The sequence below is a fragment of the Citrobacter sp. RHBSTW-00029 genome, from assembly GCF_014104295.1.
In the GTDB taxonomy this organism is placed as follows: Bacteria; Pseudomonadota; Gammaproteobacteria; order Enterobacterales; family Enterobacteriaceae; genus Citrobacter; species Citrobacter youngae.
This window is the reverse complement of the sequence record NZ_JABXRT010000001.1, coordinates 2,694,473-2,752,143: the sequence shown is the minus strand read 5'-3', so window position 1 is coordinate 2,752,143 and position 57,671 is coordinate 2,694,473. Positions and strand designations below refer to the sequence as shown.

51 protein-coding genes, 5 tRNA genes and 1 other RNA gene (1 of these 57 cut by a window edge) are annotated in these 57,671 nt (G+C 50.8%); 36 read left to right on the top strand and 21 right to left on the bottom strand.

The features are described 5' to 3' along the window. Window positions 1-16 precede the first annotated feature (16 nt). From sucC to HV041_RS13570, 3 genes are all read left to right on the top strand, one after another. On the top strand, window positions 17-1,183 hold the full coding sequence (gene sucC / locus HV041_RS13580) for an ADP-forming succinate--CoA ligase subunit beta (protein WP_003022927.1): 1,167 nt from the start codon (window positions 17-19) through the stop codon (window positions 1,181-1,183). After that, window positions 1,183-2,052: a succinate--CoA ligase subunit alpha gene (gene sucD / locus HV041_RS13575; protein ID WP_121584372.1), complete on the top strand. Its 870-nt coding sequence runs from the start codon at window positions 1,183-1,185 to the stop codon at window positions 2,050-2,052. The genes sucC and sucD overlap by 1 nt, the downstream gene beginning before the upstream one ends. A 226-nt stretch (window positions 2,053-2,278) precedes the next feature. Next, on the top strand, window positions 2,279-3,172 hold the full coding sequence (locus tag HV041_RS13570; RefSeq protein ID WP_121584373.1) for a PocR ligand-binding domain-containing protein: 894 nt from the start codon (window positions 2,279-2,281) through the stop codon (window positions 3,170-3,172). Here the strand turns inward: HV041_RS13570 and cobA are convergent. Further along, window positions 3,151-3,939: a uroporphyrinogen-III C-methyltransferase gene (gene cobA / locus HV041_RS13565; protein ID WP_048212251.1), complete on the bottom strand. Its 789-nt coding sequence runs from the start codon at window positions 3,937-3,939 to the stop codon at window positions 3,151-3,153. The genes HV041_RS13570 and cobA overlap by 22 nt on opposite strands. 404 nt (window positions 3,940-4,343) lie before the next feature. Between cobA and HV041_RS13560 the strand changes: the two genes are divergently transcribed. Then, window positions 4,344-5,246 carry a LysR family transcriptional regulator gene (locus HV041_RS13560; protein ID WP_048212250.1) on the top strand — a complete coding sequence of 301 codons (903 nt, stop codon included), beginning with the start codon at window positions 4,344-4,346 and terminating at the stop codon, window positions 5,244-5,246. Between the two features lie 119 nt (window positions 5,247-5,365). Here HV041_RS13560 and cobO read toward each other — a convergent pair whose 3' ends face one another. The 10 genes from cobO to glmS form a co-directional block, all read right to left on the bottom strand. Then, window positions 5,366-5,968 (bottom strand): cob(I)yrinic acid a,c-diamide adenosyltransferase, encoded by a 603-nt coding sequence (gene cobO, locus HV041_RS13555; RefSeq protein ID WP_048212249.1) that lies wholly within the window; start codon window positions 5,966-5,968, stop codon window positions 5,366-5,368. A gap of 9 nt (window positions 5,969-5,977) precedes the next feature. Next, window positions 5,978-7,630: a class I fumarate hydratase gene (locus HV041_RS13550; protein ID WP_048212248.1), complete on the bottom strand. Its 1,653-nt coding sequence runs from the start codon at window positions 7,628-7,630 to the stop codon at window positions 5,978-5,980. A 60-nt stretch (window positions 7,631-7,690) separates the two neighbouring features. Further along, entirely contained in the window at window positions 7,691-8,692 is a 1,002-nt protein-coding gene (gene glsA, locus HV041_RS13545; protein WP_048212247.1) for a glutaminase A, read from the bottom strand. A 124-nt stretch (window positions 8,693-8,816) separates the two neighbouring features. Further along, window positions 8,817-10,121 carry a dicarboxylate/amino acid:cation symporter gene (locus HV041_RS13540; protein WP_048212246.1) on the bottom strand — a complete coding sequence of 435 codons (1,305 nt, stop codon included), beginning with the start codon at window positions 10,119-10,121 and terminating at the stop codon, window positions 8,817-8,819. Window positions 10,122-10,289: 168 nt separating this feature from the next. Beyond that, window positions 10,290-10,607: a DUF4387 domain-containing protein gene (locus HV041_RS13535; protein WP_048212245.1), complete on the bottom strand. Its 318-nt coding sequence runs from the start codon at window positions 10,605-10,607 to the stop codon at window positions 10,290-10,292. Beyond that, the gene (locus tag HV041_RS13530; RefSeq protein WP_003022951.1) at window positions 10,604-11,974 is read right to left on the bottom strand and encodes an acyclic terpene utilization AtuA family protein; all 1,371 of its coding nucleotides are present in this window, start codon (window positions 11,972-11,974) and stop codon (window positions 10,604-10,606) included. The genes HV041_RS13535 and HV041_RS13530 overlap by 4 nt, the downstream gene beginning before the upstream one ends. A 3-nt stretch (window positions 11,975-11,977) precedes the next feature. Next, entirely contained in the window at window positions 11,978-13,219 is a 1,242-nt protein-coding gene (locus HV041_RS13525) for a methylaspartate ammonia-lyase (RefSeq protein WP_005122534.1), read from the bottom strand. After that, window positions 13,219-14,664 (bottom strand): methylaspartate mutase subunit E, encoded by a 1,446-nt coding sequence (locus HV041_RS13520; protein WP_048212243.1) that lies wholly within the window; start codon window positions 14,662-14,664, stop codon window positions 13,219-13,221. The genes HV041_RS13525 and HV041_RS13520 overlap by 1 nt, the downstream gene beginning before the upstream one ends. A gap of 12 nt (window positions 14,665-14,676) precedes the next feature. Then, window positions 14,677-16,071 (bottom strand): methylaspartate mutase accessory protein GlmL, encoded by a 1,395-nt coding sequence (glmL, locus tag HV041_RS13515; RefSeq protein ID WP_061067545.1) that lies wholly within the window; start codon window positions 16,069-16,071, stop codon window positions 14,677-14,679. Beyond that, window positions 16,071-16,520, bottom strand: coding sequence for a methylaspartate mutase subunit S (gene glmS, locus HV041_RS13510; RefSeq protein WP_003022963.1), 450 nt, complete (start codon window positions 16,518-16,520; stop codon window positions 16,071-16,073). Before glmS ends, glmL begins: the two co-directional genes overlap by 1 nt. A 1,219-nt stretch (window positions 16,521-17,739) precedes the next feature. Between glmS and cydA the strand changes: the two genes are divergently transcribed. The 19 genes from cydA (at window position 17,740) to pnuC (ending at window position 29,780) form a co-directional block, all read left to right on the top strand. Further along, window positions 17,740-19,308, top strand: a complete 1,569-nt coding sequence (gene cydA, locus HV041_RS13505) for a cytochrome ubiquinol oxidase subunit I (RefSeq protein ID WP_121584374.1) — start codon at window positions 17,740-17,742, stop codon at window positions 19,306-19,308. Between the two features lie 15 nt (window positions 19,309-19,323). Then, complete coding sequence (gene cydB / locus HV041_RS13500) at window positions 19,324-20,463, top strand: cytochrome d ubiquinol oxidase subunit II (RefSeq protein WP_005125441.1); 1,140 nt, start codon at window positions 19,324-19,326, stop codon at window positions 20,461-20,463. Window positions 20,464-20,477: 14 nt separating this feature from the next. Further along, window positions 20,478-20,591 carry a cytochrome bd-I oxidase subunit CydX gene (gene cydX / locus HV041_RS13495; RefSeq protein WP_003022970.1) on the top strand — a complete coding sequence of 38 codons (114 nt, stop codon included), beginning with the start codon at window positions 20,478-20,480 and terminating at the stop codon, window positions 20,589-20,591. A gap of 2 nt (window positions 20,592-20,593) precedes the next feature. After that, window positions 20,594-20,884 (top strand): cyd operon protein YbgE, encoded by a 291-nt coding sequence (gene ybgE / locus HV041_RS13490; protein WP_161958617.1) that lies wholly within the window; start codon window positions 20,594-20,596, stop codon window positions 20,882-20,884. A gap of 273 nt (window positions 20,885-21,157) precedes the next feature. Further along, window positions 21,158-21,562, top strand: a complete 405-nt coding sequence (ybgC, locus tag HV041_RS13485) for a tol-pal system-associated acyl-CoA thioesterase (protein ID WP_005125439.1) — start codon at window positions 21,158-21,160, stop codon at window positions 21,560-21,562. Beyond that, window positions 21,559-22,251: a Tol-Pal system protein TolQ gene (gene tolQ, locus HV041_RS13480; protein WP_003022976.1), complete on the top strand. Its 693-nt coding sequence runs from the start codon at window positions 21,559-21,561 to the stop codon at window positions 22,249-22,251. Before ybgC ends, tolQ begins: the two co-directional genes overlap by 4 nt. A 3-nt stretch (window positions 22,252-22,254) precedes the next feature. After that, entirely contained in the window at window positions 22,255-22,683 is a 429-nt protein-coding gene (tolR, locus tag HV041_RS13475) for a colicin uptake protein TolR (RefSeq protein ID WP_005125437.1), read from the top strand. A gap of 64 nt (window positions 22,684-22,747) precedes the next feature. Further along, on the top strand, window positions 22,748-24,004 hold the full coding sequence (gene tolA, locus HV041_RS13470) for a cell envelope integrity protein TolA (RefSeq protein WP_003022980.1): 1,257 nt from the start codon (window positions 22,748-22,750) through the stop codon (window positions 24,002-24,004). Between the two features lie 128 nt (window positions 24,005-24,132). Next, window positions 24,133-25,425 (top strand): Tol-Pal system beta propeller repeat protein TolB, encoded by a 1,293-nt coding sequence (gene tolB / locus HV041_RS13465; protein WP_038638949.1) that lies wholly within the window; start codon window positions 24,133-24,135, stop codon window positions 25,423-25,425. Between the two features lie 34 nt (window positions 25,426-25,459). Then, complete coding sequence (pal, locus tag HV041_RS13460; RefSeq protein WP_003022983.1) at window positions 25,460-25,978, top strand: peptidoglycan-associated lipoprotein Pal; 519 nt, start codon at window positions 25,460-25,462, stop codon at window positions 25,976-25,978. Window positions 25,979-25,987: 9 nt separating this feature from the next. Next, window positions 25,988-26,776, top strand: a complete 789-nt coding sequence (gene cpoB / locus HV041_RS13455; RefSeq protein ID WP_048212240.1) for a cell division protein CpoB — start codon at window positions 25,988-25,990, stop codon at window positions 26,774-26,776. A gap of 164 nt (window positions 26,777-26,940) precedes the next feature. Beyond that, window positions 26,941-27,016, top strand: a tRNA-Lys gene (locus HV041_RS13450). A 137-nt stretch (window positions 27,017-27,153) separates the two neighbouring features. Next, window positions 27,154-27,229 (top strand) — tRNA-Val (locus HV041_RS13445). A gap of 3 nt (window positions 27,230-27,232) precedes the next feature. Continuing rightward, window positions 27,233-27,308: transfer RNA gene (locus HV041_RS13440), tRNA-Lys, on the top strand. A gap of 46 nt (window positions 27,309-27,354) precedes the next feature. Beyond that, window positions 27,355-27,430 (top strand) — tRNA-Lys (locus HV041_RS13435). Between the two features lie 47 nt (window positions 27,431-27,477). Further along, window positions 27,478-27,553, top strand: a tRNA-Lys gene (locus HV041_RS13430). A gap of 22 nt (window positions 27,554-27,575) precedes the next feature. Beyond that, window positions 27,576-27,708: non-coding RNA, RtT sRNA (locus tag HV041_RS13425), on the top strand. Window positions 27,709-27,989: 281 nt separating this feature from the next. Next, window positions 27,990-29,033 (top strand): quinolinate synthase NadA, encoded by a 1,044-nt coding sequence (nadA, locus tag HV041_RS13420; protein WP_121584375.1) that lies wholly within the window; start codon window positions 27,990-27,992, stop codon window positions 29,031-29,033. Between the two features lie 27 nt (window positions 29,034-29,060). Next, window positions 29,061-29,780: a nicotinamide riboside transporter PnuC gene (gene pnuC / locus HV041_RS13415; protein ID WP_061067547.1), complete on the top strand. Its 720-nt coding sequence runs from the start codon at window positions 29,061-29,063 to the stop codon at window positions 29,778-29,780. Here the strand turns inward: pnuC and zitB are convergent. After that, entirely contained in the window at window positions 29,777-30,718 is a 942-nt protein-coding gene (zitB, locus tag HV041_RS13410; protein ID WP_086523626.1) for a CDF family zinc transporter ZitB, read from the bottom strand. The two genes, pnuC and zitB, sit on opposite strands and share 4 nt — an antisense overlap. A gap of 375 nt (window positions 30,719-31,093) precedes the next feature. Here zitB and aroG point away from each other — a divergent pair, with 375 nt between their 5' ends. Further along, the gene (gene aroG, locus HV041_RS13405) at window positions 31,094-32,146 is read left to right on the top strand and encodes a 3-deoxy-7-phosphoheptulonate synthase AroG (protein WP_003831449.1); all 1,053 of its coding nucleotides are present in this window, start codon (window positions 31,094-31,096) and stop codon (window positions 32,144-32,146) included. Window positions 32,147-32,341: 195 nt separating this feature from the next. Continuing rightward, on the top strand, window positions 32,342-34,771 hold the full coding sequence (locus HV041_RS13400; RefSeq protein ID WP_121584376.1) for an autotransporter outer membrane beta-barrel domain-containing protein: 2,430 nt from the start codon (window positions 32,342-32,344) through the stop codon (window positions 34,769-34,771). A 57-nt stretch (window positions 34,772-34,828) separates the two neighbouring features. On the opposite strand, the gene gpmA is transcribed toward HV041_RS13400, so the two are convergent. From gpmA to modE, 7 genes are all read right to left on the bottom strand, one after another. After that, the gene (gene gpmA / locus HV041_RS13395; protein WP_003022999.1) at window positions 34,829-35,581 is read right to left on the bottom strand and encodes a 2,3-diphosphoglycerate-dependent phosphoglycerate mutase; all 753 of its coding nucleotides are present in this window, start codon (window positions 35,579-35,581) and stop codon (window positions 34,829-34,831) included. Between the two features lie 220 nt (window positions 35,582-35,801). Continuing rightward, entirely contained in the window at window positions 35,802-36,842 is a 1,041-nt protein-coding gene (galM, locus tag HV041_RS13390) for a galactose-1-epimerase (RefSeq protein WP_048212233.1), read from the bottom strand. Beyond that, complete coding sequence (galK, locus tag HV041_RS13385; RefSeq protein WP_121584378.1) at window positions 36,836-37,984, bottom strand: galactokinase; 1,149 nt, start codon at window positions 37,982-37,984, stop codon at window positions 36,836-36,838. Before galK ends, galM begins: the two co-directional genes overlap by 7 nt. Before the next feature lie 3 nt (window positions 37,985-37,987). Then, window positions 37,988-39,034 (bottom strand): galactose-1-phosphate uridylyltransferase, encoded by a 1,047-nt coding sequence (gene galT / locus HV041_RS13380; RefSeq protein WP_048212231.1) that lies wholly within the window; start codon window positions 39,032-39,034, stop codon window positions 37,988-37,990. A gap of 9 nt (window positions 39,035-39,043) precedes the next feature. Continuing rightward, a complete protein-coding gene (gene galE, locus HV041_RS13375) occupies window positions 39,044-40,060 on the bottom strand; it encodes a UDP-glucose 4-epimerase GalE (RefSeq protein ID WP_040232497.1) in 1,017 nt (338 codons plus the stop codon). A 218-nt stretch (window positions 40,061-40,278) separates the two neighbouring features. Next, window positions 40,279-41,751 carry a molybdate ABC transporter ATP-binding protein ModF gene (gene modF / locus HV041_RS13370; protein ID WP_182294231.1) on the bottom strand — a complete coding sequence of 491 codons (1,473 nt, stop codon included), beginning with the start codon at window positions 41,749-41,751 and terminating at the stop codon, window positions 40,279-40,281. Window positions 41,752-41,817: 66 nt separating this feature from the next. Next, window positions 41,818-42,606, bottom strand: a complete 789-nt coding sequence (gene modE / locus HV041_RS13365) for a molybdenum-dependent transcriptional regulator (protein WP_061067553.1) — start codon at window positions 42,604-42,606, stop codon at window positions 41,818-41,820. Window positions 42,607-42,736: 130 nt separating this feature from the next. On the opposite strand from modE, the gene HV041_RS13360 reads away from it, so the two are divergent. From HV041_RS13360 to modC, 4 genes are all read left to right on the top strand, one after another. Next, window positions 42,737-42,886 carry an AcrZ family multidrug efflux pump-associated protein gene (locus tag HV041_RS13360; RefSeq protein ID WP_003023026.1) on the top strand — a complete coding sequence of 50 codons (150 nt, stop codon included), beginning with the start codon at window positions 42,737-42,739 and terminating at the stop codon, window positions 42,884-42,886. A 189-nt stretch (window positions 42,887-43,075) separates the two neighbouring features. After that, a complete protein-coding gene (gene modA / locus HV041_RS13355) occupies window positions 43,076-43,849 on the top strand; it encodes a molybdate ABC transporter substrate-binding protein (RefSeq protein ID WP_048212228.1) in 774 nt (257 codons plus the stop codon). Further along, window positions 43,849-44,538: a molybdate ABC transporter permease subunit gene (modB, locus tag HV041_RS13350; protein WP_005125418.1), complete on the top strand. Its 690-nt coding sequence runs from the start codon at window positions 43,849-43,851 to the stop codon at window positions 44,536-44,538. The genes modA and modB overlap by 1 nt, the downstream gene beginning before the upstream one ends. Window positions 44,539-44,540: 2 nt before the next feature. Next, window positions 44,541-45,599: a molybdenum ABC transporter ATP-binding protein ModC gene (modC, locus tag HV041_RS13345; RefSeq protein ID WP_040232493.1), complete on the top strand. Its 1,059-nt coding sequence runs from the start codon at window positions 44,541-44,543 to the stop codon at window positions 45,597-45,599. Here modC and HV041_RS13340 read toward each other — a convergent pair whose 3' ends face one another. Then, on the bottom strand, window positions 45,600-46,418 hold the full coding sequence (locus tag HV041_RS13340) for a pyridoxal phosphatase (protein ID WP_121584380.1): 819 nt from the start codon (window positions 46,416-46,418) through the stop codon (window positions 45,600-45,602). 164 nt (window positions 46,419-46,582) lie between these two features. Between HV041_RS13340 and pgl the strand changes: the two genes are divergently transcribed. The 3 genes from pgl (at window position 46,583) to HV041_RS13325 (ending at window position 52,841) form a co-directional block, all read left to right on the top strand. Beyond that, complete coding sequence (pgl, locus tag HV041_RS13335) at window positions 46,583-47,578, top strand: 6-phosphogluconolactonase (RefSeq protein ID WP_115643689.1); 996 nt, start codon at window positions 46,583-46,585, stop codon at window positions 47,576-47,578. A gap of 1,337 nt (window positions 47,579-48,915) precedes the next feature. Further along, complete coding sequence (locus HV041_RS13330; RefSeq protein WP_226814101.1) at window positions 48,916-50,721, top strand: hypothetical protein; 1,806 nt, start codon at window positions 48,916-48,918, stop codon at window positions 50,719-50,721. 35 nt (window positions 50,722-50,756) lie between these two features. Beyond that, window positions 50,757-52,841: a hypothetical protein gene (locus HV041_RS13325; protein WP_153070200.1), complete on the top strand. Its 2,085-nt coding sequence runs from the start codon at window positions 50,757-50,759 to the stop codon at window positions 52,839-52,841. Window positions 52,842-52,888: 47 nt separating this feature from the next. Here the strand turns inward: HV041_RS13325 and HV041_RS13320 are convergent, their stop codons facing one another. Next, the gene (locus HV041_RS13320) at window positions 52,889-54,172 is read right to left on the bottom strand and encodes a putative acyl-CoA thioester hydrolase (RefSeq protein ID WP_116361035.1); all 1,284 of its coding nucleotides are present in this window, start codon (window positions 54,170-54,172) and stop codon (window positions 52,889-52,891) included. A 224-nt stretch (window positions 54,173-54,396) separates the two neighbouring features. Between HV041_RS13320 and hutI the strand changes: the two genes are divergently transcribed. The 4 genes from hutI to hutU all read left to right on the top strand — a co-directional run. After that, entirely contained in the window at window positions 54,397-55,620 is a 1,224-nt protein-coding gene (gene hutI, locus HV041_RS13315) for an imidazolonepropionase (RefSeq protein WP_182294230.1), read from the top strand. Further along, window positions 55,617-56,558, top strand: a complete 942-nt coding sequence (gene hutG / locus HV041_RS13310; protein ID WP_121584383.1) for a formimidoylglutamase — start codon at window positions 55,617-55,619, stop codon at window positions 56,556-56,558. Before hutI ends, hutG begins: the two co-directional genes overlap by 4 nt. An 87-nt stretch (window positions 56,559-56,645) precedes the next feature. Further along, window positions 56,646-57,365 carry a histidine utilization repressor gene (locus HV041_RS13305; RefSeq protein WP_003023059.1) on the top strand — a complete coding sequence of 240 codons (720 nt, stop codon included), beginning with the start codon at window positions 56,646-56,648 and terminating at the stop codon, window positions 57,363-57,365. Between the two features lie 136 nt (window positions 57,366-57,501). After that, on the top strand, window positions 57,502-57,671 hold the 5' end (the start) of the coding sequence (gene hutU, locus HV041_RS13300) for a urocanate hydratase (RefSeq protein ID WP_032942756.1). 1,516 nt of this gene lie beyond the right edge of the window; the window shows 170 of its 1,686 coding nt (coding positions 1-170); its start codon is at window positions 57,502-57,504; its stop codon lies beyond the right edge, outside the window.

Here is a 57,671-nt window from a genome sequence, read left to right as displayed (position 1 = left end):
AGGATGGACAGAACACATGAACTTACATGAATATCAGGCAAAACAACTTTTTGCCCGCTATGGCTTACCGGCACCGGTGGGTTATGCCTGTACTACTCCGCGTGAAGCAGAAGAAGCCGCTTCAAAAATCGGCGCTGGCCCGTGGGTAGTGAAATGTCAGGTTCACGCTGGTGGCCGCGGTAAAGCGGGCGGTGTGAAGGTTGTGAACAGCAAAGAAGACATTCGCGCTTTTGCTGAACACTGGCTGGGTAAACGTCTGGTTACTTACCAGACAGACGCCCATGGTCAACCGGTAAATCAGATTCTGGTTGAAGCAGCGACCGACATCGGTAAAGAACTTTACCTCGGCGCAGTGGTTGACCGTAGCTCCCGTCGCGTGGTCTTCATGGCCTCTACCGAAGGCGGCGTGGAAATCGAAAAAGTAGCGGAAGAGACCCCGCATCTGATCCACAAAGTGGCACTCGATCCGCTGGCAGGCCCAATGCCTTACCAGGGACGTGAGCTGGCGTTCAAACTGGGTCTGGAAGGTAAACAGGTTCAGCAGTTCACCAAGATCTTCATGGGTCTGGCGACTATCTTCCTGGAGCGCGACCTGGCGCTGATCGAAATCAACCCGCTGGTTGTCACCAAACAGGGTGACCTGATCTGCCTCGACGGCAAACTGGGCGCTGACGGCAACGCGCTGTTCCGCCAGGCTGACCTGCGCGAAATGCGCGACCAGTCTCAGGAAGATCCGCGTGAAGCGCAGGCTGCGCAGTGGGAACTGAACTACGTAGCGCTCGACGGCAACATCGGTTGTATGGTTAACGGTGCGGGCCTGGCAATGGGTACCATGGACATTGTTAAGCTGCACGGTGGCGAACCGGCTAACTTCCTTGACGTGGGCGGCGGTGCGACCAAAGAGCGTGTAACCGAAGCGTTCAAAATTATCCTCTCTGATGACAATGTTAAAGCAGTACTGGTTAACATCTTCGGCGGTATCGTACGTTGCGACCTGATCGCTGACGGTATCATCGGCGCGGTAGCAGAAGTAGGTGTAAACGTTCCGGTCGTGGTGCGTCTGGAAGGTAACAACGCTGAACTCGGCGCGAAAAAACTGGCTGATAGCGGCCTGAATATTATTGCAGCGAAAAGTCTGACGGATGCAGCTCAGCAGGTTGTTGCCGCAGTGGAGGGGAAATAATGTCAGTTTTAATTAATAAAGATACCAAGGTTATCTGCCAGGGCTTCACCGGTAGCCAGGGGACATTCCACTCCGAACAAGCGATTGCTTACGGTACGCAGATGGTTGGCGGCGTAACGCCAGGTAAAGGCGGCACCACGCACCTGGGCCTGCCGGTGTTCAACACCGTGCGTGAAGCTGTAGAAGCGACGGGCGCAACCGCCACCGTTATCTACGTTCCGGCACCGTTCTGCAAAGATTCCATTCTGGAAGCAATCGATGCTGGTATCAAACTGATTATCACCATCACCGAAGGTATCCCAACGCTGGATATGCTGACCGTGAAAGTGAAGCTGGATGAAGCTGGCGTGCGCATGATCGGCCCGAACTGCCCAGGCGTTATCACCCCGGGCGAATGTAAAATCGGCATCATGCCGGGCCACATTCACAAGCCGGGCAAAGTGGGCATCGTTTCCCGTTCCGGTACCCTGACCTATGAAGCAGTTAAGCAGACTACCGACTACGGTTTCGGCCAGTCTACCTGTGTAGGCATCGGCGGCGACCCGATCCCGGGCTCTAACTTCATCGACATCCTGAAGCTGTTCCAGGAAGATCCGCAGACTGAAGCGATCGTCATGATCGGTGAGATCGGCGGTAGCGCGGAAGAAGAAGCGGCTGCGTACATTAAAGATCACGTGACCAAGCCGGTGGTTGGCTACATCGCGGGCGTCACCGCGCCGAAAGGTAAGCGTATGGGTCACGCTGGTGCCATCATCGCCGGCGGTAAAGGTACAGCGGATGAGAAATTCGCGGCTCTTGAAGCTGCAGGCGTGAGAACCGTTCGCAGCCTGGCCGATATCGGCGAAGCACTGAAAACCGTTATTAAGTAAGCCATAAAAATACAGCCCTGACTTTCTGCATGGTCAAGGGCTGGTCTAATTTCGACATGGTTGGCCATCTGATGATGGCCTTTTTTATTTTCTGTCATCCCGCATCATGCAATTTGATCACAATCATCTTCACAAATGAGATTATTTTTTGCGGCGAGCATCATTCTTTCTTTTGCCTGGATTTTGCATATTACCGCCTTTAGTCATATTAAGGTTGGAGGATGGCGTGTCGCTGAAAATTCAGGATGATTACTTACCATGTTTTTTCTCTATAGCAGAAGTCTTCTCCAATGCGACGGGGTTAGCAACGGTAGTCGTTGATGTTACAGGCAGAGCTCTCTCTGATTGCCATAATTTTAATTTATTCTGTAAGCTGATGAGAGCGAATAAACGCTACAGTGTTGGTTGCCAAACGTGCGATAAACAGTGTGTTTTTGAGGCACTGAAACAGTGTAAGCCCAGAATATTCAACTGCCACGCAGGGCTAAGTCTGTTCTCCATACCATTAATTTATGAGGGGAATCTGCATGGTTTTATTATCTGTGGTCAGGTTCGGGCTAAGTACCAGGAATATAAAACCATCATTGTTGAAGATGAATCACGATGGATGTGTGATCCTCAAATAAAAGCCGAGTGGGATCAGCTTGTTGCGGTTGATAATAATACGTTGGTGGCATCGGCTAATTTATTGCATTTTATTATTAACAATTTTGAGGTGCAAAAAAAACAATCTGAAGTGGTATTCGATAAACCGGCAAGTAACGTCCGGCACTATTTAACGGAGCTTTCTCGTCATGAGAAAAAACTACTGGCGGCACTGCGTTATATTGATGATAACCTGTATAGTGACTTATCTCTGGAGTCTGTGGCGGCACATGTCTGTTTAAGTGCAAATTATTTCAGCCGATTTTTTAAGAAGCGCCAGGGCGTTAACTTTAAAACATGGGTGAGTCAGAAAAAAATGCAAAAGGCGGGGGAGTTATTACACGATCCGGTTCATTCAATAGACAGTATCGCCCGGAAACTTCAGTACGCACAAACCAGCTATTTTTGTCGCGTTTTCCGGGCGGCGCATCAAACATCACCCCAGTCTTTTCGTCACGCCAGACTCTCGCAGTAAAGATGTTCAGGGAGGTCGATAGCGGCAGGAATAAAAGACAGACGATCGCTCAGCGTGACGACATCGCCAATGACGATCAGTGCAGGCGGCGTAATGTTGGCTTCCTGCGCATTGCTCAGTAACGAGCCGAGGGTACAGGTCAGCCGGCGCTGATTCTCCCGGGTCGCGGACATGATGATGGCCGCGGGCGTCTCCGCCGGTTTCCCACCCATCAACAGTTCTTCACAAATAAACGCCAGATTCGCAATACCCATAACGATAACCAATGTACCGTTAAGTTTCGCCAGTTGACGCCAGTCCTGCTGCTGGTTGCCTTCGCGTGTATGACCGGTCACCACGTGAAAACCAGAGGCGTAATCGCGATGTGTTACCGGGATCCCGGCACAGGTTAATCCCCCAATGGTTGAACTGATACCGGGGACGACTTCAAAAGGGATCCCCGGCTCAATAAGCCCTTCAACTTCTTCGGCCCCACGACCAAATACGTAGGGATCGCCACCTTTTAAGCGCACGATATTGTGATGCGTCTGGGCATACTGAACGAGAAGCGCGTTGATTTCATCCTGTGGCACACAATGAAATCCCGGATTCTTACCGACATTGATAAGCTCACAGTCAGCGGATGCCCATTCCAGAATCTTAGGATTGACCAACCTGTCGTAAATAATGACATCTGCTTGTTTAATGCACATCACTGCTTTGAGGGTGAGTAATGAAATATCACCGGGACCTGCGCCAACGAGCCAGACCTTTCCGAAAGTTTTCACATTGTGTCCTTTATCACGTCTAACAAAAAAAGGCAGAACCACTCCGGAGAATGATTAAAAGCAGTCGTTTGCCTGTAAGTTATAACGCTGAATTTTCCTAAATTATCACAAGGATAATATTGATTAATCTCGCAAAGTTTTTTCCACAATAAACAAGATGACTTGAAAAATTATTAAGAACTTATTGGCGCTATGTGTCTGAATTTAACCTTAATTAAATTGTGTTTATTGTTGTGCTTGAGTATTATTGGTTAATATTTATCCGCCATCAGTATGAACAAATCATGGATTGGATCAATGACATCAATGCCTGAAATAAAATATAACACTCGATGTTTATTCGGGTGATATGAATTATTTTTTATAAATTAAACTATTTTTGTACGCTGCATATGGAAGAGGTTATGAGAGGAAAAATACCCAAAACGGAGTTGCTGGTAACTTTTGAAGTGGTTGCGCGTCACGAAAGTTATACCCGGGCAGCTGAAGAGCTGGCTTTAACACAAAGTGCTGTTTTCCGCCAGGTGAATGCGCTAGAGGATTTTCTTAATACAGCGCTATTTAATCATGCCAAAAAGCGCATTTTTTTAAATGCGGCAGGCAAACACTATTTAACTATTGTTAAAGAAACACTGAACAAGCTTGAACGAGATACGACGACGATCATGACATGGCAGCCGACCGTACAAGTGATCGAACTGGCGGTTAACCCGACGTTCAGTACGCACTGGCTGATCCCAAACCTGCGTGAGTTCAATAAACTCAATCCTGATATTATCGTTAATATTCATTCTCTGGCGAATATTGGTGATTTTCTTAACCGGGAATATGACGCAGCGATCATGCGGGAAGATTTTTACTCGCCGTGGTCGGGGGTCGAGTACCTGTTCGAAGAGGAAATTCTGCCAGTGTGCAGCCGTTGCTTGCTTGCTGAACCGGACCGGAAGCTGTCCGTCGATGAACTGCTGAACGAATACCCGCTGTTGCATCAAAGTACCCGCATCAAAGGCTGGCAGGAATGGTTTGCGCTGTCCGATGTCAGCAGTCCGCTGGTGAATAAAGGTCCGCGATTTGATCTGTTGTCGATGCTGATTGCGGCGGTACGTTCCAATCTTGGCGTCGCATTGCTCCCCCGTTTTGCCATTCAGCACGATCTGGATAGTGGGGATATGGTGATTCCTTGCGATGTTCCAATGCGTACCGGGAATCGATTTATCATGACGTGGCGGGAGGAAAAATCAGAGTCCCTTCATTTGGAGATCTTCCGCAACTGGTTGCTAAATAAATCCGTGATGTCGGCTGCCTGATGGCGGCTTGCGCCTTATCAGGCCTACAGGTTTCGGTGTTCACCATAGGCCCGATAAGCGTATCGGTTTTGGGTAAATCGCCGGATGCGGCGTAAACGCCTTACCCGGCAAAAGAGCGATTACCAGTCGATCCCTGGCTGTGCCTGAATGCCGCTATCAAAAGCGTGTTTAACCGGGCGAAGCTCGCTGACCGTATCGGCAAGTTCAAGTAACAGCGCATGGCAACCGCGCCCGGTGACGATCACGCTCTGGTCGGCAGGGCGATTTTCGATGGCGCTGATTACCTCCTGCGTATCCAGATAGTGATAAGCCAACATATAGGTGAGTTCGTCCAGTACGACCAGATCGTAATGCGCATCAGCCAGCATGCGCTTACTTTCCTGCCACACAGCGGTGGCCGCCTCGATATCGGCTTCCCGGTTCTGGGTTTCCCAGGTAAAACCGGTACCCATAATATGAAACTCCACGCCGAGAGGGTGCAGTGTGTTGTACTCGCCATTATCCCACTGGCCTTTAATAAACTGCGCGACGCCAACGGTTTTTCCGTGACCAACCGCGCGTGTCGCCGTGCCGAAGGCTGCGGTAGATTTTCCTTTACCATTGCCGGTGAAGACAATCAGAATCCCTTTCTTCTCCGTTGCCGCCGCCACGCGGGTATCAACCTGCGCTTTCAGCTTCTGCTGACGCTGGCGATGTCGGTCATTGTTGGCTCGCGCTTCCATGATAGCTCCTTAATGTCCTGCCGGGCAGGTTGCGCAGCGATGCTGCTGCTCAAACTGACTGAAGAAGTTATTGCCTTTGTCATCTACTAATACGAACGCAGGCATATTTTTAACTTCCATCATCCACACCGCTTCCATGCCCAGTTCGGGATACTCAAGGCACTGCAGGCTCTTCACATACTGCTGGGCCAGCAGAGCCGCTGCGCCGCCAATGCTGCCGAGGCTAAATCCACCGTGTTTGTGACAGGCATCAGTGACCTGCTGACTGCGGTTACCCTTGGTGAGCATAATGAGACTTCCGCCTTGTGCCTGGAAAGCATCGACATACCCATCCATGCGTCCGCCGGTTGTCGGCCCCATGGAACCGCAGGCCTGGTTTTCGGGGGTTTTGGCGGGGCCGGCGTAATAAACGATATGTTTTTTCATGTATTCCGGCATCGGTTCGCCGTTATCCAGGCGCGCTTTGATGTTTGCGTGGGCGATATCTCGGGCAACAACAATTGGGCCGCTTAACGACAAACGAGTCCCGATGGGCAGGGCGGAAAGGTCATGCAGGATTTCGCGTAACGGACGGTTCAGATCCAGTTGAACTGTCTGGGCGCCATTTTCCACCCGCTGTGAATCAGGGATAAATTTGCCCGGGTTATGCTCGAGTTTCTCCAGCCAGATACCGTGTTTGTTAATTTTGGCCTTAATGTTGCGGTCGGCAGAACAGGAGAGGGCCATGGCGATAGGGCAGGAGCCGCCGTGGCGCGGTAAGCGAATTACGCGAATATCGTGGGCAAAGTATTTGCCGCCAAACTGCGCGCCGATGCCAAACTCGCGGCTGGCATTGAGCAGTTCGGCTTCCAGTGCTGTATCGCGGAACGCCTGACCCAGCTCGTTCCCGCTGGTGGGCAGGTTATCGTAATATTTGGTTGATGCCAGTTTGGCTGTCTTCAGCGCCTGATCGGCGGACAAGCCCCCAACCACGAAAGCGATGTGGTACGGCGGGCAAGCGGCGGTACCCAGCGATTTCATTTTTTCGATCAGGAAGGCTGTGAGCTTTTCCGGCTGCAGAATGGATTTGGTTTCCTGGAATAGCGCCGCCTTATTGGCAGAACCACCGCCTTTGTTGACGAACAGGAATTTATACTCATTACCCGGCGTGGCGCTGATGTCGATTTGCGCTGGCAGGTTAGTCTGGGTATTGACCTCGGTATACATGTCCAGCGGGGCATTTTGCGAGTAACGCAGATTGTTTTCGGTGAAGGTGGTATATACGCCTTTGCTCAAGGCTTCGGCGTCATCGCCGCCTGTCCAGACATGTTGTCCTTTGCAGGCCACAATGGTTGCCGTCCCGGTGTCCTGACAGTTAGGCAGGACGCCTTTGGCCGAAACCTCAGCGTTGCGCAGCAGTTGTAATGCGACGTACTTATCGTTACCGCTGGCCTGCGGGTCGTGCAAAATGCTGGCTATCTGTTTCAAATGTCCGGCGCGCAGAAAAAATGAAGCCTCATAAAATGCCTGCTGTGCTAATAAGGTTAACGCTTCAGGCGCTACCTTAATCACTTCCTCTCCGTCTAACTCCGTTACCGTTACGTGCTGGTTACTCAGTAATTCATACTCGGTATTATCTTTACTCTGAACAAAGAGTTCCTGCCAGACAAATGGTTTAGACATGTTTACTTCTCACCTCTTCGTATTGTTTGCCGGATAAGCAATGTGCCATCCGGCGTAAAGTTATTTGGCTAAAAAGACGTTGGCTTTTGTCGCTTCGGCGACATATTCGATAGTTTTCTGGGCACGAACGCTGTTTCCGGCTTCATCAAGCGGCGGAGAATAGACCGCAATCGCATATTCGCCTGGGACGACGGCAACCATGCCGCCGCCGACGCCGCTTTTCGCCGGAATGCCAACGGTGTACAGCCATTTACCGCTGCCGTCGTACAGTCCGGCAATCGCCATTTCCGCCAGCACCTGCGGAACATATTTTTCATTCAGCAACTGCTTGCCGTTGAAGGGCGATTTCCCTTTGTTCGCCAGTACGGCACCCATTTTGGCCAGTTGCTCAACGGTGATATCCACCGAGCACTGACGGGTATAAATTTCGACGGCGTCATCGGTGTTGCCATAGAAGCTGTTATAGGATTCCATCAGCTTCGCCAGCGCCTGATTGTGCTGGTTGGTCTCCATTTCAGATTTGTAAACCGGCTCATTAACCGTGAGCGTGGCATCGGCCCAGACGTTCAGGTTGTCGAGGATTTTGTTCCAGCGATCGGTTTTGTCTTTGGCTTCAATCAGACTAACGGTGCTCATGGCTCCGGCGTTTACCAGCGGGTTTTCCGGCGCACCTTTGGTCAGTTCAACCGCTAAACCGGAATTAAATGGCATGCCAGTGGCATTGGCCCCGAGTTTATCCAGCACTACCTGAGGACCGTGCTGTTCCATGGCGAGCGCCATGGTGAAGACTTTACTCAGCGATTCCATGGGAAAGGGTTTGTTAACATCGCCAACCTGGTAGATTTTTCCGTCCACCGTAGCAATAGTGATGGCAAAATTATTTGGGCTGTAGCTCGCCAGGGCAGGGATGTAGTCGGCGACTTTTCCATCATTGTTACTTTTGTACTTTTGATGCGCCTGTTCTATCAGTCTGGCGTAGTCCGGCGCGGTTTGCGCGAATGAGGTAGCGCTAAACAAGACGCTGAAAGAAAAGAGACTCACGCCGAGCAGAGTTTTAGTCATGGTGCTTTCCTGTTGGGGTACTTATCATGCGCCGGATGGCGGCGTACCGCCTGATCCGGCCTACGGATAATTAAACGTTATGTAGGCCGGATAAGCGCAAGCGCCATCCGGCAATAACGAGGTATCAGGACAACGCGACTTCTGTTTCGGTGACCGGGCGGTCTTGCTCCGGTGTTTTGACTGGCGCTGTTCCGCGGCAGCCTGAACCAAAGTGTTCACCTTCCCAGCGACCTACAATGGCAGCGCCCATGGCATTACTCATGACGTTGGTGGCGGAACGACCCATATCGAGGAACGGATCGACGCCCATCAGCAGGATCAAACCGGCTTCCGGAATGTTGAACTGGTTCAGGGTCGCGGCGATAACAACCATCGAGGCACGCGGTACACCCGCCATCCCTTTAGAGGTCAGCATCAGAATTAACAGCATGGTAATTTGCTCGCCCATGCTCAACTCAATGTTGCACGCCTGGGCAATAAAGACGGTGGCAAAGGAGCAATAGGCCATGGAGCCTACGAGGTTAAAGGAGTAACCGATCGGCAGAACGAAGCTGGCAATTTTTGAGGAAACGCCGAATTTTTCCAGTTTATCCAGCGTGCCCGGGAAGGCTGCTTCAGAACTGGAGGTCGTAAAGGCCAGCAGTGCAGGCTCGAAGATTGATTTGGTCAAACGCGCGATGCAAGGCCCGACTATCATGGTTGACAGGCCAATCAGAATTGCCCACAGCATACCCAGCGTCAGGTAGAATTCACCCATGAAGATCCCGGCGCTGACCATCACACCCAGACCACGTTCGGCAATCAAACCTGAAATAGCGGCAAAAACAGTCAGTGGGGCAAACAGCATGACGTAGCCTGTCAGCTTCAGCATCACGTGTACCAGCGAATCCAGAACCTTAACGATAGGCTCGGCTTTTTCACCAATAGCGGCCAGGCTGCAACCGAGGAAAATGGAGAACACCACGATCTGCAGGATTTCGTTACGCGCCATCGCGTCAACGATACTGGTTGGTACGGCATGTGAGATAAAGACTTTCAGCGTGAAGGGTTCAGACTTAACGGCGGCAACAGCGCCTGCGTCATGAGCAACAAAATTGATACCTGCGCCCGGCTGGAAGATATTAACGATAACCAGACCCAAGGCGATCGACAGCAGTGAGGCACAAATAAACAGGAAAAAGGTTTTAGAAAATATACGACCCAGCGTTTTGGCATCGCCCATCTTGGCAATACCGACAACCAGAGTTGAAATAACCAATGGCGCAATAATCATCTTCACCATACGTAGGAATATAGTGGTGAAAATGGAAATATCCTGTGCATATGATTTTGCTGTTTCAGCCGCGGCCATATTATTAATGGCCACCCCGGCAATCATGCCGAGTATCAGGCCTAATATGATCATCTTGGTTAAACTTATTTTCTTCATGTGTACTCCATCGGATAAAGGCTGGTAATTGGAATAATGTAGGGTGGCGTGTTCCTGAGCCTGGACAGCAGCTCAGGCGCACGCCTGTTGTGACCAACCGCATGAATATTCGAAGCACTGTGATACAGCTGAACTCTGTGCTCCAATGGCTGTTATTGTGTTTTTTTGTTACAGATCGAATTCAATACTTAATAATGGTGCGTGTTGCTGCGCGCCATAAACATCATTGTCACCGACATTGCCGGAAATAATATCGCGCGGCATGACAATTTTTACGGCATTTGCCGGATCGAACCACACAATATTGTGAATAAAGTCAGGTTCGACATTATATAACCCAGCAATAAGTTGCGGAGTTAATTGCTCTGAGCGTTTTACGCGCTGATAGTCTTCCCGGGTTTTAAACAAAATATCTAAAACCAGTTCGTACGGTCCGGCATTTTTTGAGCGAATGACCTGCGCCAGTGAACAAATTGAGTGTTTCATGCCTGAACTCCTTCTGGCGTCACCTGCTCAATGTGGAAATCAAACCGCAGTGCATCGCTGGCTTCAATCAGGTGATAGATCGAGAACTCATACACCGGCCCACTCTGAATATCAGATGGCGAGAACGGGAAGGCGAGGTTGCCCGCCGTGGCAATACGATTTTCATAGCCGTAGTGCAACAGGGTAGAGCGCACCAGCGAGCAAACGCTGTTGGCGATATCCTGCGTCGGCGCAACGACGTCCAGTAAAATCCCCAGTTCATGACCCGCGGTTTTCATCGGCTCATGGTTGCCCATCACGCCGTTCTTCCCGTACAGGTGGAACGTCATGCGGATGCTGTCGTCATTCAGGGAGAGGTTACGTGCTACGCTTGCCTGTACCTCTTCGAGAATGGTGTCAATTCCGGCAATCATAATCGGGTCGCGCGTTCCGGCGATGGTCAGGCAGCGGAAGCCAACCTGACGCGCGCCTTCCAGTTTCAACGCATACGGTGTTTCTTCATGACGTGAACCGCTGACATACACTTCGCCCTCGTTAACCTGGGTAAAGGTGCACGCTTTCAGGTTCAGCACACCGCCCGGTCCCGGCAGGAAGTACGGATCGGACTTCTCATACAGGGTGTGCGCCGCAGCAGACGTTTCAGTGAACTTACGCTTGGGATTGAACGCCTTCAGCGTAAAGCCGTTGTCGTCGATAATGCCCATCGCACAATCGGAGCCGGAGCCGGGGGTTGCTGCAATGGCAGCACACTCAAGGATCTTACCGCAGTGCAGCGCCAGACCTTCATCAAAGCCTTGCATAATCGGCAGCGCCGCGAAGCAGGCTGGATCGTAAGCGCGTCCGCCCAGAACAACCTGTGCCCCCGCTTTCAGCGCACGCTGGAAAGGTTCGACACCCATCTGCGCGACGATGTAGGTACTCTCTTCAATCGCCTCGTGAGTCAGTTCAGGCACAAAATCGAGCGCGGTGATTTTGCCGTTATCCAGCGCCTGATGAACGATTTCTTTGTCGACATCAGACGGGATCAGCGCCATTGAGAAGGACAGTTTTTCTTCCTGGGCAATCTCATGGATTATCTGGCGACACCACTCCAGATGCGGAGCGGCACCAGAACCACCGGCGGTACCGATCACGACCGGGATGTTGTTCTTAACGCCCGCCACGATCATATAGCGCAGATCGCGTTTTACCCCGGCTCTGTCGGTAAAGGGTTTACCTGCCCCCAGGTAGTGGGGGCCAGGATCGGAGGAACCTGCGTCAACAGCAATAAGATCCGGTGACTCTTCCATGGCTTTACGAAAACTTTCTTCCGGGAAGCCATAACCCAGGATAGCCGTCGGCGATAAGATCTTAAATGTGCGTGCCATCTCTTAATCCTTAGTTTGCAACAACGCGATGGTGCGATTCATCTCGTTAAACACGATGTTGAGACCTTCATCGAAACCCATACCCGGTTTAACCAGCATACGCATCGGACGCGCGGCAAGCGCCACGTGTACGCAGGTGCGGGCACTGATCTCGGTTTCGTTACAAGTACCGCCCTGATAAGCTTCCATGGCGTGTTTGTTGCAATACAGCACCGCATCAACGATGTTGTGAATACCGCCAAGATCAGGGGTTTTGATCTGTACCATGTGGCAGCTGCCCGCATCGGTAAAGTCCACGATATCCTGATAGGTGTTACACCATTCGTCGGCGACAATTTTCACGCCGGAACCCAGACGGGTCAGCTCTTTGGTGATGGCAGTCAACATGCGGATCTGATCCGGCTTGTTACCGGCATCTACCGGACCTTCAATGTACAGCGGCAGGCCTTGAGCTTCGGCTTCCAGGCTGGCGATGTATTCGGCGCAGCGCACGGGATCCATATCGAAGATCAGACCGATCGTGCCGTACACATCAATATGCAGCGTTGGGTGATAACGTTCGCTGGTGCGCAGGCTTAAAATGCGGTCGGACAACCAACGTACATACTCACGCAGTTTTTCGCCTTTAAAGCCCAGTTTCTCTTCCACGTTGTTGATCAGCGCATGCGGCAGGACGTCCACCCCTTTGAGGATCATTTTGTCAACGGCGATATAACGGTCGTCGCCGCTCTGACCAAATAATGGAATGGCTTCCGGCACGCACGGCAGTTGCCATTCATCGCAAACCACTTCAGTTTTCAGACGACCGGTAGCCAGCGCTGCCGCGTCGAGCAGCGCCTGAGACAGACCATAGCGGACGGCGGTATGCAGCAGATGGCCGTCAATTCGCAGTTGATCAAAGAAACGGGCGTTCGGCAGGAACGCATCAACGTCACGGCCTTCCAGCAGCGGTTTGATGTGATCGTTGAGGAACGGAATGAAATTTTCTGCCAGGAATAGCGGATCACGGCCACCTGCACCTGAATATTGCACCGCTGCGCAATCGCCCACCGCTACCGCGCCATTTTCCAGAATCAGTTGCACGGAAACGCATTCACCCGCCTGACGAACAGAGGTAAATCCAGGTGTTACCGGATCGCCGGTATAGATAAACCCGTCATGACCGGCGCCATTTTTGATGGCCTGCTGATCGTCAAAATAAAATGAGGAGTAGCCAGCGGTGAAAAGGGCCTTTTTGATTTTCATTATGGTCTTCCTATTAATTTACTGTGGGATACGGCGTTGATGTCATCAATGACCATCTGGAAAGAAGGCTTGCGGCCTTCAAAATGTGCGCGCTCTGCGACATAGTCGTGGTGCAGGGCGAGAATATCTTTCGGCAGTGGAACCGCACCGGCTTCGAGAATACGGATGGCGCCTGTGTTATCGCGCACCGGCAGAATTTTGCCCGCATTGCAGGCGGCAGGTGCGAACGGCACATCCAGTACGCCAGCTTCAAAGGCCAGCACTGTACCGCGCGCAATGTCGCCATTACCCAGTTCGAAGACTTTTTTCAGTACTGCGCGGACTTCACTCTTAATCAGTTCGACTTCCTGCTCGACGGCAGCGCATTGCGGGAATTTCTGGTCGCTGACCATGTTGAGCATCTGGCGTGACGCTTTCAGACCCTGGGCGTTGGCTGCAGCCGTTGGGATACCGAACGCTTCGTGCGGGCTTTTGGTAATGACTTTCGTGGCACCGGACATACCGGCAACCGCCGCACCCCAGGCGATAACGGAGAAGGCTTTCGCTTCATCTTCCGGGAATCCGCCCATCCACTGGTGGAAAACGGTACTCAGTTCGTAATCGTCGAAGCCGTGGTTATGGAAGTATTCGTGGGACAGTTCACGCAGCGCCTGAATGGCGGCAATATCCTGCGTCAGGCTACCGACCTGGCCGTAGCCGACGGTAATGGATTTCACGCCTTGTTCCAGCGCCAGCAGACCTTCAATAATCGCCACCGAGTGGGACATAAACGGCGGGATCAGGGTACCGGTCAGCGGGCCAAACGGCTCACGGTTGATGCGAATGCCGTTCTCTTCGTACAGACCCATCAGACGGTCGCAGTACTGCCAGTCGCGAATGGATTTTTCCAGGGTGACGCGTTTGGCGTAAGGGATGTTGTAGGAGATACCGCCACCTTCGTAGCTGGTAAAGCCACTGGCCATGGCGATTTCAGCCAGCAGGCGCGCATCCGGCGTTCCGTGGCGGACCTGGATTGGTTTTTCCAGCGACTCAGTCATACGGCGGCAGGCAGCAACCCCATGATTGACGACGGGTAAACCATTCAGTTTGGAGGTGCCCGCCTCGATAGATTTTTGGATCCCGACAGCTGCTTCTTCATAGCGGTTCAGACGGGTATAGGCATCGATGGTACTTGGCAGGAGGTCACATTCTTCCTGCAATGTTTTAAGCAGCTCAATATGTTCATCCATGAGTGCGACGCCTGCACGCGGCTGGCTCAGCGTTTTACCTTCTTGATCGGCCTTCAACAGCGCGAGGGAGAAGCGTTTTGAATCTGGAATTGATTGCTGGTACTTCACGCCATCTTCGAATTTCTCAACGTCTTTGCCGGTTTCCCAGGTTTGCAACACCTGGTGCCTTTCGGTCATGAATTCGTCGTGGGTCAATTTTTTATTTCGAAGTTCCATTCGTAGCTGCCTTTAGTTTTGTAGGGTTAAACACTGAATGCTGGTGCGAGCAGCGGCTTGCGGGTACAGCCTGGCGACGTTTGCCAGTAGCGGGAGCAGGCCATTTGAATCGCGGTAATACTCAAACTGATTCGGTAACAGAATTCTTTTACCCTGGTCGTCCAGCTCCCGGTATTTAAGCCAGTTATGGATATCGAACTGGCTGGCGCGAGAGAGCCATCCCCCTGAACCGACGACTTTGCGTACGGTGGTGAGATCGCGACCCATCTGTAAATCCACGTTACCGACGCAGGTGCAAACCTGCTTCTTAGTGCCCGCGTGGCGCTCAGTGGCATAGCCCACGCACAAACCGGCTAACAAAGTGTCGAAATATTTCTCTTCCTCGTTGACCGGCAGGTAGTCCGGCTGCCCAACCAGATGGCGCAGGTAGCGATAAAACGCTTCCTCACGTTGTGGTTGTTGGGCGAAAACAACTTTCACCATATCCTGCGTGCTTTCTCCCACCACGACGGCGGAAACGCGCATGCCCAAATCACCTTCAACGGTACGTTTGACGAACGGTTCAGGGACACCATGCAGGACCGTATCGGGGGAGAGGGTATTCGCGCTGGCTGAATAGACATCCGTGGTGGCGCCACCCATATCAATCAGCATGAACTCCTTCCATGCGTTGTCGTAATCGCTAATGGCTTTGACTAACTCATAGACCGTCCATGGCGTCGGCATTGGCTCTTCGCCTGTTTCGCCAACAATGACGTCCAGACCTTTACCTTTGACAATGCGTGACAAGAACACATCGCAAATCGCCTGGCGCGCGGCAAACGGATTCGGGTGATCGAGATCCGGCAGAATGTTGTCTACCGTGGTCAGATCTTTGTGTCCCAGAATCGTTTGTATTTCGTCCTGAATGTCCCGGTTTCCGGCGTAGATAATGGCGCAATCAAGCTTTGAACCTGCCAGCGCGTGCGCATTCGCCAGGCCGTAGCTTTCTTCGCCGCCGTCTGTACCGCCGGTAAACAACAGAATATCTGGCGGTGCAGATTCCAGTTCCTGGATGTCATGACGGTTCAGTTTGTACGAATAATATTGCGCGATTTTCGCTCCTGCCGAATGGGCGGTAACTTTTGCCGATTCCAGCGTAATGGAAGGCACCAGCCCCATTGCTGCCACGGCGAGTCCACCTTTGGCCGAGGAGGAGTATTTCAACTGCACTTCACCACTTTTCAGTAACGGGCGAGCATCGGCAACGTTCAGCACCTGATTCAGGCTGGCAAAAAAACCGTCTGCCAGATGATGTGTGGTGGTTGGGGTCAGGACATGGTTTACCAGGGTTAATTCCTCACCTTCATGGGCGAAGAGGGCTGCCTTGGTCCATGTCGAGCCGATATCGACAGAAACTGTTTGCATCAGATGGCCTCTTCCAGGCAACGCTGCTCGAGGCCATTGTGTTGGTGAATATCATTAGTGATAAGCGCACAGACATCTTCCAGGTCGTGGCTCGGTGCGAAGACGCGGTTAAACCCCATCTCTTTAAATTTCACTTCCACATCGGCGAAGTCATGTTTTCCGACGACCAGGTTGCCGCCGACGTACAACAGGATGTCGCCGAGGCCACGTTCAATACAGCGCTCACGCAAGCCGAGGCAGTCAATGTCGCCGTGGCCGTAGATGGAAGACACCACGATGGCATCAGCGCCTGTTTCAATCGCGGCATCAATATATTCATCCTGGCTCACCATCACCCCGAGGTTGATTACGTGAAAATCATGAGCAGTAAAAACGCGATCCAGAACTTTATTGCCTACTGCATGGCAGTCAGCACCGATGACGCCAATAACAAGTGTAGATTTCTTCATGGGTAATCCTCTGTAGGGCTGATGGTCAATAAGTGAAAATTGTTTTCTAATATTTAGAGCATGGGTTTTGACAACCTTTTAATAGGGTTGGAGTTTCTGTGGAAGCGGAAAAGGAAGCAATTGATCTATTTTCAAAATATCCTGCGCAAAATGATTGTTATATTTTGCCTTCATAAAAATTCATTTAAATCAATGTGTTATAAATTAATTTCCATTGGTTATTTTATTTATTAGCGAATTACCTAATAAACCACTTGCCATGTTTGTGATCGAAATCTTATTTTGTGGCGCAGGCTTTGTCAGGGGTGTTTTTAATAATTTCGAAAATGGTATTCGCTAAATAACTTGTGAACGGCATAACGGTTTTTTATTTATTAATCTTATATGTCGTAAATTTTTTTTGTTAAATTTAAGATAAAAATGATAATGAATTGTTCGGAATATATATATTCTTTGGCATAGAAGCGATGTTGTGGTGGGAGTGATAACTTACAGTGATGATTTAAGCGAAACGGCGGGTCTCTGCAGGGAGATCGCCAAACCTCAGGGCGTCGGTCAATGCTTGCCGCTTCGCTTCCAGTTGAGATAGTTACATTGTGGTGTTAATTATAAGTAAAATTAAAATGAATGATTTGTATTAAATAATGATTACAGGACTTGCTAAACAAAAAACTGTGAGCTACCCAGCAATAGTGACTCTTTATCTGTCCATAATTTTGTCCCCCAGACTGGTTAAAAGATCGTGTAGATTTAAATAAATATCCTATCATTTGTAGTAACGGCAATTACTCATTGAAAAACATATCGTTAACATGGCGTTCACTAGTCACGCTAGCGATAAACACTATTAACATTTAAATTGAAAATTGATTTAAATCAATGTTTAAAACTTGGTAAACATCACCAAATGAGGTTAAATTGCTGCAGATCAAATTGGTCTGAAAGTGATAAATTAGCTATAAATTGATCACTATCGAAAAATGCAAATTTACCTCGATAAAAACCTGTTTATTGTAAGGATTTTACGGCGTAATATAATTGCGGGATCAATTTGAGTGTTTTATTAACATGTTTGTAACCTTTCATCATTGTCCTTTCTTCAAATGAGAAGAAAGAGCAGCGGGGGAAGGAAGCAAATAAATTTGTATTGGGGCATGCGTGTGACCCTTTCTAACGGGGTTCACTCTCGGAGTCTTCATGCGATGAGCAAGGAGTCATGATGTTAGATATAGTCGAACTGTCGCGCTTACAGTTTGCCTTGACCGCGATGTACCACTTCCTGTTTGTGCCACTGACGCTCGGTATGGCGTTCTTGTTGGCCATCATGGAAACGGTCTACGTCCTTTCCGGCAAACAGATTTATAAAGATATGACCAAGTTCTGGGGCAAGTTGTTTGGTATCAACTTCGCTCTGGGTGTGGCAACCGGTCTGACCATGGAGTTCCAGTTCGGGACTAACTGGTCTTACTATTCCCACTATGTAGGGGATATTTTCGGTGCGCCGCTGGCGATTGAAGGTTTGATGGCCTTCTTCCTCGAATCCACCTTTGTAGGTCTGTTCTTCTTCGGCTGGGACCGTTTGGGTAAAGTCCAGCATATGTGCGTCACCTGGCTGGTGGCCTTAGGTTCAAACCTGTCCGCACTGTGGATTCTGGTTGCGAACGGCTGGATGCAAAACCCAATCGCTGCGGATTTCAACTTTGAAACCATGCGTATGGAGATGCTGAGCTTCTCTGAACTGGTGCTCAACCCGGTTGCTCAGGTGAAATTTGTTCACACTGTGGCTTCTGGTTATGTTTGTGGCGCGATGTTCGTTCTGGGTATCAGCTCCTACTATATGCTGCGCGGCCGTGACTTCGCGTTTGCTAAACGTTCTTTTGCTATCGCTGCCAGCTTTGGTATGGCTGCCATTCTGTCTGTTATCGTTCTGGGTGATGAATCTGGTTACGAAATGGGCGACGTGCAGAAAACCAAACTTGCTGCTATTGAAGCCGAGTGGGAAACCCAACCTGCACCGGCATCCTTTACGCTGTTCGGTATTCCGGACCAGGATGCGCAGGAAAACCATTTTGCGATTCAAATTCCTTATGCCCTGGGCATCATCGCTACCCGCTCCGTTGATACACCGGTCATTGGTCTGAAAGATCTGATGGTGCAGCACGAAGAGCGTATCCGTAACGGGATGAAAGCGTATCAACTGCTGGAAGAACTGCGTGCAGGTTCTACCGATCAGGCTGTTCGCGACCAGTTCAACAGCATGAAGAAAGATCTGGGCTATGGTCTGCTGCTGAAACGCTATACGGATAACGTCACCGACGCGACCGAAGCGCAAATTCAGCAGGCAACGAAAGATTCTATCCCTCGCGTTGCGCCGCTGTACTTCGCTTTCCGTATCATGGTGGCATGCGGCATTCTGATGCTGGCAATTATCGCGGTGTCCTTCTGGACTGTGCTTCGTAACCGTATCGGTGAGAAAAAATGGCTGCTGCGCACCGCGCTGTATGCGATTCCTCTGCCGTGGATTGCTATTGAATCCGGTTGGTTTGTCGCAGAGTACGGTCGTCAACCGTGGGCGATTGGTGAAGTGTTACCAACAGCCGTAGCGAACTCTTCGCTGACTGCTGGCGACCTCATCTTCTCGATGCTGTTGATTTGCGGCCTGTATACCCTGTTCCTGGTGGCTGAACTGTATCTGATGTTCAAGTTCGCACGCCTTGGGCCGAGTAGCCTGAAAACCGGTCGTTATCACTACGAGCAGTCCACTGTGACTTCTCAGCCGGCACGCTAAGACAGGAGTCGTCAAATGATCGATTATGAAGTATTGCGTTTTATCTGGTGGCTGCTGGTTGGCATTCTGCTGATTGGTTTCGCGGTCACTGATGGCTTCGACATGGGGGTGGGCATGCTCACCCGTTTCCTCGGTCGTAATGATACCGAGCGTCGAATTATGATTAACTCCATCGCCCCGCACTGGGACGGTAACCAGGTTTGGCTCATCACCGCGGGTGGCGCACTGTTCGCTGCCTGGCCGATGGTGTATGCCGCTGCGTTCTCCGGTTTCTATGTGGCGATGATCCTGGTTCTGGCGTCCTTGTTCTTCCGTCCGGTCGGTTTTGACTACCGCTCCAAGATTGAAGACATGCGCTGGCGCAACATGTGGGACTGGGGCATCTTCATCGGTAGCTTCGTGCCGCCGCTGGTTATCGGTGTTGCGTTTGGCAACCTGCTGCAAGGTGTTCCGTTCCACATGGATGAGTACATGCGCTTGTACTACACCGGTAACTTCTTCCAGTTGCTGAATCCGTTTGGTCTGCTGGCAGGGGTTGTGAGCGTAGGGATGATCATCACTCAGGGCGCAACCTATCTGCAGATGCGTACCGTAGGCGAACTACATCTGCGTGCACGTACCACCTCACAGGTTGCGGCGCTGGTGACTCTGGTTTGCTTCGCACTGGCCGGCGTTTGGGTTATTTACGGTATTGATGGTTATGTTGTGACTTCCGCACTGGATCACCACGCCGCCTCTAACCCGATGACCAAAGAAGTGGCGCGTGAAGCGGGCGCATGGATGGTGAACTTTAACAATGCACCTATTCTGTGGCTGGTTCCGGCGTTGGGCGTGGTTCTGCCGCTGCTGACTATTCTGACTTCCCGTATGGAGAAAGGGGCCTGGGCGTTCATCTTCTCCTCACTGACGTTAGCCTGCATCATCCTGACTGCCGGTATCGCGATGTTCCCGTTTGTGATGCCATCCAGCACCATGATGAATGCGAGTCTGACCATGTGGGATGCAACGTCCAGTCAGCTGACGCTGAATCTGATGACGTATGTAGCTTGTGTGTTCGTACCGATCATTCTGCTGTACACCGGCTGGTGTTACTGGAAGATGTTTGGTCGCATCACCAAAGAAGATATTGAAAGCAACACCCACTCTCTGTACTAAGTAAGGAGCTTAAAATGTGGTATTTCGCATGGATTTTGGGAACGCTTCTTGCCTGTGCATTTGGGATAATCACAGCGCTGGCGCTTGAGCACGTTGAATCAGGCAAGGCCGGACAAGAAGACAGTTGATGATCAACATTATCGCGATGGTATACAACGCGATGGACAAGCGCCCCTTGCGGGCGCTTTCATTTGTGCTGGCAATCGTATTGGCCGGCTGCATATTCTGGGATCCGTCACGTTTCGCGGCCAAAACCAGTGAGCTTGAAATCTGGCATGGTTTTCTGCTGATGTGGGCGGTCTGCGCAGGCATCATTCACGGCGTTGGCTTTCGTCCTCGCGCCGTACACTGGCAGGGCATCTTCTGCCCGCTGATCGCAGATATCGTCCTCGTTGTTGGTCTGATTTTCTTCTTCTTTTGAATAAGAAACATCCTTAAATATTTATGGGCTTGCATAAGCCCATAATTTTTTACTCTCCGTTTACTTTCCCCCATTCCAAAGCACCATTCCCGCGCGTATAGTAGCGAAGTTTGAAAGCACTAACCTAATTGCATTACCGGGATGTAAAGTGAAGACAGCGCGATATACAACGACATTCTTGATGCATCGCGGCGGCAAGAACGCGAGTCACCAGGCGCTTACAACGTTAAGCGACCGGTGTGAGTGGGCGAAGCCAACAAAGAGGCAGTAAGAATGAATAAGTATATTTTTCGATGGCCGGTTCGTGTCTATTATGAAGACACCGATGCCGGTGGGGTGGTTTATCACGCCAGCTACGTCGCTTTTTATGAAAGAGCACGCACAGAGATGCTGCGTCATCATCACTTTAGTCAGCAGGTTCTGTTGGCCGAACGTGTAGCCTTTGTGGTGCGCAAGATGACTCTGGAGTATTTTGCGCCTGCCCGGCTTGACGATATGCTCGAAGTCCAAACCGAAATTACGTCAATGCGTGGCACCTCATTGGTTTTCACGCAACGCATTGTCAACGCAGAGAACGTCGTGCTGAATGAAGCCGAAGTTCTGATTGTTTGCGTTGATCCACTCAAAATGAAGCCTCGTGCGCTTCCCAAGTCTATTGTCGCGGAGTTTAAGCAGTGACTGACATGAATATCCTTGATTTGTTCCTGAAGGCAAGCCTTCTGGTTAAACTTATCATGTTGATTTTGATTGGTTTCTCAATCGCATCCTGGGCCATTATTATCCAGCGGACCCGTATTCTTAATGCTGCTTCACGTGAAGCCGAAGCGTTTGAAGACAAGTTCTGGTCCGGCATTGAATTGTCGCGCCTGTACCAGGAAAGCCAGGGGCGTCGTGATAATCTGGCGGGTTCAGAGCAAATTTTCTACAGCGGATTCAAAGAATTTGCGCGTCTGCATAGGGCGAATAGTCATGCGCCGGAAGCGGTCGTTGAGGGGGCATCCCGTGCGATGCGTATCTCGATGAACCGTGAACTGGAAACGCTGGAAACGCATATTCCATTCCTCGGCACTGTCGGCTCCATCAGCCCGTATATCGGTCTGTTCGGTACCGTTTGGGGGATCATGCACGCATTTATCGCGCTGGGCGCGGTAAAACAGGCGACGCTGCAAATGGTTGCACCGGGTATCGCGGAAGCGTTGATTGCAACGGCCATCGGTCTGTTTGCGGCAATTCCGGCGGTTATGGCTTACAACCGACTGAATCAGCGCGTGAACAAGCTGGAACTGAATTACGACAACTTTATGGAAGAGTTCACCGCGATTCTGCACCGCCAGGCGTTTACCGTTAGCGAGAGCAACAAGGGGTAAACCATGGCCAGAACGCGTGGACGAGGTCGTCGCGAACTTAAGTCTGAAATCAATATTGTACCGTTGCTCGACGTACTGCTGGTGCTGTTGCTGATCTTTATGGCAACCGCGCCGATCATTACGCAGAGTGTGGAAGTCGACCTGCCGGATGCGACTGAATCGCAAGCCGTCAGCAGTAACGACGAGCCACCGGTCATTATTGAAGTTTCCGGTGTTGGGCAATACAGCGTGGTGGTTGAAAAAGACAGGATGGATCAGCTGCCGCCGGAGCAGGTTATCGCGGAAGCGAAGAGCCGCCTGCAGACCAATCCGAAAACGGTATTTTTAATCGGTGGTGCGAAAGACGTGCCTTATGATGAAATAATTAAAGCGCTGAACTTGTTACACAGTGCAGGCGTTAAATCGGTTGGCTTGATGACGCAGCCAATCTGATGACTGCGTATTGCTGGCTTGAAAGATAGCGCGTAACAGGCGAACAGTTTTTTGGGAACCGAGAGTGTCAAAGGCAACCGAACAAAACGACAAGCTCAAAAGGGCGATAATTATTTCAGCGGTGCTGCATGTCATTTTATTTGCAGCGCTGATCTGGAGTTCGTTCGATGAGCACATTGATGCTTCAGCCGGCGGCGGTGGCGGTTCGTCCATCGACGCCGTTATGGTCGATCCTGGTGCTGTTGTTCAACAGTACGACAGGCAGCAGCAACAGCAGGCAAGTGCGAAACGTGCAGAAGAACAGCGTGAGAAACAGGCGCAGCAGCAGGCCGAGGAGCTTCGTGAGAAGCAGGCGGCAGAGCAAGAGCGTCTGAAACAGCTGGAGAAAGAACGTTTAGCGGCGCAGGAAAAAGTGCGCGAGCAGGCGGAACAGCAGAAACAGGCTGAAGCCGCTGCGGCGAAAGCACAGGAGCAACAAAAGCAGGCTGAAGAGGCTGCGGCGAAGGCTGCTGCAGATGCGAAAGCTAAAGCAGATGCTCAGGCGAAACAAGCGGCAGATGCCGCGAAGAAAGCCGCTGCTGATGCACAGAAGAAAGCTGAGGCGGAAGCTGCAAAAGCGGCTGCCGATGCTAAGAAGGTTGCCGAAGCACAAGCTGCTAAGGCAGCCGCGGACGCTGCGAAGAAAGCTCAAGCTGAAGCCGCTAAGCAAGCAGCAGCCGAGAAAGCTGCCGCTGAGAAAGCAGAAAAAGCCGCCGCCGCGAAAGCTGCCGCTGCTGAAAAGGCTGCCGCTGACAAGAAAGCTGCTGCTGAAAAAGCTGCAGCAGATAAAAAGGCTGCAGCCGAGAAAGCTGCTGCCGATAAGAAAGCTGCGGCAGATAAAGCCGCTGCTGCGAAAAAAGCCGCTGCCGAAAAAGCCGCTGCCGCTTCGGGTGTTGACGACTTATTAGGTGACTTAAGCTCCGGTAAGAATGCACCGAAATCGGGCGGTGGAGCGAAAGGAAACGGCCAACCGGCGAAAGATAGTGGTACAAGTGGTGCAAATGGCGGTGCATCTGGCGCTGATATCAGTGCTTACGCATCTCAAATTCGTAATGCGATTCAGAGTCGTCTGTATGGCGCCGATTTGTATGCGGGTAAATCCTGCGTATTACATATCAAGTTAGCACCTGATGGTCTGCTACTGGATGTGACCGAAGAGGGCGGGGATCCGGCATTGTGCCAGGCTGCGCTGACGGCTGCGAAAACAGCCAGAATTCCTAAGCCGCCTAGCCAGGCTGTTTATGAAAAAGTAAAAGATGCCAAACTGGACTTTAAACTGTAATAACGACCCCTGAGGAATCGGGGGAAACAGTCTAAGGTTGAGACAGAGTTCTGGTAGTTTTGTGTATTTGAGTTTGTTAACATTCTGCTAAATTATCGTGGGCGTTCCGTCCAGATAAGGGAGATATGATGAAGCAGGCATTACGAGTAGCATTTGGTTTTCTGATGCTGTGGGCAGCAGTGCTGCATGCAGAAGTACGTATCGAGATCACCCAAGGGGTGGACTCGGCACGCCCGATTGGTGTTGTCCCGTTCCAGTGGGCAGGGCCGGGCGCTGCACCTGAAGATATCGGTGGTATCGTAGGTGCTGACCTGCGTAACAGCGGTAAATTTAACCCATTAGACCGTTCTCGCCTGCCGCAGCAGCCGGGGACTGCGGCTGAAGTTCAGCCTGCTGCATGGTCTGCCCTGGGTATTGATGCCGTAGTGGTTGGCCAGGTTACGCCAAACCCGGATGGTTCCTATAGCGTTGCATATCAACTGGTTGATACCGGTGGCGCACCAGGTACCGTACTGGCACAGAACACATATAAAGTGAACAAGCAGTGGCTGCGTTATGCGGGCCATACCGCAAGTGACGAAGTTTTTGAAAAACTGACCGGTATTAAGGGCGCATTCCGTACTCGTATCGCGTATGTTGTTCAGACGAACGGTGGTCAGTTCCCGTACGAATTACGTGTGTCTGACTACGATGGTTACAACCAGTTTGTCGTTCACCGCTCTCCGCAGCCGCTGATGTCTCCGGCGTGGTCTCCGGACGGTTCTAAACTGGCCTACGTTACCTTCGAAAGCGGTCGTTCAGCGCTGGTTATTCAGACGTTGTCCAACGGCGCAGTGCGTCAGGTTGCCTCGTTCCCGCGTCACAACGGTGCACCTGCGTTTTCTCCGGATGGCAGCAAACTGGCGTTTGCCCTGTCTAAAACCGGTAGCCTGAATCTGTATGTCATGGACATCGGTTCTGGTCAGATCCGTCAGGTCACTGATGGTCGTAGCAACAACACGGAACCTACCTGGTTCCCGGACAGCCAAAACCTGGCCTTTACGTCTGACCAGGCCGGTCGTCCGCAGGTGTATAAAGTTAACGTCAACGGCGGTGCTCCGCAGCGTATTACCTGGGAAGGTTCACAAAACCAGGATGCTGATGTCAGCAGCGACGGTAAGTTTATGGTAATGGTAAGCTCGGCTAATGGTCAGCAGCACATTGCCAAACAAGATCTGGTAGCGGGTGGCGTACAAGTTCTGTCGTCAACGTTCCTGGACGAAACGCCAAGTCTGGCACCTAACGGCACTATGGTAATCTACAGCTCTTCTCAGGGGATGGGATCCGTGCTGAATTTGGTTTCTACAGATGGGCGTTTCAAAGCGCGTCTTCCGGCAACTGATGGTCAGGTTAAATTCCCTGCCTGGTCGCCGTATCTGTGATAATAAATAATTGATTAATAAAGGAATCATTGAAATGCAACTGAACAAAGTGCTGAAAGGGCTGATGATTGCTCTGCCTGTTATGGCTATTGCAGCGTGTTCTTCTAACAAGAACGCCAGCAATGACGGCAGCGAAGGCATGCTGGGTGCCGGCACTGGTATGGATGCAAACGGTAGCGGCAACATGTCCTCCGAAGAGCAAGCGCGTCTGCAGATGCAACAGCTGCAGCAGAACAACATCGTTTATTTCGATCTGGATAAGTACGATATCCGTTCTGACTTCGCTGCAATGCTGGATGCGCACGCTAACTTCCTGCGTAGCAACCCGTCTTACAAAGTCACCGTAGAAGGTCATGCGGACGAACGTGGTACGCCTGAGTACAACATCTCCCTGGGTGAACGTCGTGCTAACGCCGTTAAGATGTACCTGCAGGGTAAAGGCGTTTCTGCTGACCAGATCTCCATCGTTTCTTACGGTAAAGAAAAACCTGCAGTACTGGGTCATGACGAAGCGGCTTACGCCAAAAACCGTCGCGCCGTACTGGTTTACTAAGAGAATTGCATGAGCAGTAACTTCAGACATCACCTGTTGAGTCTGTCGTTACTGGTTGGCATAGCGGCCCCCTGGGCCGCTTTTGCTCAGGCGCCAATCAGTAGTGTCGGCTCTGGCTCGGTCGAAGACCGCGTCACTCAACTCGAGCGTATTTCTAACGCTCACAGTCAGCTTTTAACCCAACTCCAGCAACAACTCTCCGATAATCAGTCCGATATTGATGCCCTGCGTGGTCAAATTCAGGAAAGTCAGTATCAGCTGAATCAGGTTGTTGAACGCCAAAAACAGATATTGCTGCAGATGAATAATCTTGGCAGCGGTAGCGCGCCTGCGGCGCAATCTGCGGCTGGCGATCAGAGTGGGGCGGCAACCCCGGCACCCGATGCGGGTGCTGCAGCTTCGTCAGGCGCACCGGCGCAAACTGGCGATGCGAATACTGATTACAATGCGGCAATCGCCCTGGTGCAGGATAAATCCCGTCAGGATGATGCGATCGTTGCATTTCAGAACTTCATCAAAAAGTACCCGGATTCTACTTACCTGCCCAATGCGAATTACTGGCTCGGTCAGTTGAATTACAACAAGGGTAAAAAAGATGATGCAGCGTTCTATTTTGCATCCGTAGTTAAAAACTTCCCGAAATCACCGAAGGCTGCAGACGCGATGTACAAAGTCGGCGTCATCATGCAGGACAAGGGTGACACAGCAAAAGCGAAAGCGGTTTATCAGCAGGTTATCACTAAATACCCTGGTACTGATGGCGCGAAACAAGCGCAAAAACGCCTTGGCGCGATGTAATGCACACCATGCGACCAGAAATCGTGTTATTTCTGGTCGCGTCGTGTGATTCCTAAGCAGTTGAGTAATTTACATCGAAATTTTTGTTGCGCTAAAATCTGAAATCAGTAATATATGCCGCCGTTGCCAAGGGATATCAAACAAACCAAAAGCAGCGCAAAAGTGGGTCGTTAGCTCAGTTGGTAGAGCAGTTGACTTTTAATCAATTGGTCGCAGGTTCGAATCCTGCACGACCCACCAATCGCTAAGGTGGAACGCGATTGTAAAACGTGAAGGATAACGTTGCGTAAGCAACGGCCCGTAGGGCGAGACGAAGTCGAGTCATCCTGCACGACCCACCACTAACTCAGTTAGTAAGTAGTATCCAGCGTAGTATCGGGTGATTAGCTCAGCTGGGAGAGCACCTCCCTTACAAGGAGGGGGTCGGCGGTTCGATCCCGTCATCACCCACCACTCGGGGCGTTAGCTCAGTTGGTAGAGCAGTTGACTTTTAATCAATTGGTCGCAGGTTCGAATCCTGCACGCCCCACCACTATTTTGGTGGTTCCGAGTAAAAAATTTTCAGGCAACACCCAAATGGGGCGTTAGCTCAGTTGGTAGAGCAGTTGACTTTTAATCAATTGGTCGCAGGTTCGAATCCTGCACGCCCCACCAATATTGTGGTGGGTTCCTGAAAAGAGTAAAGCAGTAAACCCCATATGGGGGCGTTAGCTCAGTTGGTAGAGCAGTTGACTTTTAATCAATTGGTCGCAGGTTCGAATCCTGCACGCCCCACCAGTGTAAAAAGGCGCCCTAAAGGCGCCTTTTTGCTATGCGCAGGATTTTTGATTCGAACCTGCAGCAGGTCCGAGTCGAACGTAGTGAGACAACGGAGCCGTTTACGGCGGCGGCCCGAAGGGCGAGCGAAGCGAGTCATCCTGCACGCCCCACCAGTGTAAAAAAGCGCCCTAAAGGCGCTTTTTTGCTATCTGCGATTTATAAGATTCGAACCTGCTTGCCGGATGTGTTTCGCTTATCAGCCCTACAGACGACACGACTCATGTAGGCCGGATAAGACGTCAGTCGCCATTCGGCATGCATCACACGCAATTCTTGTGACTTTTCTACACCAATCCGCTATCTTGTTTAGCATACAAAACAATTCTAACCGAATATGGCGTGCGTCACGCTTTTAATCGGTTATTTCGTTAAGCCAGTAAAACGAGAAAGCAAGATGAGCGTGATGTTTGATCCAGAAGCAGCAATTTATCCGTTTCCGCCGAAGCCAGCGCTGCTGAGTGCGGATGAAAAGCAATTTTATCGAGAGAAAATTAAACGTCTGCTGAAAGAGCGTGATGCCGTCATGGTCGCGCACTATTACACCGACCCTGAAATTCAGCAGTTGGCCGAAGAGACCGGTGGCTGTATCTCAGATTCGCTGGAGATGGCGCGGTTTGGTGCAAAACATTCTGCCTCTACGCTGCTGGTTGCGGGCGTAAGGTTTATGGGAGAAACCGCCAAAATTCTCAGTCCGGAAAAGACTATCCTGATGCCGACCTTACAGGCGGAATGTTCATTAGATCTGGGCTGTCCGATTGATGCGTTCAGCGCATTTTGCGACGCGCATCCGGACCGCACCGTGGTGGTCTATGCCAATACCTCAGCCGCCGTAAAAGCACGTGCGGATTGGGTTGTCACGTCCAGTATCGCGGTAGAACTTATTGAGCACCTCGATAGTTTAGGTGAAAAAATCATCTGGGCTCCGGACAGACATCTGGGCAACTACGTGCAAAAACAGACCGGCGCAGATGTGCTCTGTTGGCAGGGAGCCTGTATTGTTCACGACGAATTTAAAACCCAGGCTTTATCGCGTATGAAAGCGCTTTACCCTGATGCCGCAATATTGGTGCACCCAGAGTCCCCTCAGTCTATCGTTGATATGGCCGATGCGGTTGGCTCAACCAGCCAGCTCATCACCGCAGCTAAATCGTTACCGCATAAGCAGCTGATTGTGGCGACTGACCGGGGCATTTTTTACAAAATGCAGCAGGCCGTTCCGGATAAAGAATTGCTTGAAGCGCCGACGGCTGGCGAGGGGGCAACCTGTCGCAGCTGTGCGCATTGTCCGTGGATGGCGATGAACGGCCTCAAGGCGATTGCTGAGGGCCTGGAACAAGGCGGAGCGGATCATGAGATACATGTTGATGCTGCGCTGCGAGAAGGGGCGTTGTTGCCGTTAAACCGCATGTTGGAATTTGCGGCTACACTTCGAGCTTAATTAATTTTTTTTGCTCTGGGGGAAAAGATGGACTTTTTTAGCACGCAGAACATTCTGGTACATATTCCGATTGGCGCGGGCGGTTACGATCTGTCGTGGATCGAAGCTGTGGGGACGATCGCCGGGTTGCTGTGTATTGGCCTGGCGAGCCTTGAGAAAATAAGCAATTACTTCTTCGGCCTGATAAACGTCACGCTGTTTGCGATTATCTTCTTTCAGATCCAGCTTTATGCCAGCCTGTTGCTGCAAGTCTTTTTCTTTGCCGCCAACATCTACGGCTGGTACGCCTGGTCCCGGCAAACCAGCCAGCATGAAGCGGAACTTAAAATTCGCTGGCTACCGTTACCAAAAGCGCTGGGCTGGCTGGCGGCCTGCGTGGTAGCGATCGGCCTGATGTCGGTCTATATCGATCCGGTGTTTGCGTTCCTGACTCGCATTGCGGTCAACATAATGCAGGCATTGGGGTTACAGGTTGCTGTGCCTGAACTGCAACCCGATGCGTTCCCGTTCTGGGATTCCTGCATGATGGTGCTATCGATTGTGGCGATGATCCTGATGACGCGCAAATACGTTGAAAACTGGCTGCTGTGGGTAATCATCAACGTAATCAGCGTGGTGATCTTTGCCCTGCAAGGGGTGTATGCCATGTCGCTGGAATACATGATCCTGACGGTTATCGCCCTCAACGGGAGCAGGATGTGGATTAACAGCGCGCGTGAACGAGGTTCCCACGCGCTGTCTCATTAATGGTGATGATGTGAATGGCCGGACACGCCCTGATACAGGTGGCAGTCCGGCCCATTGCATGGCTGATACTCCATCTGGATCGTCGCGTGTTCAATCTGGTAGTGATGGATAAGGAAATGCTGAATACGTTCCAGCAGGGCATCATGATCGTGCGGCGGGATCACCTGCACATGCAGCGTCATGACCGGCTTTTCACCCACCATCCAGACGTGGACATGGTGCACATTGCGAACTTCGGGAATATCCCGGCTGAGATGTCGCTGTAGGGCGGCGATATCCAGCGCATGAGGTGCGCCCTCCAGCAATTCATTGACGCTATCTTTTAACAATCGCCAGGCACTGCGCAGCACCAGTACGGAAACCAGAATAGAGAGAATAGGGTCCGCAGGGGTCCAGCCCGTCCAGATAATAATCAGCGCAGCGATGATCGCCCCGACCGAGCCGAGTAAATCCCCCATTACATGCAACGCTGCGGCGCGGACGTTGAGGTTTTTCTCTTCACTGCCGCGATGTAAAACCCAAAAAGCAAGCACATTGGCCAGTAAACCCGCGACAGCAATAACCATCATCATGCCGCCCGCCACGGGACGAGGTGTCTGGAAGCGCTCAATCGCCTCCCAGACGATTAAAATGGTGATAACGACCAATGCGATGGCATTAACGAATGCAGCCAGCGTCGTGAGCCTCAGCCAGCCGAAAGTGTGGCGTATTGTAGGCGGGCGACGGGAAAACTGGACGGCCAGCAGCGCGAAAAGCAGTGCTGCTGCATCCGTAAGCATATGCCCGGCGTCAGCCAGCAAGGCCAGCGAGCCGGAGAGTATCCCTCCCACCACTTCAACCAGCATGAACCCCGCTGTAATGCAGAAGGCGAACAGCAGTCGACGGGCGTTATTATCCTTTGGCTGGTCAGGGGAAGTATGAGTATGTGAGTGCGCCATTGTGCCATCCCTTTGTTATTCTCACCTTTACTGTATGACATCATACCGTTTTTGGGGGGATAAAATTAAAAAGGAGAGCTTCTATTCTCCCGTTATCAGCCACGTAAATATTGTGCATTGCCTTACAGTACAGTGGGTAAAAATCCACAATGTGCATCGATAGCCAGCACAGAATTTTGAAAATAATAATAAAATCCGCAATTACAGTTGGAATTTGCGGTTTGGATCTCATTATTCGCTACATTCTTGCGTTTTTTTGCGTAATCCCGGGATAACACGGTTCGTACTGTAAAACCCCGTTTACACTTTATGACTGAAGATATAGATTGGAGGGATTGCATTCATTTATATAAGTATGGCAACGCTGGAATAATCATGAATTATCAGAACGACGATTTACGCATCAAAGAGATCAACGAGTTATTACCGCCAGTCGCACTGCTGGAAAAATTCCCCGCTACTGAAAATGCCGCAAACACGGTGGCTCATGCCCGTAAGGCGATTCATAAAATTCTGAAAGGGAGCGACGATCGCCTGTTAGTGGTGATTGGGCCGTGCTCTATTCATGATCCGGCAGCCGCCAAAGAGTACGCCGCTCGCCTGCTGGCGCTGCGCGAAGAGTTAAAAGGCGAGCTTGAAATCGTCATGCGCGTCTATTTTGAAAAGCCGCGTACCACCGTCGGCTGGAAGGGGCTGATCAACGATCCGCACATGGACAACAGCTTCCAGATCAACGATGGGCTGCGCATTGCACGTAAATTGCTACTGGATATCAACGACAGCGGATTGCCGGCTGCGGGTGAATTCCTCGACATGATCACGCCGCAATACCTCGCCGACCTGATGAGTTGGGGCGCGATCGGGGCGCGTACCACTGAGTCCCAGGTACACCGCGAGCTGGCATCGGGTCTGTCTTGCCCGGTTGGTTTTAAAAACGGTACCGATGGCACGATCAAAGTCGCGATTGATGCAATCAACGCCGCAGGAGCGCCACACTGCTTCCTGTCCGTGACCAAATGGGGTCATTCGGCGATCGTGAATACCAGCGGTAATGGCGATTGCCATATTATTCTGCGCGGCGGCAAAGAGCCAAATTACAGCGCCCAGCACGTCGCAGACGTAAAAGAAGGTCTGATTAAAGCAGGACTCTCTGCGCAAGTGATGATCGACTTTAGCCATGCCAATTCCAGCAAGCAGTTCAAAAAGCAGATGGATGTTGCGAAAGACGTTTGTGGACAAGTCGCTGGCGGCGAAAAAGCGATTATTGGCGTGATGATCGAAAGCCATCTGGTCGAGGGTAATCAGAACCCGGATAGCGGTGAGCCGCTGACCTACGGCAAAAGCATTACTGATGCCTGCATTGGTTGGGAAGACACCGATGCAGTGCTGCGCCAGCTGGCGGATGCGGTCAAGGCGCGTCGCGGTTAAAGTTATCTTCCTCCCTTATTAAAACCGGCGAATCAGGCCGGTTTTTTTAATTAATATTAATAAGCTCATTTTATTTTATATGCTCAATATATTTCTAAGGTGAATATAAATATATTCCTAATTTTATCATTCCTGTAATAAATATATTAAATCCGGGGTTATCATATCCCCAGGATTTAATATAAAGGGATGAATATGAATAAAAACTTTAACATCGTCTGGAATACCGCGCGTAATATGTATGTCGTGGCTTCTGAATTTGCACAGGGTGACAGTCAGATAAAAAACCAGGCCAGGGCGGCAGGCATCGCCACGCTGCTGGGGTTACTCTCTGGTCCGGCGATGGCGGATTATACCCCGACTGTTGCGGCCGGTGAGTCCGTTAGTGGAGAGACCCTGAATGCCACAAATGACTATCAGATGGTCTACGGCAGCGCCTTCAATACGACGATAGAAGGCGGATGGCAGTATGTCATGGACGGCGGACTGTCTCAGGATGCGCAGGTAACGGGAGGCACTCTCCAGATTCAGGAGAATGGCACCTCCGTAAATGCCGTGCTGAGCGAAAAAGGCCAACAGGATGTCTATGGTACAGCAGAACACACTACCATCAATTCGGGAGCAAGAAACTATGTGTACGGAACCGCAGTGGATTCCGTCATCAATGCTGGTGGAACGGAACGCGTTTTTGGGTTATCCAGCGGCGCGACCATCAATAACAAGGGTGTGCAGGCAGTCTATGGTATCGTTAAAAACACGACTGTAAATCAGGGGGGGGCGCTGGTACTTAGAACACACGAGGACGGCGGAGAAACAGCCAGTTTCGCCAGCAACACCACCGTCAACAGCGGCGGCTCACTCTGGCTGGAATCAGATTATGCCATCCTTGAAGGTACTACCCTGATTAAAACCGGTGCCACCGTTAATGCCGTAACCGGTGTTATCACCAACAGTGGGATCCTGGATTATGACCTCGACGCGGGAGCCTCCCGTACCGAGAGCAACAGCATTCAGGGCATTGGGTCCCTGCAAAAAACCGGGCAGGGTACGTTGCTGCTTACCGGTAACAACACTTACGCTGGTGACACGCTTGTCGACGAAGGCACCCTCTGGCTCGCTGATTCTGCCGTTATCGGCGTCCCCACAGTATCTGGCTCATCTTCGCAGTTAATGGCCTACCTACCTTCCGGCTCTGTCAGCGTCGCTGCAGGGGCAACCCTCGGTGGTACCGGCGTTATCAATGATGATGTCTCGAATGCTGGCAACATCGCCATCAGTCAGAGCAATGAGACCGGTCACACCCTCACAATTAACGGCAATTACACCGGTAATAATGGCACGCTCTCCCTTAATACACAGCTGGGGGATGATGCCTCCCCGACGGATAAGCTCCTCATTTCCGGCGATACCGCAGGCACGACCACTGTCTTTGTTACTAATACTGGCGGGGACGGAGCCCTCACCACGCAGGGGATCGAGGTGATAGATGTCGGCGGTCAGTCTGACGGCGTCTTCACCCAGGGCAACCAGGTTCAGGTCGGATTGTATGAATACCGCTTGTATCAGGACGGTGGTGACTGGTATTTGCGCTCGCAGACCGTTACCCCGGTTAATCCTGACGATGGTGGCGATGTCACTCCGGTTAATCCGGATGACGGTGGCAATGCCGTCCCTGTGGACCCTCAGTATCGCGCTGATATCGGCGCCTATCTCGGCAACCAGTGGATGGCGCGTAATCTGCAAATGCAGACCCTTTATGACCGCGAAGGCAGCCAGTTACGTACCGATGACGGCAGTATGTGGATGCGCTTTAAAGCAGGTGATGCATCGTCACAGGCTGCAAACGGTCATGTGGATATTGACAACAACTATTCTCAGCTCCAGATTGGCGGCGATATACTGAGCTGGGATGATAGCGTGCAGAGCCTGAAAGCAGGGCTGATGGTGAGCTATATCAACGCCGATACGGACAGCACCGGTAACCGAGGGGCGGATGGGAGCCAGTTCTCTGCCAGTGGTAACGTAGCCGGTTACAATCTTGGGGCTTATGCCACCTGGTTTGCGGATGCGAAGGACCATAGCGGGCTGTATGTGGATAGCTGGTACCAGTACGGCCTCTACAATAACAGCGTAAATAACGGCGACGTGGGTTCAAAGGATTATGATTCGACAGCCAGCGCTGTTTCTCTGGAAACGGGTTATCGGTACGACATCGGACTTGAAAACCTGAACACTGTCAGCCTGACGCCACAGGCTCAGGTGACATGGCAGCAATATAAAGCGGACGCGGTTGTGCAGAATGGAACGCGTATTGACGGACAAAACGGTGACAGCTGGAACACGCGCCTCGGACTGCGGGTAGATGGCAAGCTGCACAAGAATACCACGTCGGTTATCCAGCCGTTTGCGGAGGTGAACTGGTTACACACCAGCGATGATGTTGCCGTTTCGTTTGATGGCGCGCAGGTGAAGCAGGATCTTCCGGCAGATCGCGCCGAGGTGAAAGTAGGTATTCAGGCGAATCTGAATAGCCAGTGGAGCATCACGGGTCAGGTTGCTGGGCAAAAGGGACGTAATGATTATGGCGATCTCAACGGTAGCCTGGACGTCCGTTACAGCTGGTAAAGTGGCATAAAAAACAGAGTAATCAGGCCTACAAGCAAGCTTGTAGGCCTGATGAAATTACTTCGCTTTACCCTGGTTGGCTACCGCTGCAGCTTTTGCTGCGATCTCGTCAGCGTTACCCAGATAGTAATGTTTGATCGGCTTGAAGTTTTCGTCGAACTCATACACCAGCGGGACACCCGTCGGGATGTTCAGTTCCAGGATCTCATCTTCGCCCATGTTATCCAGGTATTTCACCAGCGCACGCAGGGAGTTACCGTGAGCGGCGATAATCACGCGCTCACCGCTTTTCATGCGCGGCAGAATGGTTTCATTCCAGTAAGGGATAACGCGATCGATAGTCAGTGCCAGGCTTTCGGTAACCGGAAGTTCTTTATCGGTCAGTTTGGCATAACGCGGATCGTGACCCGGATAGCGCTCGTCATCTTTAGTCAGTTCCGGTGGGGTGACCGCAAAGCCACGACGCCATTGCTTAACCTGCTCGTCACCGTATTTTTCAGCAGTTTCGGCTTTGTTCAGCCCCTGCAGTGCGCCGTAATGACGTTCGTTTAGTTTCCAGGATTTCTCAACCGGCAGCCAGGCCTGATCCAGTTCGTCCAGGACATTCCACAGGGTGTGGATGGCACGTTTCAGCACAGAGGTATAAGCAAAATCGAAGCTGTAGCCTTCCTCTTTCAGCAGTTTACCTGCCGCTTTTGCTTCGCCCACGCCTTTTTCAGACAGGTCAACATCATACCAACCGGTAAAGCGGTTTTCGTTGTTCCACTGACTTTCACCATGACGTACCAGAACCAGCTTAGTTACAGCCATACACTCACTCCTATAAATCATATTGAATGATAATAATTCTCATTATATTGCCGTAAAGTGTCAGCGGCAATGCTTACGCATAACCATAGCGAAAATAGCGGCACAGTGTAAGGTTCTTGTGAACTCAAGGTTGCGATTTTGTCTTTGAGTGGTGTGGTTTTGAGCGGATCTCGCGTGGGGATAAATGACGAGCCGGGTATCGGCTCGTCACGGTTAACTATCAGGCAGGAATAAACCGGTATTCCGTCACGCTGGCGTATTCTTCGCCCGGTCGCAGGAAGCAGTCTGGCTGCGGCCATTCCGGATGATTTGGGCTGTCAGGCAGAAACTCACTTTCCAGCGCCAGTCCTTGCCAGTCTTCGTAGGCGTCAGGCCCACGGGATGGCGTACCACCGAGGAAGTTACCGGAATAGAACTGCAATGCCGGGGCAGAGGTGTAGACCTCCATTTGCAGTTTTTCATCCTGGGACCAGACCATGGCGACCGGTTTGCGGGCATCGCCTTGCGTCTGTAACAAGAAAGCGTGATCGTAACCTTTCACCTTGCGCTGATCGTCATCGGTCAGAAACTCGCTGTCGATGCGTTTAGGTGCACGGAAATCGAACGAGGTGCCCGCCACGGGTTTCAGTCCGTCATGCGGGATACCCATTTCATCAACCGGCAGGTACGTATCGGCCAGAATCTGCAGCTTGTGCTGGCGGACATCCGTTTTGTCGCCGTCGAGGTTGAAATAAACGTGATTCGTCAGATTCACCGGACAGGGCTTATCCACTGTCGCACGGTAGGTAATCGAAATACGGTTATCATCGGTCAGGCGATATTGCGCGGTGGCGCAGAGGTGACCCGGAAAGCCCTGATCGCCATCGTCAGACGTTAAGGCGAACAGCACCTGACGGTCATTCTGATTGACTATCTGCCAGCGACGTTTGTCGAAACCGTCCGGCCCGCCGTGCAGCTGGTTGTCGCCCTGGCTTGGTATTAATTCAACGGTTTCGCCGGCAAAAGTATAGCGGCTGTTGGCGATACGGTTAGCGTAGCGGCCAATCGAGGCCCCCAAAAATGCGGCCTGTTGTGGGTATTGTTCCGGGCTGGCGCAACCGAGTAATGCTTCGCGCACGCTACCATCGCTGAGCGGAATACGGGCAGACAGCAGCGTCGCGCCCCAGTCCATCAGCGTGACCACCATCCCTGCGTCATTGCGCAGGGTGAGCAGGCGAAACGGCTGACCGTCCGGAGCCTGCACGGGGATTTCGTTTAACATTGTCCGGCTCCTTGTGAGGGTTTGCAGACGTAGAATGTTTCTTTGATACCGGTTTTTGCTTCGTACTGCCCGGCGACAGCCTGCTTCACGGCAGGCACCAAATCTTGTGGGATCAGCGCCACGATGCAGCCGCCGAAGCCGCCACCGGTCATGCGTACACCGCCTTTATCGCCGATGGTCGCTTTGACAATCTCTACCAGCGTATCAATTTGCGGCACGGTAATTTCAAAGTCATCGCGCATTGAAGCGTGAGATTCCGCCATCAATTGGCCCATACGCAGCAGGTCGCCTTTTTCCAGCGCCTGCGCAGCTTCAACGGTACGCGCATTTTCCGTGATCACGTGGCGAACGCATTTGGCGACAATCGGATCCAGCTCGTGGGCGACGGCGTTAAACGTTTCAAGGCTAACATCACGCAGCGCTGGCTGCTGGAAGAAACGCGCGCCGGTTTCACACTGTTCGCGACGGGTGTTGTACTCACTGCCAACCAGCGTACGTTTAAAGTTACTGTTGATGATCACCACCGCCACACCTTCCGGCATGGAAACGGCTTTGGTGCCCAGCGTACGGCAATCGATCAGCAGCGCATGATCTTTCTTGCCCAGCGCGGAGATGAGCTGGTCCATAATGCCGCAGTTACAGCCGACAAACTGGTTTTCCGCTTCCTGGCCGTTCAGGGCGATCTGCGCGCCGTCGAGCGGCAGGTGATAGAGCTGCTGGAACACGGTGCCCACAGCCACTTCCAGCGAGGCGGAAGAGCTTAGACCCGCGCCTTGCGGGACATTACCGCTGATCACCAGATCTGCGCCGCCAAAGGCATTACTGCGTTTTTGTAGATGCTTCACCACGCCACGCACGTAGTTCGACCATTGCTGGCTATCGTGGGCGATAATCGGCGCATCGAGTGAGAACTCATCAATCTGATTGTCGTAATCAGCGGCGATCACGCGAACTTTTCTATCATCGCGCGGCGCACAACTGATGACGGTTTGATAGTCGATGGCGCAGGGCAGAACGAAGCCGTCGTTATAATCGGTGTGTTCGCCTATCAGGTTTACGCGACCCGGAGCCTGAATAGTATGGGTGGCAGGGTAGCCAAACGTTTCTGCAAACAGAGATTGTGTTTTTTCTTTCAGACTCATTATTTAAACTCCGGATTCGCGAAAATGGATGTCGCTGACCGCACGCAGTCGCTCAGCCGCTTGCTCTGCCGTCAGGTCGCGCTGGGTTTCAGCCAGCATTTCGTAACCAACCATAAACTTACGTACGGTCGCGGAACGCAGCAGCGGCGGGTAAAAGTGTGCGTGCAACTGCCAGTGACCATTCTCTTCGCCGTTAAACGGCGCGCCGTGCCAGCCCATAGAGTAGGGGAAAGAGCACTGGAACAGGTTGTCATAACGACTGGTCAGTTTTTTCAACGCCAGCGCCAGGTCAGCACGCTGTTCGTCGGTCAAATCAGTAATACGCAGGACATGCGCTTTCGGCAGCAGCAGCGTTTCGAACGGCCATGCAGCCCAGTAAGGGACAACCGCCAGCCAGTGCTCGGTTTCTACGACCGTACGGCTGCCGTCCGCCAGTTCTCGCTGGACGTAATCAACGAGCATTGGCGTGCCCTGTTCAGTGAAGTACGCTTTCTGTAAGCGATCTTCACGTTCGGCTTCGTTGGGCAGGAAACTGTTGGCCCAAATTTGTCCGTGGGGGTGCGGGTTCGAGCAGCCCATCGCCGCGCCTTTATTTTCAAATACCTGCACCCAGGGATAGGTTTTGCCTAACTCTGCGGTTTGTTCCTGCCATGTCTGTACAATTTCTGTCAGTGCAGGGACGCTGAGCTCTGGCAGCGTTTTACTGTGATCGGGCGAGAAGCAGATCACGCGGCTGGTACCGCGTGCGCTCTGGCAACGCATCAACGGATCGTGACTGTCCGGCGCGTCCGGGGTATCAGACATCAGCGCGGCAAAGTCATTAGTGAAGACATAGGTCCCGGTGTAATCCGGGTTTTTGTCACCGGTAACGCGCGTATTGCCCGCGCACAGGAAGCAGTCCGGATCATGCGCGGGCAGTACCTGCTTAGACGGAGTTTCCTGCGCCCCCTGCCAGGGGCGTTTGGCGCGATGCGGTGAAACGAGGATCCACTGCCCGGTGAGCGGGTTAAAACGGCGATGTGGATGATCGACAGGATTGAATTGCGTCATGATTGGTCCTTAATCCGAATATCCCTGTGGATGGCGTGATTGCCAGTGCCAGGTATCTTGCGCCATTTCATCCAGTGTACGCGTCACGCGCCAGTTAAGTTCGCGGTCTGCTTTGCTGGCATCGGCCCAGTAGGCAGGCAGATCGCCGTCGCGGCGCGGAGCAAAATGGTAGTTCACTGGCTTACCGCAGGCTTTGCTGAAGGCGTTGACCACATCCAGTACACTACTACCAACGCCAGCGCCAAGGTTGTAAATATGCACACCCTGTTTGCCCGCCAGTTTTTCCATTGCGACAACGTGACCGTCGGCAAGATCCATCACGTGGATGTAATCGCGAACGCCGGTACCGTCTTCGGTCGGGTAGTCATTACCAAATATGGCCAGAGACTCACGGCGGCCCACGGCAACCTGCGCGATGTAAGGCATCAGATTGTTAGGAATACCTTGCGGGTCTTCGCCCATGTCTCCTGACGGATGTGCGCCAACCGGATTGAAATAGCGTAACAACGCGATGCTCCACTCAGGTTGTGCTTTTTGCAGATCGGTCAGGATCTGTTCCACCATCAGCTTACTTTTGCCGTACGGACTTTGTGGTGTACCGGTCGGGAAGCTTTCAACGTAAGGAATTTGCGGCTGATCGCCATAGACTGTGGCGGAGGAGCTGAATATGAAGTTTTTCACGTTGGCGGCGCGCATCGCATTGACCAGACGCAGAGTGCCGTTGACGTTGTTGTCATAGTACTCCAGCGGTTTAGCAACGGATTCGCCGACGGCCTTCAGACCGGCAAAGTGGATGACCGTATCGATGGCATGATCGTGGAGGATTTCGGTGATCAGCGCTTCGTTACGGATATCACCTTCGACGAATGTCGGATGTTTTCCACCTAAACGCTCAATAACGGGCAGTACGCTGCGCTTACTGTTGCAGAGGTTATCAAGGATCACGACGTCGTGGCCATTCTTAAGCAACTGCACACAAGTGTGGCTTCCAATGTAACCGCTACCACCTGTAACCAATACTCTCATAATTCGCTCCGTTATGCCTATATCATGTAATGAAGATAGCATAACAAAGTTGTGAAAAGTGTGACATGGAATAAATTAGTGGAATCGTTTACACACTAACATTTTCACATATTGGTAGTGGTTATTTTATTTTAAATCATTACGTTAGGTTGTTATCTCAGCGTTTGTCTGAAAAAAAAGCAGAAAAAAGGGCGTGTTCAAACGCCCAGGCATGAAAATTAACGCAGTGATGTTTGTTGATAGGCGTAGATATCGCCTTCGGGCACAAACTCCAGTCGGTGAGTAATGCAGGCGGGTGCATCTTCGGCGTGATGAGAGACGAACAACAGCTGAGTTTCGCCTTGAACGATCAGCACATCCACAAAACGGCGAATCAACTGGCGGTTTAGCGGGTCCAGGCCTTGCAAGGGTTCATCAAGGATCAATAGCGTAGGGTGTTTAACCAGCGCGCGCACAATCAGCGCCAGCCGCTGTTGTCCCCAGGAAAGGCTGTGGAAAGGGGCGTCTGCAGTGCGTTTATCCATTCCCAGAATATCCAGCCACTGTTGTACCAGCTTGTGTTGTCTGTCTGATACGGCCTGATAAATACCGATGGAATCGAAGTAGCCTGAGAGAATGACGTTACGCACCGTAGTGCTTACCCGGTAATCCAGATGCAGGCTGCTGCTGACGTAACCGATGTGTTTTTTGATATCCCAGATAGTTTCACCGCTACCCCGACGACGGCCAAACAGCGTCAAATCATTACTATAGCCCTGCGGATGATCGCCGGTGATTAAACTGAGCAGCGTTGATTTTCCCGCACCGTTTGGACCGACAATCTGCCAGTGTTCCCCTGGGTTTACCCGCCAGCTCAGATGATGAAGAATCGGGCGATCATTGTAGGAAACGACCCCGTCGTTGAGCATAATCCGCGGTTCGTTCTCAGACAATGTGCGACGTACGGAAGGCTCATCCGGTTCGGGCAGGGTAATACCATCAAGTCGTTCACTATGGGCAAGTTGGGCGATTAACGCTTGTTGCAGAAGACCCGTTTTTTCACCAGTTTCTGTCAATGTGCAATCGGCGAGTACGCCAGCAAATTGCACAAAATTGGGGATCTCATCAAAGCGGTTTAACACCAGCACTAACGTAAAACCGGCCTGATGCAACGCTGCGAGCAGCTCTGCCAACTGGCAACGTGAAGCCACATCCAGTCCGTCAAACGGTTCATCAAGGATCAGCAAATCGGGTTCAGACATCAGTGCCTGACAGAGCAGAGTTTTCCGCGTTTCGCCGGTGGAAAGGTATTTGAAACGTCTGCTGAGCAGTGAGGTAATACCAAACTGCTGTGCCAGGGCGGCACAGCGAGCAGGATCGCTGACCTCATCCTGAATAATTTCCGCAGTAGTACGCCCGGTATCGTCTTCGCCTGGGCTCAGAAGATCGGTGTTGTTACGCTGCCATTCGTCGCTGACCAGCTTTTGTAGTTGCTCAAAGGAGAGACGGGTTATACGCGTGAACTGGCTGTGGCGTTCGCCTTTTAGTAACGGTAATTCTCCGGCGAGCGCACGCGCCAGTGCGGATTTTCCGCTGCCGTTAGACCCCACAAACGCCCAGCTATCACCCGCGTTTAACGTCAACGAATTCAACTGAAGCGTTTTGGTATCACTCAGACGAAACGTGCCTTGCGAAATTTGCAACGATGACATTTTGTATCCCATTATCTGCAGCGATTAATAACAGGGATACGTGTTCTTCAGGCCGATGTCAATCACTCAGCACAGCGTTGCGATAATCACTCTGTCTGCGTTGAAATAGGCCGTGACATTCGCGCCTTCGTGCAGCGTCGCGGTATTTTCTGTCGGAATGGTCGCACACAGCGTCTGACCGTCTGGTAGCGTCATCAATACCTCGCACTGTTCCGAGCCGCGTTCGATATGGCTGATCGTGCCCTGCAGCTGGTTATCGGCGGCCTGAGCGATAGCGTCATCCTGGGTAATTCCGACCCACGGCGCTTTCAACAGGATCAAGACTTCTTTGCCTTCATCAAGCCCCAGACGTTCACCGCTCTGCGCGGTAATCGCGACTTTCAGCCGGGTTGCGCCATCAGCCAGCAGGACGTCAACATGCTGCTGAACCTGGTCGTGGTCGCGCGCGGTTATTGTGCCAAACCACTGGTTACGAGCGCTGGTTTGCAGTGAAAAACGAGAGATGGCCGCCAGCAGACTATTAAGTGGAACCGCATCGTCATCGCTGAGGACATCGAAGGCTTTTTGCTGAATTTGCGCCAGCAGGTCGTACAACTGAATCAGGCGCTGGCCGTAGCGGGTTAACACTGCACCGCCGCCGCCTTTGCCTCCGGTGGCGCGCTCTACCAGTGTCTGCTCACTAAGCTGGTTCATTTCGTTAATCGCGTCCCAGGCGCTTTTATAACTGATACCTGCATCCTTCGCGCCCTGACTGATGGAGCCGGAAAGCGCAATGTGCTTAAGCAGAGAAATGCGGCGGGGATCGGCAAACAGTTTTTGCTGAAGTTTCAGTGTAAGTAGGATTTCGGCCTGCATAACAAGCTCCTGGCAAAAAAGGGTATTGTGACGGAAAACCGCGCCTGAGCAAAGCCGACCGCACAAAAGTGGAGTGCTTTTCTGTGTTATGTGGTTAGAATACAGCTAAGGACTATATCTGGAGTTGACCATGTTAGAGTTATTGAAAAGTCTGGTATTCGCCGTAATCATGGTACCTGTGGTAATGGCCATCATTCTGGGACTGATTTACGGACTGGGTGAAGTGTTCAACATTTTTTCCGGTATCGGTCAGAAAGACCAATCCAGACAGAACCATTGATTCCCCGAACGCCCGCTTAGCCGGGCGTTTTTTATTGCTCATTATCCAACTGCGTTAGTTCCTCAAGATCCTGCTTTCCCTGCCGATATTTTCTTTGTGTAACCTCTAATTGGTAGTAATAACCGCTGGGAAAATCCTGATTTACTCGTTATATTTGCGCCTACATAACGAAACTCAAAGGAGTTACAGATGGCACGTACATGGTTACGCTTGTTTGCAGGGGCAACACTTTCTCTTTCTGTTGCCGGACATGCACTGGCGGATGAAGGTAAAATCACAGTGTTTGCAGCGGCGTCGTTAACGAACGCGATGCAGGATATTGCCGCAGAATATAAAAAAGAGAAGAACGTTGATGTCGTTTCTTCTTTTGCTTCTTCTTCCACGCTGGCGCGCCAGATTGAAGCAGGCGCACCGGCCGATCTGTTTATTTCTGCCGATCAAAAGTGGATGGATTACGCGGTAGACAAAAAGTCTATCGATACCGCAACGCGCAAAACGCTGCTCGGTAACAGCCTGGTCGTTGTCGCGCCGAAAGCCAGTGCACAGAAAGACTTCACTATCGACAGCAAAACCAACTGGACCAGTTTGTTGAACGGTGGACGTCTGGCCGTTGGCGATCCGGAGCATGTTCCGGCGGGCATTTATGCCAAAGAGGCGCTGCAAAAACTGGGAGCATGGGATACCCTGGCACCGAAACTGGCTCCGGCTGAAGATGTTCGTGGCGCATTGGCGCTGGTTGAACGCAACGAAGCCCCGCTGGGCATTGTCTATGGTTCTGATGCCGTCGCCAGCAAAGGCGTAAAAGTTGTGGCGACCTTCCCGGAAGACTCACATAAAAAAGTGGAATACCCTATCGCGGTTGTTGATGGCCACTCCAACGCAACGGTCAGCGCGTTCTATGATTACCTGAAAGGACCGCAGGCTTCTGAAATCTTCAAACGTTATGGATTTACGACCAAGTAATGATACTGACCGATCCTGAATGGCAGGCCGTCTTACTGAGCCTGAAAGTTTCTTCCCTGGCCGTGTTGTTTAGCCTGCCGTTTGGGATCTTCTTTGCCTGGCTACTGGTACGCTGTAAGTTCCCGGGCAAAGCGTTGCTCGACAGCGTACTGCACTTGCCGCTGGTACTGCCACCGGTTGTGGTGGGGTACCTGTTGCTGGTGGCTATGGGGCGGCGCGGATTCATTGGCGAATGGCTGTATGACTGGTTTGGCATCACCTTTGCCTTTAGCTGGCGCGGTGCGGTACTGGCCGCGGCGGTGATGTCTTTTCCTCTTATGGTGCGGGCTATTCGTCTGGCGCTGGAAGGTGTTGACGTCAAGCTGGAGCAGGCGGCCCGCACGCTGGGAGCCGGGCGTTGGCGCGTATTCATGACCATTACCTTACCGCTGATGCTGCCCGGTATTATTGTCGGTACGGTGCTGGCGTTCGCGCGTTCACTCGGGGAATTCGGCGCAACCATTACTTTTGTTTCTAATATCCCAGGCGAAACGCGCACCATTCCTTCGGCGATGTACACCCTCATCCAGACGCCTGGTGGCGAAAGCGCGGCGGCAAGGTTATGCATTATTTCTATCGTGCTGGCGCTGATTTCGCTGCTCATTTCTGAGTGGCTGGCGCGAATTAGCCGTGAGCGGACGGGGCGATAATCATGCTGGAACTTAATTTCTCCCAGACGCTGGGAACCCACTGCCTGACGCTCAACGAAACGCTGCCAGCCAGCGGTATTACCGCTATTTTTGGTGTCTCTGGCGCGGGCAAAACGTCGCTGATTAATGCTATCAGTGGTCTGACCCAACCACAGTCCGGGCGCATTGTGCTCAACGGTCGGGTACTGAATGACGTTGAAAACGGTATCTGCCTGACGCCTGAAAAACGCCGGGTGGGCTATGTTTTTCAGGATGCGCGTCTGTTCCCGCATTATAAAGTACGCGGCAATCTGCGTTACGGTATGGCGAAAAGCATGGCCGGACAGTTTGATAAGCTGGTGGCGCTGTTGGGTATTGAGCCTTTGCTCGACCGTCTACCCGGCGGCCTTTCTGGTGGTGAAAAACAACGTGTCGCCATCGGTCGGGCGCTGCTTACTGCACCGGAATTGCTGTTGCTTGATGAGCCGCTCGCCTCGCTGGACATTCCGCGTAAGCGCGAACTGCTGCCTTACCTGCAACGCCTGGCGCGTGAAATTAATATTCCGATGCTGTATGTCAGTCACTCGCTCGATGAAATTTTGCACCTGGCGGACAAAGTGATGGTGCTGGAAAACGGGCAGGTGAAAGCGTTTGGTTCGCTGGAGGACGTCTGGGGCAGCAGCGTGATGCACCCCTGGCTGCCGAAGGAACAGCAAAGCAGCATTCTGAAAGTCAGCGTACTGGAACATCATCCACACTATGCGATGACCGCGCTGGCGCTCGGCGATCAGCATCTGTGGGTCAATAAGCTGGATCAACCACTGCAAACCGCGCTGCGTATTCGTATTCAGGCATCAGATGTTTCACTGGTGCTCCAACCGCCGCAGCAGACCAGTATTCGTAACGTGCTGCGGGCGAAAGTCGCGCAGTGCTATGACGATAACGGTCAGGTGGAAGTACAGCTTGAGGTCGGCGGGAAAACGCTGTGGGCGAGAATTAGCCCATGGGCCAGGGATGAACTGGGTATCAAGCCTGGCCTGTGGCTGTATGCGCAAATTAAGAGCGTGTCGATTACTGCCTGATTACAACAGGTGGGAATAGATAAATTTCGCGATGCTGTCGGTGGTGTTGTCACCAATCACGATGTTGGCGCGGGCTTTGACTGCATCATCGGCATTGCCCATCGCCACGCCGGTACCTGCGGCTTCCAGCATACTGATATCGTTGAAGTTATCGCCAAAAGCGATCACGTTTTCCATTGATCCGCCCTGGGCTTCAATCCACTGGGCAAGGCGTCGTCCTTTGCTGTTGCCTTTACGGGCCACGTCAACCTGATCGTGCCAGGACCACTCACACTCCAGCCCCAGTTGCTGTTCAACATGTTTACCAAACTGCTGCAGCTTTGGAATATCTTCGTCAGTCAGGGCAAATTTCCACACGGCGTTGACGTCATGCGCCGCCTGCGCCAGTGAAGGTACCTGGGTGAAGGTCGGGCGCTGTTCCGGCGGCAGGGTTTGCGCCCAGTTAGCGGTACGCACCACATGCCCGGTTGGGCGCTCATACAGCATGGCTTCATCCACATACATCAGCCCGTGGATCTGATGTTCATTCAGCATATCGATCAGTTGCAACGCCTGGTTAACCAGGAGGGGATCGGATTCCAGCACCTTTTTCGCCTGATAATCATACAAGTAGGTACCGTTGCAGCAAATTGCAGGTGTATCCAGCGCCAGTGCCTGATAAAAAGGATGAATAGCAACGTGATGGCGACCCGTGACAATGATAAGTTGGTAGCCTGCTTCTCTGGCGCGCGAGAGCGCTTCGAGAGAGGAGGGCAGCAAGGTTTTCTTCGGGGTCAACAGGGTACCGTCTAAATCCAGGGCAATCACGCGTGCGGTCATAGGTTTTTCCAGATTAAGGTTGAGAATTTTGTCTGCTGGAATGGTACACCGAGACGGGAGCCGGACAAAATTCTGAGCCTTAATTAAGCATTCACCGTTAAAAGCGTCTACCTTAGGCGTGTGTCAGGCAATTGCAGCCACCTGCCAAAAGCAAAGGAGTTTTCATGAAGCAAACCGTTTATACCGCCAGCCCTGAGAGTCAGCAAATTCACGTCTGGAGCCTGAATCACGAGGGGTCTCTGACGCTGACGCAGGTGGTTGATGTGCCGGGTCAGGTACAGCCGATGGTCGTCAGCCCGGATAAGCGCTACCTCTATGTTGGCGTGCGCCCGGAGTTTCGCGTGCTGGCTTACCGTATTGCGCCTGATGACGGTGCGCTGACCTTCGCGGCAGAGTCTGCGCTGCCGGGGAGCCCAACGCATATTTCTACCGATCATCAGGGGCGTTTTGTGTTTGTTGGCTCTTATAACGCGGGCAGCGTGAGCGTTACCCGTCTGGATGATGGTCTGCCGGTAGAGCTGGTTGACGTGGTTGACGGTCTGGACGGCTGCCACTCGGCCAACATCTCACCAGATAACCGTACCCTATGGGTTCCGGCGTTGAAACAGGATCGTATCTGCCTGTTCACCGTCAGCGATGATGGTCATCTGGTCGCGCAGGAGCCGGCGGAAGTGACTACCGTTGAAGGCGCAGGCCCGCGCCATATGGCATTCCATCCGAATCAGCAATATGCCTACTGCGTGAATGAGTTGAACAGCTCCGTTGACGTCTGGGAACTGAAAGATCCGTATGGCAAAATTGAGTGTGTGCAGACGCTGGATATGATGCCTGCTGATTTCTCTGATACCCGCTGGGCGGCAGATATCCATATTACGCCAGATGGTCGTCATCTGTATGCCTGTGACCGTACCGCCAGTCTGATTACGGTGTTTAGCGTCTCAGAAGATGGGAGCGTGCTGACGAAAGAAGGCTTCCAGCCGACCGAAACCCAGCCGCGCGGTTTTAATATCGACCACAGTGGGAAATACCTGATCGCCGCCGGGCAAAAATCGCACCATATCGCGGTGTATGAGATTGCAGGCGAACAAGGCCTGTTGACGGAGAAAGGTCGCTACGCGGTAGGGCAAGGTCCGATGTGGGTGGTGATTAACGCGTACTAACAATAGCGACGCCCGTTAGCGGGCGTCGCTATCTGTAAGATTGATTGCGAATGCTTTTGCTGTTTCTGTCTGTTTGATCCCCTTCTATAGTCAGTTGTACTCGCGTTTTTGTTGACGATTTAGGTTTCTTCCTTTTTTCTGCATTAAACATCACTGAATTTTTGCGTAAAAAACTTTTCCGGAAAATGGAGCGTTTTTTGAAATTTTCCATTCAAAACATATGAGATTCTACAGAATGAAAAGAATAGATGATGCATATATGTTTGCTTCCATTTATTCAAAATAGTGATAGTTAAATGGATTATATTCTGGAGGAATAATATGAGTACAACTGATGTATTGAATACCGGAAGCCAATGGAGCACTGTACCTGAAGTACAAAACTCAATTCCGAAACGATTATACAGAAACAACACGGTAGACAACTTTAGGGATAAAATTAAATCTGTATCTAATCCATCAGACCAAAAACTTTCCAGAGCTGAAACATGTCACGCCGTTCGACGTATCACTGATTGTCGACCGAAAAGTGATACGACGGTCACTATTGACGTGCCTCTAAAAGCGCAGGTTAGTGTCATGGGGACCTTGACCCTTAACTCTGGCAGCGGTGATGGCAAGGGGACCCTTAACTTACATGTGCCTGCTAAACATGTTGGTAACCCTCTGGTCCACTATTCATTGGTCGAGAAGGATGGGGGGACTACATTTGCCAGAACGTTAGACAGAAAAGAAAGAATGACACTCATTGCTGATAGTGCCACCGATAGTAAAGGAAATAAATTAATCAGTGCTAAAGGAATTCAATATAACGGTAAGAACATTTCATGGGGTGATATAATTGCCTGGCAGGAACCTGAGGCGGAATATAGCACCTTTGACAAATCAAACAATATTGCGAATTTAAAGTTATTTATCCGTGAGAAGAATCAGAATATCATTCTTAACGAAAAAAATGCACTTCCTCTCGGTGTGTTATATGGAAAAGAATCGTTACAGACTTACTTCCCCACATTTCTGGATACATCAAAATCTTTTCAAGAGAATAAAATCAGTGAATGTGTAAACTCTCTTATTCATGAATTTGGTAGTGGTGTTCCTGCCAGGGTTATAGGTATAGGAACAGATGCTGATGTTAAAGAGTCTTTTGGAAAGGATAAGCTGTATCATTTGCAGAATAATATCAATTCAATGTTCCGTAACTCTAATGGTAAAAATTGGGAATCGCTAGAACAAAGTAAACGCCATGCAGATTCTCAGGCTCTAACGCGATTTATCAGTAAAAAAACTACACTAAAGGGATGGATGCACTGTGTGCGGACTGGTCTGCAAAATCCATGGAAGGCTGGACAGAAAAAGATAAACTCCGTTGTGCCGTTATTGAGAATTTGGTTAAAGAAGGACGTCTCAAGTTTATATCTAAAGCTGATGTGGCGAAATATCTTCCGACGATTTATAATGGTGAGAAATTCAAGCTGTATATTAATACTGTTTACGCTAATTCTGACTATCGAACAGTTCTGGGTAACATGGTGAACAGTAATGATTTTAGCGGAATACAAGATGTTAAGACGGTCTCTTCGAGAGTGAGAGCGGAAAATATCAAGGGTGCTATTTCCAGTCTGGAGGAACTGGCATCGCTAAACCCTAAAAAAATTAAGAGTGAACTGAAACGAAAGGAAAAGGAGTTACTCAATCATCTGGAGCATAATGGCATCACGGATGATGATGCCAAAACTTTAGAATACGGACAAGAGATTGGTAAACTAGCCAGACAGTTGAATCTGTTAAAAAATAAAGCATATCGTAAAGAAATTATCTCACTTAAAATAGAGTTGAAAAATATCACCGGAGCAGAACCCGGTAGTATGGCGAGTATGGTTGCAGAGTGCCTTAAAAACAATAATGTAGAAAATGAGTTTTCACAGAAAGGTATTAATACGCTCAGGGAATTGAGAGATAGCAAGATATCTGGGCTTCACGAGCTTAAAAACAAGTATGAGCGAGAAAGTTCAAGGCAGCAAATCGCATGGTTGGACAACCATATTGAGACCTTGACAGTTAAGGAAGCTGCAAAAGCCTCTTCGGTAGTGAAGTTCTATTACAATCAATTATCTCTGAAAGATAAAGTCCTTTTTTTACAGCAAGAATCCACTGTTGCATGGGATAAGTATGCCTCGTATTCAGGTAAAGAACATACATCGGCCAACAGGGAATTGGCCAGGAAATATCATCATCTGGCAATCACCAGAGAAAGCCAGTTAAAGTATTTGCTTTCTTCAATAGAAAAAATGGTCGATATAAAAGGCGCTGATTTTACATTTTCATCACATGCGCTTAGAGAGATCCGCTCGCTTAATGACGATAAATTAACATCTGTAAACGGAACGGCGTTAAGCCATAATCAGAATAAAGAATCTAAAGAACAATGTCTCGCAACTGAGAAACAGGCAAAAAGAATTAATGAGTTTCTAAAATGGGCTAGTGATTTACCGCAAAATGCAAAAACTAACGCTACAGTAGGGCAACTCAGTCAGCCTGAAGTGAGTGAGCATGTTGTTGATACGCAGGCAACTGAAGCTGCAGTGAGTCAATCCAGTGAGTCTGTAGAAGATAAACCGATTGTTGGGTTACATTCCGGTAATGAAACCCTTGCATCAAATGTATCGACTGTTCCAGAGGGGCCGAATACTCCTGAGTTTAAAATCACCTTTAATAATAAAGTATATACGTTAAAAAATGTAAATGCTCTTGAGGAAATAGCCAGGAAAACCTCTGACAGAACAGAAAGAAAACAGTTGCTTGAAGAAATTAAAGAGCAAAAGTCAATTTTTGAAAAAATAAATATCCCATTTAAAGATGTTGAGTTTACTGAAAACGGTATGACCGTCACAGAATTGCAGAAGCAAAAGAATTTGCTTGTACAGATTAAATATTTTTATGATTCAAATGGTAAGTATAATGAAGATGCGACAGAATATACACCAATATCAGGATCGGGGCATCTTAAAATACCAGGGGTGAAGGGTAAAATTGATACCATTCCAGGCTGTACTTATAAAAGAAATTTTGTTTTAACAAATTTACCAGAGGTATTTCCAGATGGATATAGTAAAAAGGATATTATCGCTGTAAAAAAATGATTCCTGAAAATAAAAAATATGGAATTATCAGGACAATGAGTAAATCAGAAAAAGAAAAATTTATTGCCGACATTAAACTCACTGTGAAAGATATGAATGATTTAGCAAGCACGAATGTTCATAAATTCAATGCTTGTTTTCAGCAACCTGATGTTGTATTAAACATTGATACTAAAAATCCCAAGACTGAGTTGGAAGAAAAGTACGGCAAACAGTACATTCAGAAAATTATAGAACTCGTATCAAAGCGGTACGAAATATCAAAAGAGGAAAGTATCCAAATAAAAAATTTAGACTCCGTTATGCGTACTACCCCTGAAGAGGGGGCCTCTGCGTATCAAGCAATTAAAACAGATATGGAAAATCGTAGACAAAAGCAGGATGACCTGATTAAGAATGTTCTTTTAGAAAAAGGATTGCAATTAAAACCTGAAAAGTATAATGACTTTATCTATTTTTTTAATAGTAATTTTTTGAAACCGTCAGTCTTAACTGTAGCGAATGATACCACGGTGGGTTTTAGCTGCATTCAAAGCTCTCTGGATAATTTTAAGGAAAAAGATAGTCTTGATTATGTTTCTTTGTTTTTTGATACTCCACTTGAGATCCCAGTAGATTCTATTTTTTTAGAAGCTGAACATAAAAATGATGAATCTGTTAACGTTAACATTAAAGGTGTAAATAAAAGATCTAATACAGGAAATAAAACTTGCCTTCTGCTCCCTGCTGAGATTTTGATAAAAAAATTTGAAAGTATAAGGAATGGCAATGAGACAATGTCGTATCATCCTATTAATGAAAGACAAAATATTATCCTTGGTAATAATAAAGAATCTATAGACAATATTTTTGAACAGCTAGAGCCAACGAGATTTAGTATTGAGAAATTGAAGTCAGGCCAAAGATTATTTAAGCATGGAGTTAGTGGTTTTGAAACATTTAGTCCACATACTGAAAAATCGTTAAGTAACGGAGGTTACTATTACTTTGATGATGAGTCATCTAATATGGTTAAAACTAAGTTAGAAGCCGATAAAGCAGCAGCCTCTGTGAAATCAGCGTCGTCACCAGTAAACGAAAACGTGGCGCAGGCGTTACCGCTGCTATCCCAGGAGCCATCTCAATTATTGCAAGAAAATAATGCAATAAAGAAAACGGTGAGTGGCCGGGAAATCCGCCGTCTGCAGGAGTCCCCCCGTTCGCTTATCAGCAACAGCAATGAAGCTTCTATTAAAAAAAATGAACAAGTAGTAGGAAGTAGCCAGAATACCGACAACATTAAACGCCATGATGAATCCGGGATATCCACGGATGATGTAAACTCGAGTGTGATGGAACTTATCGGGGAGAAATATCGTGTAGACAATAGTGCATCTGAAGTGCCGCAAACTGTCAAAATTTCTAATCCTGAAGTTGCGTTAACTAAAAAAGAAATTTTTTTGAAGAAAGAAATTCTCAATGAAATTGATTTTAATAAGTTCCATTCACAAATTGATGGCGAAATAGCTGTTTTAGCTCTTTACTCATATTTGGAAAGTGAAGGTACTCGTCTCCATGTTTTGAACGGTGGGCATGGTAATGGAGGACTTCTTGGTCGTGTTGACCTTGACTGGAAATTAGTATATAGAGGATTAAAGATAGAGACGGAGTTGGAAACTAACAAGGATATTTTCGTATTTTTAGAAGATGGACATTATGATGGCTTTAGCCCATCATCAATGAAACCTGTTCAGGTAAACGGTGATGGTAACTGTCTTTTTCATTCTGCGGCAGCAATGTTAAATCAAATTGCAATGAATAATGATGCTGCAATGAAGGGTGACGATCTCAATGCCATGACAAAAGTACATCTGGAAGACAATTTCGATAGGTTTGTTACGGCATTTTTTAATGCTCATGATGAAGTTGAAATTAAACAGATGCAGAATGGAGACCTTAAAACGCATTCTGAAAAACTGTTCAGTCTTGTGAAAGAATATAAAGAATCCAGAACAAAAACAAAAGAAACTGTCGCTGTACAGCCCGCAGATGATTTACCTCAAAGCAAGGCTTCAGAACGCGGACTCAGCAGAAAAGAACTCAACCGCCTTTACAGCAACCGGGCAGTGTTGGTGCAATAAGTAGAGAGGCATGTTCAGGGATGGCAGTAAGCCATCCCTTTTCGCTGTTACTGCTTCGGTTCTGCGACCACTTTGCTACCAATACCGCGGTTGTTGTATTCCCACATGCGGTTGAAGTTGGTGTCGTTCAGGTTGCGCTGAATTTCACCTTTGTCATCTTCCGCACCAGTGTTCCCGGCAAACGGGCGTTTTGCGATAACGCTGTCAGCCCATGGTTTTGCCATGTTAAAGCCTTCGTTAATCACGCTGTCACGGATAACGACCTGACCGTTAGTGTTGGAATCGATATCCAGCGAGCGGCCCAACTGCGCGACGCCATCGCCTGCTGCAGTAAAGCGGCTATTGGTGGCGAGGAAACCGTAGTAGATGTTGGACAGGGTAGCCGGTGCAAACACGTACGCTTCCTGCTGGGTGCGGGAGTTCACTACGCGGAAATCGGTGTTATCGAACACCACCGCGCCGCGACCAGAAACAATATCCACATCGCCTTCAATGTAGCTGTTGGTTACCAGAGTACGCGGTTGACGATCGCTTTCCAGACGGTTTTGTACGCCGCTGTTGGTCACGAAGAAGGTGTTCTGACGTCCCAGAATGTTAACCTTGTCGATCTGCACTTTATCGCCATCGGTACGCAGCGCAACGGCCGGGTGATTACCCGCATCAACGCTGTCACCGAGGTTATTTTCGATGGTCAGGTTCTGCAATTGCAGGCCGTTATTCTGTGACCAGACGACAGCAGAACACATCACGCCGATGTTGGTGCCGCGCTTGTTCTGGCAATTATCATACATATACCACGCAGGTTTACCCGGCATATATTTACCGCCTGGGTTCACCGTACGACGCCAGTCCGCGGTGCTCATTTCGCCATCAATAGCCTGGCCAATTTTCACATCCAGCGGTTTTTCGCCCATACCGTACAGCGTCAGGCTTCCCGTTGCTGCCGGGATGTAGACCGTGCCCTGATATTCACCTGGCATAATCGCGATGTACTGACGTTTGTTGGTACGTTTAATGATTGCCGCATCAACCGCGGCCTGAATGCTGGTATGCGTCACGCCCTGGGTGCCTGCCGGGCCAACGACAAAGTCAGGCTGCGCGGGCAAAGTAATAGAAGAGGGGCTCCACGGCGCAGTGTTTGGCGTCAGTGCGGAAAAATAGTGCGCAGCGACGAAATTTTTCGCTTCATTGGCCGACAGAATTGGGCGCATAGACGTTCCTGGCGCGGTCTGATCGGAAGGAATTTGATCGGGCGGTGTAGAGCTACAGGCGGTCAGCGTCACGCCAAAAGCCATAGCCAGCGCCAGACGGGAAACTGATGAAATGTTCACAGGTTGCTCCGGGCTTTGAAAGTTATCCATTGAAGCCTGCTTTTTTATACTAAGTTGAGCGAAACGGGAAGGTGAAAAGGTAAAAAGTTGTTTTTTATAGCAGCAATCTCGGGTGTAGAGAGTCCTTATATCACAATTAGATAACAATTTTGGTCCTTCAGGTTGACAACATCCACAGGATGCAAAATAAATGTCTATACAACCTATGACAAGTGGTGAGTCGAATGCAGCAATTTTTCCCTGATGATGCTATCTGGCGTAATGTCCGCCTGGCGACCATGGATCCTGAACGTGATACCCCGTATGGGCTGGTGGATGGTCACGCGCTGATCGTCCGCCAGGGCAAGATTCGCGATATCGTCCCGGAATCATCGTTATATCTCACACATGACAATACTTTTGATATGCAGGGCAGGCTGATTACGCCTGGCCTGATTGATTGCCATACGCATCTCGTCTTTGGCGGAAACCGCGCAGGTGAATGGGAGCAGCGGCTAAATGGTGTCTCCTACCAGCAGATAAGCGCTCAGGGTGGGGGGATTAATGCCACCGTGTCGGCGACGCGCAGCGCCTCCGATGAACAACTCTTACAGGTAGCCCATCAGCGGATGGAACAGCTGATCAAAGAAGGTGTTACGCTGCTGGAAATAAAATCCGGCTACGGTCTGGATTTGCCGACAGAAGAGAAAATATTGCGCGTGGTGGCAGCGCTGGCGGCAGAGAATATCGTTGAAATCAGCCCGACGCTGTTGGCCGCGCATGCGACGCCAGCGGAATTCCGTGATGATCCTGACGACTATATTACGCTGGTGTGCGAGACCATTTTGCCGCAGCTGTGGGAACAAGGTCTGTTTGAGACCGTTGATCTGTTCTGTGAAAGCGTTGGTTTTTCGTTGGCGCAGAGTGAGCGGGTGTTTCAGGCTGCGCAGGCGCTGGGTATCCCGGTTAAAGGTCATGTCGAACAACTGTCATTGCTTGGCGGCGCACAGTTGGTAAGCCGCTATCACGGCTTATCCGCCGATCACATTGAATATCTGGATGAAGCGGGCGTGGCGGCGATGAGCCAAAGCGGTACGGTCGGTGTGCTATTGCCCGGCGCTTTTTATTTCCTCAAAGAGAAACAGCGTCCGCCAGTCGAGTTATTACGTCAGTATCAGGTTCCGATGGCGGTGGCGACCGACTACAACCCCGGCACCAGCCCGTTTATTAGCCTGCACTGGGCGATGAATATGGCCTGTGTACAGTTTGGCTTAACGCCGGAAGAGGCATGGGCGGGGGTAACCCGTCATGCTGCCCGCGCGCTGGGGCGTCATGCCACTCACGGTCAACTGAAAGCCGGGTTTGTGGCCGACTTTGTGGTGTGGGATGCCGAACTCCCGGTCGAAATTCTCTATGAACCTGGTCGCAACCCAATCTATCAACGTGTATTTAAAGGGCAACCATCATGACCAACTGGCAACCCGCTTCTCCTGCGCTGTGGCAGGGACGTGATGACCGGGCCGAATCGCCGAATGCGCTGCGCCTGTTTCAGACTATCACCCAGAGCCCGACGTTTAGCCCAGAAATGTATCGCGAGCAGATAGCGTTGCTCGGGTTTGCCTGCGACGAAGGCGTTAAACGTAATCAGGGACGCACGGGAGCCGCCGGAGCGCCGGACGCGCTGCGTAAAGCACTGGCCAATTTAGCCAGTCACGCGGGTCATCAACGGTTGGTCGATTTGGGAAACATTGTGGCCCAGGCTCCCGACCTTGAAGGTGCTCAGCAGGCGCTGCGTACAGCGGTGCAGCGTTGCCTGCAGGCGGAGATGCGCACCTTCGTGTTGGGCGGGGGACATGAAACGGCATTTGCGCATGGTGCAGGAGTGTTGGATGCCTTCCCGCAGGCAAAAGTGGGGATTGTTAACCTCGATGCGCACCTGGACCTACGCTACGCCGAACAACCCACTTCCGGTACGCCGTTTCGTCAACTGGCGCACCTCTGTGAGCAACAGCAGCGTGAATTTCATTACGCCTGCGTTGGCGTCAGCCGGGCGGCAAACACCCAGGCGCTTTGGGATGAAGCGCAACGGCTGGGGGTTACCGTGGTCGAAGATCTGCACTGTCATACGGCGCAGGCGCAGCTGGCGCAATTTGTTGCAAACATGGATGTCATCTATCTGACAATCGACCTCGACGTGCTGCCGGTGTGGGAAATGCCCGCCGTATCCGCGCCTGCCGCGTTGGGTGTCCCGCTGGCGACGTTGTTGGGGCTGATTGAACCTCTTTGTCGCAGCGGTAAACTCCAGGCGGTAGATATGGTTGAGTTTAACCCGCGTTTTGATGATGATGGCAGGGCTGCGCGGGTTGCGGCGCGATTAGGCTGGCAAATCGCCCACTGGTGGCACTGACATACCTGATGGCGTAGCGCTTATCAGGTTCGGGTAATGCCTGTAAACTGTACCCACTCACATTTTCAGCTTAAGGAAGGCTCACGCATGCTCCCATCCCGTTCTGCTCCGGCTCCTTTTTACGAAAAGGTCAAACAGGAGATCAGCGAAAAAATTGCCAGCGGTATCTGGCAACCTCACGATCGCATTCCGTCTGAGGCAGAGCTGGTGGCGCAGTATGGTTTTAGCCGCATGACCATCAACCGGGCGCTGCGTGAGTTAACGGATGAAGGTTTACTGGTGCGTTTGCAGGGCGTGGGGACGTTTGTCGCCGAGCCAAAAGGTCAGTCCGCGCTGTTTGAAATTCGCAGCATCGCGGATGAAATCAACGCCCGTCAGCATCAGCACCGGTGCGAAGTGCTGACGCTGGAAAGAACCCGGGCAAACGCGCAGCAGGCTTTGGTATTAAACGTCAAAGAAGGCACCTCTATTTTTCACTCTGTCATGGTGCACTACGAGAACGATCTGCCGGTACAGATTGAAGATCGCTGCGTGAATGCCGAAATTGTGCCGGAGTACCTGGCGCAGGATTACAGCCAGACTACGCCGCACGCTTACCTGTCGCTGATAGCCCCTTTAACGGAAGGTGAGCATATTGTTGAAGCGGTACGTGCCAGCGCTGAAGAGTGCGCGCTGCTGAATATCAAAGAACACGATCCCTGCCTGCTGATCCGCCGCAAGACCTGGTCTGCGTCTTCTATTGTCTCTCATGCCCGTTTGCTGTTCCCGGGTTCCCGCTATCGCCTGCAAGGGCGGTTTATGTCCTGATACAGGACATGAAAACCGTGATTGCTGACGCAATATAATAAAAATGTATCTTAATTGTTAAAATCATCCTTGCGGTGACTTGTATAGACAAGTATATGTTACTTATCTATCCGACGTTCGCGAGGAGTTTTCTGTCATGTCCCATAGCAAATATCGTCAGCAGGATATTCGTGCCCCACGCGGCACCACCTTAACGGCCAAAAGCTGGCTGACCGAAGCGCCGCTGCGCATGTTAATGAATAATCTGGATCCCGATGTGGCGGAAAATCCGCATGAGCTGGTGGTTTACGGCGGGATTGGCCGCGC

Coding starts and splice junctions, on each gene's coding strand:
- sucC (WP_003022927.1), top strand. CDS start 17: ATGAACTTACATGAATATCAGGCAAAACAACTTTTTGCCCGCTATGGC.
- sucD (WP_121584372.1), top strand. CDS start 1,183: ATGTCAGTTTTAATTAATAAAGATACCAAGGTTATCTGCCAGGGCTTC.
- HV041_RS13560 (WP_048212250.1), top strand. CDS start 4,344: ATGAGAGGAAAAATACCCAAAACGGAGTTGCTGGTAACTTTTGAAGTG.
- cobO (WP_048212249.1), bottom strand. CDS start 5,968: ATGGAAGCGCGAGCCAACAATGACCGACATCGCCAGCGTCAGCAGAAG.
- HV041_RS13550 (WP_048212248.1), bottom strand. CDS start 7,630: ATGTCTAAACCATTTGTCTGGCAGGAACTCTTTGTTCAGAGTAAAGAT.
- glsA (WP_048212247.1), bottom strand. CDS start 8,692: ATGACTAAAACTCTGCTCGGCGTGAGTCTCTTTTCTTTCAGCGTCTTG.
- HV041_RS13540 (WP_048212246.1), bottom strand. CDS start 10,121: ATGAAGAAAATAAGTTTAACCAAGATGATCATATTAGGCCTGATACTC.
- HV041_RS13535 (WP_048212245.1), bottom strand. CDS start 10,607: ATGAAACACTCAATTTGTTCACTGGCGCAGGTCATTCGCTCAAAAAAT.
- HV041_RS13530 (WP_003022951.1), bottom strand. CDS start 11,974: ATGGCACGCACATTTAAGATCTTATCGCCGACGGCTATCCTGGGTTAT.
- HV041_RS13525 (WP_005122534.1), bottom strand. CDS start 13,219: ATGAAAATCAAAAAGGCCCTTTTCACCGCTGGCTACTCCTCATTTTAT.
- HV041_RS13520 (WP_048212243.1), bottom strand. CDS start 14,664: ATGGAACTTCGAAATAAAAAATTGACCCACGACGAATTCATGACCGAA.
- glmL (WP_061067545.1), bottom strand. CDS start 16,071: ATGCAAACAGTTTCTGTCGATATCGGCTCGACATGGACCAAGGCAGCC.
- glmS (WP_003022963.1), bottom strand. CDS start 16,520: ATGAAGAAATCTACACTTGTTATTGGCGTCATCGGTGCTGACTGCCAT.
- cydA (WP_121584374.1), top strand. CDS start 17,740: ATGTTAGATATAGTCGAACTGTCGCGCTTACAGTTTGCCTTGACCGCG.
- cydB (WP_005125441.1), top strand. CDS start 19,324: ATGATCGATTATGAAGTATTGCGTTTTATCTGGTGGCTGCTGGTTGGC.
- cydX (WP_003022970.1), top strand. CDS start 20,478: ATGTGGTATTTCGCATGGATTTTGGGAACGCTTCTTGCCTGTGCATTT.
- ybgC (WP_005125439.1), top strand. CDS start 21,158: ATGAATAAGTATATTTTTCGATGGCCGGTTCGTGTCTATTATGAAGAC.
- tolR (WP_005125437.1), top strand. CDS start 22,255: ATGGCCAGAACGCGTGGACGAGGTCGTCGCGAACTTAAGTCTGAAATC.
- tolB (WP_038638949.1), top strand. CDS start 24,133: ATGAAGCAGGCATTACGAGTAGCATTTGGTTTTCTGATGCTGTGGGCA.
- pal (WP_003022983.1), top strand. CDS start 25,460: ATGCAACTGAACAAAGTGCTGAAAGGGCTGATGATTGCTCTGCCTGTT.
- cpoB (WP_048212240.1), top strand. CDS start 25,988: ATGAGCAGTAACTTCAGACATCACCTGTTGAGTCTGTCGTTACTGGTT.
- nadA (WP_121584375.1), top strand. CDS start 27,990: ATGAGCGTGATGTTTGATCCAGAAGCAGCAATTTATCCGTTTCCGCCG.
- pnuC (WP_061067547.1), top strand. CDS start 29,061: ATGGACTTTTTTAGCACGCAGAACATTCTGGTACATATTCCGATTGGC.
- zitB (WP_086523626.1), bottom strand. CDS start 30,718: ATGGCGCACTCACATACTCATACTTCCCCTGACCAGCCAAAGGATAAT.
- aroG (WP_003831449.1), top strand. CDS start 31,094: ATGAATTATCAGAACGACGATTTACGCATCAAAGAGATCAACGAGTTA.
- HV041_RS13400 (WP_121584376.1), top strand. CDS start 32,342: ATGAATAAAAACTTTAACATCGTCTGGAATACCGCGCGTAATATGTAT.
- gpmA (WP_003022999.1), bottom strand. CDS start 35,581: ATGGCTGTAACTAAGCTGGTTCTGGTACGTCATGGTGAAAGTCAGTGG.
- galM (WP_048212233.1), bottom strand. CDS start 36,842: ATGTTAAACGAAATCCCCGTGCAGGCTCCGGACGGTCAGCCGTTTCGC.
- galK (WP_121584378.1), bottom strand. CDS start 37,984: ATGAGTCTGAAAGAAAAAACACAATCTCTGTTTGCAGAAACGTTTGGC.
- galT (WP_048212231.1), bottom strand. CDS start 39,034: ATGACGCAATTCAATCCTGTCGATCATCCACATCGCCGTTTTAACCCG.
- galE (WP_040232497.1), bottom strand. CDS start 40,060: ATGAGAGTATTGGTTACAGGTGGTAGCGGTTACATTGGAAGCCACACT.
- modF (WP_182294231.1), bottom strand. CDS start 41,751: ATGTCATCGTTGCAAATTTCGCAAGGCACGTTTCGTCTGAGTGATACC.
- modE (WP_061067553.1), bottom strand. CDS start 42,606: ATGCAGGCCGAAATCCTACTTACACTGAAACTTCAGCAAAAACTGTTT.
- HV041_RS13360 (WP_003023026.1), top strand. CDS start 42,737: ATGTTAGAGTTATTGAAAAGTCTGGTATTCGCCGTAATCATGGTACCT.
- modA (WP_048212228.1), top strand. CDS start 43,076: ATGGCACGTACATGGTTACGCTTGTTTGCAGGGGCAACACTTTCTCTT.
- modB (WP_005125418.1), top strand. CDS start 43,849: ATGATACTGACCGATCCTGAATGGCAGGCCGTCTTACTGAGCCTGAAA.
- modC (WP_040232493.1), top strand. CDS start 44,541: ATGCTGGAACTTAATTTCTCCCAGACGCTGGGAACCCACTGCCTGACG.
- HV041_RS13340 (WP_121584380.1), bottom strand. CDS start 46,418: ATGACCGCACGCGTGATTGCCCTGGATTTAGACGGTACCCTGTTGACC.
- pgl (WP_115643689.1), top strand. CDS start 46,583: ATGAAGCAAACCGTTTATACCGCCAGCCCTGAGAGTCAGCAAATTCAC.
- HV041_RS13330 (WP_226814101.1), top strand. CDS start 48,916: ATGGAAGGCTGGACAGAAAAAGATAAACTCCGTTGTGCCGTTATTGAG.
- HV041_RS13325 (WP_153070200.1), top strand. CDS start 50,757: ATGAGTAAATCAGAAAAAGAAAAATTTATTGCCGACATTAAACTCACT.
- hutI (WP_182294230.1), top strand. CDS start 54,397: ATGCAGCAATTTTTCCCTGATGATGCTATCTGGCGTAATGTCCGCCTG.
- hutG (WP_121584383.1), top strand. CDS start 55,617: ATGACCAACTGGCAACCCGCTTCTCCTGCGCTGTGGCAGGGACGTGAT.
- HV041_RS13305 (WP_003023059.1), top strand. CDS start 56,646: ATGCTCCCATCCCGTTCTGCTCCGGCTCCTTTTTACGAAAAGGTCAAA.